Raw genomic sequence first — 57671 nt, forward strand, 5'->3', positions numbered from 1 at the left:
GTAATGTCCCCGCCATTGCCAGTACCCCCTGCTTCTGAGTTCATACCGCCTGTGGTAATATTCCCATTGGCAGTGAAAGCGATCGCGCCACCATTAGTTGTAATTTCTTTAGTACTCACATCTCCGGATGCTGTCGTTAAGCTAACTATTCCCCCTGCATCATTAAACGGCTGTAAAGTAACATTTCCACCCAAAGTAATTCCCTCCGGCACAGTTCCACTAGCAAAAGCAGGTACTGAGCCATAATTAATACCGCCATAAGCTAGAGTATTCTGCCCAGAACGCATAATTAACGCTGTACTCTTGTTTAAAGTTACAGTATCTTGTCCAGCAGGTAAAGTGCTAGTATCCGGTCTAGTAATATTTATATCACCCTGAAAGCGAATATTTCCCTTGCTTTCAACTAACAACGATGCCCCTGTATAGTTAGCTGCAACATCCACATCGCCATTACTGCTGATTATTGGGTCATAAAGGCTTACGAAGTTTGCCAGTCCCCCCGATACACTCCTGAGTGAAAAATTCCCACCACTGGCAAAATGAGCATCGCCAGAAATAATTCCATCACTGATTAAGCTGAAATCGCCCCCACTCACAAACGATGTCCGCGTTGGATGATTGAGGGCTAAAATGTCAATTCCTTGATTTCCCTCAATTGTGAGATTACCACCTGCTTGAGCTAAAAACGGAGTCGTCAAACTGTCTCGCACTTTCACAGTATCACTAGCTCGCAGTGTTAAATTTCTTCCTGCTTTTAGCTGTCCCTGCAAATCAAGTTTGTCAGCTACTAGTGTCAAGTCTTGCGGGGGTGTTAAATTTCCGGTGTTGGTAATAGTCGCACCTGGCTGACTTGCTGCATACTGCAAACCAGGTGTAATATTTATCGTCAATAATGGCGGTGCTTGGGGATTAGTAGCACTAAATTTACTGCCATTAGGAAACTTGAAACTGCTTGCCGTAGTTGCAGAAAATGAGCCGCCAATGTCTAACCGGGCATTTTTTCCAAAAACAATACCATTGGGATTAAGTAGGAATAAGTTTGCTTTCCCATTAGCACGAATTAAGCCATCAATATTAGAAATTGACTTACCTGTTACTCGTGTCAGGATGTTCTGAATATCCAGTGCATTATTGAAGAAAGCAGTACTGCCATTGGGAACAGAGAACTCCTGAAAGCTGTGGAACAAATTACCCCCTCTTGTGGTTCCACCCTCAATAATCCTGGTATTGCCCTCTAATTTCACATTGGAATTATTTGGCAGAGTGCTGTCTGGGGTGATTTGGGCAACTGAGATATTTGCATATAAAGCGATCGCACTGACAATTGCAATTCCTAGACCTTGCAACCAGTCCAAACGCGCAGTTTTAAAAGACATTGCACTCTCCTAATAGAAAAGGAAATTTAGCTTGTCAGCGTCAATTAAGAGTAGAAGTCAGGACTTACGCATTGACAAAATAGACAAAAAGTGCAGTTAATAAACAAGGAAAAAACAGGCGATACCTACAGTATTTACAGCGTTTTTCAGGTAAATGAAGTACACAGGTAGGGGCACAGCACTGCTGTGCCCTTAAGATAATCTGTACCTCACGCCTTTTATCCTCGAACATCTAAAACAGAAAGTGGGCTTGAATGCACGTAGTCAGTTTCTTGTCAATGCGTAAGTCTTGTAAGTGTCAGGATAATCAACTTATGCACAAGAGAGGATATTACCAAATTGGCGTTACTGAATCAAGTGAATAAAATCATATCACTGCTACCAATTAAAAATTAGAAGGGAAAGCCAGCCAAAAATGCCTGATTTCTAACAGTGAATAAACCAATATCACTGCTACCAATTAAGAATCAGGAAGGTTAACAAGCCTGAAACCACTCTGATTCCCAACAGTGAATAAACAAATCTCACTGCTACCTATTAAGAATCAGAAGGAAGAAAACAAGCTTACCTTCAGTTCAAATTGCAATATGCCTGAGCGCTACTTGTAGGGTTAAGAAGTTTTCCCTCGCTCCTATTTCCAAAATTGGAAATGTAGTTTCCGCTCATGACGATGCTTTCTTAGCTGACTTGGATTTATTCTTGTAGCTGTGAGGCAAACAGGAAATATCGCAGTCACAGAAGTATGTAATAAAGAAGGTTACACCTTATTTACATAATTGTCTTTCTGTTAATGCGTAAGTCCTAACACAATCTAAACTCAGGAGAAAAACAATGTCTAACATCAATAACCACGGAGTAGATATGAACAACAACACATTAGCCCAATTGAACTTGAGCGCAGTCAAGGAAATTAACGATGAGGTAGCTGCTAGCTGTAGTGGTGGTGAAGGATTTCTCAGCGGTCCTGGTTCTGATGCAGATGTAATTTTGTATAAAGATCCAGACGGCCAGGGACAGTCACTAGGCGTGAATGCAGTAACTGGTGATGGTGTTTCCAACATCGGGCTTCTAGGCGGGCAGGATACCACGTTCAACGATCAAACCTCATCTATTTTGGTTCGTAGAGGTACATGGAGTTTCTTTCAAGACCAAGGCTATGGTGGCGACAATACTGGTCTGCTGGCCCCAGGATTATACAATCTTGGGCATAACAACGACGCAATCACTTCCGCTTTCCGTAATGTCTAGATTTGACTTCCCTGGAACCGTACTAGGGATTGTTGTCTAGAGGGCAAAGCTGCCTCAGAGTAGAATGGCACGCTTGATAACGTGAAACTCTTACTATGACGGGGTGTAGGGGAGGAGTTGAGTTATTAACTGGTTTTATCTAGTTCTTAATTCTTCCCCTTACCCCCTCTCATCCTGCCAGATTAGGGATTTGTTTAAACCCTAATCTAAAACTCAGAAGAACAACAATGTCTAACATCAACAACCACGGAGTAGATATGAACAAGAAAACATTAGCAGAATTGAGTTTCAGCGCAGTGAAGCAACTTGACGATAAGGTTGCTGCTACCTGTAGTGGTGGTGAGGGCTATACTGGGGGCAATGACCCAGATGTAATTTTGTATAGAGATGCAGGATTCGGCGGCGGTAATCCTCTGGCGGTGAATGCATCAATATCTGATGGTATTAGCTACGTTGGTAATGATTTAAACGATCAAACCTCATCTATTGCCATTATCCGGGGTACATGGGACTTCTATAGAGAGGCCCAATATGGGAATTATCAGACCACTCTCGGACCAGGACTATACTCTTTCGTCCCACAACAGGGTATTGAAAACGACAGTCTAAGTTCCCTCTATCGTGTAGCATAGATTTAATTATCCTGCCGCCGTTATAGGGATTTTTGCCCAATGGAAAGCTGCCTTAGAGTATACATTTCTGATGCAGTATTAACAGTGTTCAGCTATCAGTTACTTAATATCAATAACTTCAGTTAGCAGTTATTCACTTTTGACTGATAACTGTTCATTGTTTACTTACTTTAATCATTAAACCAGGACTTACGCACTGTACAAAATGGCTATTATGTGGATAACGATTGGTTCAGAACACAAATCCGTTGGTTCAGAACACAAATCCGTTGGTTCAGAACACAAATCCGTTGGTTCAGAACACAAGTCTGTTGGTTCAGAACACAAGTCTGTTGGTTCAGAACACAAGTCTGTTGGTTCAGAACACAAGTCTGTTGGTTCAGAACACAAGTCTGTTGGTTCAGAACACAAGTCCGTTGGTTCAGAACACAAGTCCGTTGGTTCAGAACACAAGTCTGTTGGTTCAGAATACAAGTCCGTAGCGATGTCCACGACGGGCTATTCGGCGTCGCATTTGTAAAGCCACCATCACCCGGTTAAAATCGACAATACTCTGAGACAACCAAATATCCTTATTCACATATTCACATAATAGACAATTTGTATACTGCGTAAGTTCTATAAACAATGAAATACAACAGCGTATTGCAACACAGTGAGGAAGACTGTGGTGCTGCAAGCCTTGCCACAGTTTGCAAACACTACGGACGCACCTTTGCCCTCAACCGCGTGCGAGAAGCAGTCGGCACAGGTTCGCGGGGAACCACCTTGTTAGGTTTGAGACGGGGAGCAGAAACTCTAGGATTCCATGCTCGTCAAGTCCAAGCCACTCCAGAAGTACTAGAGAAATTAAATGAACTTCCCTTGCCTGCGATCATTCACTGGAAAGGCTACCACTGGGTAGTATTTTACGGGCTAAAGGGGAAAAAATGTATTATCTCTGATCCCGCAGTTGGTATCTGTTATCTCACCTTAAAAGAGTTAATGGCGGGTTGGAGTGATGGTGTGATGCTGCTACTGATGCCAGATGACAGCCGCTTCTATGAGCAATCAGAAGATAAAATTGGCGGTTTTGGGCGCTTCATTGCCCGGATATTACCCTATCGTAACCTGCTGATTCAGGCGATCGCAATTAACTTTGCGATCGGGCTGTTGTCCCTCGCCTCCCCTTTAATGATGCAACTCCTCACCGATGACGTGCTAGTGCGGGGAGATACCCAACTGCTAACAACGGTGGCAATTGGCGTCATTGCCATGAACCTAATTCAAAATGCCATTGGTTTGGTACAATCTCACCTGATTGGTCATTTTGGTCAACGGTTGCAATACGGGCTAATTCTAGAATACGGGCGAAAACTGTTACGCTTACCCTTATCATATTTTGAAGCGCGTCGCAGTGGGGAAGTCGTTAGCCGGATTGCTGATGTTCATACCATCAATAATCTAGTTTCCCAAATTGTCCTTGGTTTACCCAGTCAATTTTTTGTGGCTCTGGTTTCCTTGGGTTTCATGCTTTTCTATAGTTGGGAACTGACTCTAGCTTCCTTTGCAGCTTTCGTCATCGTCACAGGAGTCAACCTGCTTTTTCTTCCCGCCTTGCGCCGTAAAACCCGCAGTCTCATCGTTAAAAGTACGGAAAATCAAGGCTTTTTAGTCGAAACCTTTCACGGTGTTCAAGTCCTCAAAACCACCCAAGCGACAGATCAAGCTTGGCAAGAATATCAGACAAATTTTGGTCGCATTGCTAACTTAGGCTGGACTACGATGAAGTTGGGGCTTTACAGCAGCACAGTCACTAGTATTCTTTCCAAATTGACGAGTATTGGCATCCTCTGGTTAGGTTCTAGCTTGGTGATTAATCAGACATTATCTATCGGTCAACTGCTGGCGTACAGTGGTATGAGTGGCAGCTTTCTTGGCTTTTTATCGTCAGTAGTCGGGCTAATTGATCAATTTATCACTGCTCAAATTGTCGTTCAACGCTTGACAGAAGTTATAGATGCTACCCCAGAAGATGAAAATGACTTTAAAAAACCTTGGGCAGAAATTCCTGGCAATGCAGATATTAGTTGTTCTCAAGTTAACTTTCACCATGCTGGTAGAACTGACCTGTTAGAAAATTTTTCTTTAACTATCCCTGGTGGTCGAGTAATAGCCTTAATCGGTCAATCTGGCTGTGGTAAAAGTTCCCTTGGCAAATTAATTACCGGTTTATATCAAGTCCAATCTGGTAACATTCGTTATGGCTTATACAACCAGCAAGACTTATCTTTAGAATGTTTGCGACAACAAGTAGTATTAGTTCCCCAAGAACCTCATTTTTGGAGCCGTTCAATTGTTGAAAACTTTCGCTTCAGTTATCCCAATATTAGTTTTGAAGAGATAGTCAAAGCTTGTCATATTGCTGGTGCAGATGAATTCATTAGCAAATTACCCGATAAATATCAAACTGTTTTAGGCGAATTTGGTGCAAATCTTTCTGGCGGACAAAGGCAGAGATTAGCTATAGCCAGAGCAATTGTTACTGACCCACCTGTATTAATTTTAGATGAATCCACAGGCGCTCTTGACCCAGTAAGTGAAACGAAAGTTTTAGATAGATTACTTAATCACCGTCAAGGCAAAACCACAATTATGATTAGCCACCGTCCTCAAGTTATCAAACGGGCTGATTGGATTGTGTTGCTTGAAGATGGACACCTAAAAACTCAAGGCACTCCAGAAGAATTACGTCATATTCCTGGAGAGCATTTAAGCTTTATTAATGAGATTTATCCTTCTGGGAATGGGTTTAAATCTTCTTTAGTTATTCGGAATTAGTTATTGGGCATTTCACATATACTCAGCATTTATGATTAGTAACTCTCAAACCAATTTTTTACCCCCAGTTCAAGACAACGAGTTTCTCCCACCAATTAGCCGTTGGACTACATTTGGCGGACTATTTATCGTGTTTGTGTTGTCGTTAGCTATTCCTGTGGCTGCGGTTGTTAAATATAAAGTTACGGTCAAAGGACAAGCTGTTGTCCGTCCTGCGGGTGAATTGCCAATTGTGCAGGCTGCAATAGAAGGACAGGTAATGCAGATTTACGTCAAAGAAAATCAAACGCTGCAAAAAGGAGATATAATTGCCACTATTGATGACTCTCGACTGCAAACCAAAAAAACCGAGCTGCAAACGAATATTCAACAAGCTAGGTTACAACTAATTCAAACCGTTCCTCAAATTAATGCAATAGATAGTCAAATTCGGGCTGAAAGCGATCGCGCTAATCGGACTATTGCCTCTGCGAAAGCTGAATTTAAGGGACGCGATCGCGATCATCAAGACAAAAAAATTACCAGTATCACTGAAGTCCAAGAAGCAGAAGCCAACATCAAAATAGCCCAAGAAGAATTATATGCAGGGCAAGCACAGTTACAATCAGCACTAGCTAATCTTTACGCTACTGAAGCTGCTTTAGGAGCAGCGACATCAAAGCAGAACCGATATGAAAGTGCTGCTAAACAAGGGGCATTATCCCGCGATCAATTAGAAGAAGTACAGCTGGCTGTGAAACAGCAACAACAAGCTGTACAGGCGCAAAAAGCAACTTATAAGGCTCAAGAAAAAACAAATGAACGGCTAAAACAAGCTGTTTTAGGGGCTATTGCTAGACGCAATCGCGCTCAAGTAGCTCTCAACCCAAGCAATGCAGATGTAGCAATGGCAACTGAACACATTGCTCAAGAAAAAGCCTCTGGGGAAGTGAACAAAGCAACCTTAGAAAGAGAACGTCAAATACTCCTCAAGGAGAAAATTGAAACTGAAAAACAATTAGAGCGCCAAGAGAACGAACTCAAGCAAGCTGAAATCGACCTGAAGCAAACTACTATTACCGCTACAGCAGACGGGATTATTTCCAAGCTAAATTTGAGAAACCCCGGTCAAACTCTACGTGTCGGGGAGGAAGTTGTCCAAATTGTTCCCAGTCATGCGCCTTTAGTTATCAAAGCAGCTGTAGGTTCTGAGGCTAAAAGTAAGGTAAAAATTGGTCAAGAAGTGCAAATGCGAGTCACAGCTTGTCCTTATCCCGATTATGGCACTCTCAAAGGCAAAGTGAAAGCGATCGCCCCAGATGCTGTTAGTTCGCAAAAAGATGATGCAAATGCTGATACAAATTCTACCCCCAAAGCAACTGCTGTAGGCGCTTTTTACGAAGTCACAATTGAGCCAGAAAAACTTGCATTAGGTCGCACTACAAAGAAATGTCAAATTCAATTGGGTATGGATGGCAGAGTTGATATTATTAGCCGCGAAGAAACTGTACTGCAATTCTTACTCCGCAAGGCAAGGTTGATCGCGGATTTGTGACGTTGACCACTTGCTTCCAATCGCCAGAGCCGCCCAACACTGAAGCTTAATTACCTAATAATATTATGTCCGCATAGTTAGTTGTGATTCCCACAGTCATTGCACCCCACACGCCAGATGCTCCACTTGGGGAGACCCCTCTGAGCGCTGGCTCCCCTTAATCCCCTCCCCGCTCTTCGGGCTACCGTGTATACACAAGTCTAGTTGGCAATCAAATGGACAGAAAAGAACGGAAAATTATTTTTAAAATCCTTGATTTTCCGTTATGCCTCTATCAATAATCTGACACTATTGATAATCAACTTGATCAAATCAAAACCTTGCCCATTAAGGCTTGTATCTTACCAGGCAAGGATTTTAGGACTTGTGTATACACCGTAGGCTCTTCGGGAGGGGAGACAAAGCATAGCTTTGGCGGGGTGGGGTTCTTAGGGTTTAATAAGTAATCAAGCGGACATGATATAACTGTCATATAAATCAAATGACGGTTATTTTTCATTTGTAAAGATAAATTTTATTCAACTAAGGGTTGTGGAGTAATAGAAAATTCCCGACGGCGTTGAATAAATAACACAACAACACCACTTACAACTACGCCAAAGGCAGAAGGAATAAATGGTATCCATAGCCCTTGTTTTAAAAGAGCGATCGCACAAACTCCATATAAAATGACAACTATCGCAACTATGGCGCATCCCTTATCTGACACCGAACGAACGCGCCAAATAATCAGACTCCCAACTACAGACCAGCCGCATATCCAGAGAATATCCCCCCAGTAAGGCAAAACCCAAAGAATTGGACGTTGGTCTAAAACTGTACTCAAAATTTGGCTAACCATTTGCGCTTGGATAAATACCCCTGATATTTCTTGGTAATCTTGCTGTGTAGTACTGTAGGGAGTTGACCAAGTATCGCTGACAGTGTTAGCTGTCACTCCAACGATCGCTATCTTATCTTTAAGTAGATCGGGATTAACTTTATCGCTCAATATATCTTCAAGGGAAACTCTTAGATAATCAGTATTACGGTAATTGATCAGTATTTGACTTCCGCCTAAATTAACTCCCTGTTGATAGCCACCACTGCGGCCAGGTTTTAAGCGGTTAAATACTTTCGAGCCAAACTGTAAATAATCTTCCTTAAATTTAGGTTGAATCTTTTCGGAAGATAAGTAACGAGCAGCTAATTGCAACGAAAGCGAATAAGGTGTTGTACAAGTCGAAGAAGGCTCTTGTGCCATCATCAAAATTTGGCGACGGATGATACCATCTGGGTCTTTAATTGCATCAGTAAAACCCTGACGTTCTACAGGTACTTCTTTCGGAGGTTTAACACCTTGGGGGTCATATTTATTATCACGGCTTTTGCAGGCAACAACAACATTCTCTTTGCTAATTTCTGGGGAAAGTTTTATTGGTTGTAACTTATTCGGTGGATCGGCAAAGTCTCTGTAAATATCTAATCCAATAATTCGCGGTTGATGCTTTTGTAATTGTTTAAGTAATGTCGCTAAGGTACTATCCGAAATTGATTTTAGCCCTAGCGTTGTCTGTTGTCGAGATTGAATATCTTTTTCGGTGATTTCAACAATTATCAACCTTCGATCTGGGTCTTCATTAGGTCGCAGTCGCAGTATTTGGTCAAAAGTTTGCAGTTCGATTTTCTCAAAGACTCCCAAGTATCTCAAACCTATTGTTGAAACAGCCACAACAAAAGTACTAAGTAGTACAGTCAAAAGTTTAGATTTTGGTGTTGCAATTTTACCTTTTGTCGAAACTTCACCCACAAATTTAGGATCACCAAAATTGCCAGATAGTTCTTGCCACGTAGTAGGAACAGTTGTAGGATTTTGACAGATAACTGGCAACCAACTGGCGCAAGGAAATTCATTTTCTAATCCTTGAAGTCTTTCTCGTGCTTCTCGTACAGCCAAGTAAAATGGTTTGCTACCCGCAAAGGCAATAAGAAAGTTTTTTAAGAACTCCTGTGCTATTAAATCTGGCACTATTTCCCGCATTACAATCATTTGGGGAATGTTCAAATCAGCTAGATTTCGTGCTAAACCAATTCCGTTACAAGAATTGAAAATTGCCAGTTTTAAGCCGCGACTAATTGCTGTATTGAGTGCATTTTTAAGCTGGGGAATTGTTAAAATTTCTGTCTGATTGATGTAAAATTCTCCTATCTCTCCATCAGCAATACTAGTGCTATGTCCGGCAAAAAATAGAATATCCCAATCTAGATTCCATAGATGCTCATCAAGTTCTTTACGTGTTGGTTCGATAAGAAACGTAGTTTGGGCATCTGTTAAACCTTCTAACAAAGTGCCGTCTTGATCAATATCAATACCAACACTGTTGCCTAAAATTGCCAAAATTTTGACTTTAGCTGTAGGAGATTTTGGCAATACTTGAGGAGATGCATATTCATGATTGCTCAAAGCTAATTCAGCTTTAGGATAATCTTCAAAAAAATTCCACAGATGCCAAGGCAACCGATGCAGTAAAACTATATTCGTTTCAATTATGACTCTAATTTCATCATCCCGATTAAGTAGAGTCCGCAACTGCCGCTCAATATTCTGAAATGACTCAAATTTCAACCAAGCATTGATATTTGCTTGTAGCTGTTGACACACTTCATTGAAGTCATTGACAGAAATATTGCTTATGTCTTGCGAATGCACTTTTATCCGTTGATTGCTACCCAGGCTTTGATGGATGGCTTCGTAGAGTAGCTGCCATCTCCGGTAGAGTTCGCTTAATTCTGGTACTGCTGGCAAACTGCCTGTTAATTTTAGGAGTAAAAATTGATTATGATGCCAAAGTTGAGCCGTGACAACAGGAAATCCTTTATTTAAATCTCCTCCTAATAAGCTGAAGACAACTAGCTTACTCATAAGTCAAGTGAACTCTATCATTCGTGATTAACTAATGACTAATCAATACCACTTTGAGGCTGCTGGCTCCTAATGACTAAATCATAAAATTTTCTGTTATTTGATAATTATTCAGAGCAACCTGGATAGAAAAACATTCTCCCACTTCCCCATTAAAGAGTTTCAATTGCATATAGATATCTTGAACTCTTGCTTGTACTTGTTGAATTATTCCCTCTTGATCTGAAAGTAAAACTAGCTTGATATTAGCGGGTAGGTAAGGTTGATTGCAAGCTGGATGTAGCTGCACGCGAATACTAACTTGTTGGGTAGCCTTAGTGATTAAGGCAACTAATAAAATAACTTTTTGAGCCTCTATTTCCATTCCCAAGTCAATCAGCTTGGCGCGTTTAATCGGGGTAGCATTTAACCCAGAAGAACTGCGGAAATTAAAAGCTAGGTTACTGGAGTTTTGCTCAAAAAAAGTCTCTATGGCTTGCCAAGAAGCATCGTAAATCTGCTCCAGCCAACGACTAAGATTCACTTGTACTTGGGAAAATTGCGTAGGCGCAGCCCGTCGTAGATATCGCAGCCTTTGTTGATACAACCATTGCCGCCACTGTTCATTCTCTAATAGCATTCCCCAGGTTGTAAATGGTAGTGCTAATCTCAGAAATGTCACTGAAGAATTGCTTAACATCTGCTGCACATATTCTACTTCAGCAGTCGATAATTCTGGTAGTGGTGCGATCGCAGTTTTCATCTCCTCTGTTCCACAAAATTGGTAGGTCATCCAAAAAGCATTAAGGTCTTTAATTAAGTGCTGTGCATCTACACAATAAGTCCTATCTACTTGGTCATAGTCTGCCAGTGATTTAAGTTGAGTATGGGTTATGTAGCCCCAAATTCTTACCCTCTCGCCATCTGGTGTAACTTGTATTGCTAAATAATAGTCTGCCGCCCAAGTGGGAATGTCTACCCATTCTTGAGGAACTTCTAACTCACTATCATCAATTGCCTCGCTGGGAATTAAAACGACTCGCTTTTCCTTTAACAAAATTGCTGTACCATTGACAAATTCCCAAAAAGCAGGAATACCAGGAGAACTGTACCAGATACTTGCTTCTGGAACATATTCAGCTTTTACCCAATTCAAAAACTCATGAAGGCAAATTTGATTCATGTAAGCACGCCAGCGACTGCTAGGTGTGGCGTAAACTTGGCTTTCTTGCCAAGAACTTGTCTGTAATGATGGTGATATTTCTAACAATAGTTCCTGCGGTTCTGTAAAAGCAGAAGTCATTTTTACTACCTCATCTTTCATAACGTCAGCTAAATTCGCCATACTTAACTTTCAACCATTCTTCCAAAGCGGTACTCATATCATTAACTAGGTTGGAAGTCACAGAAATATTAAGCGTATCTTGACTCCATTCGATCAATGCTTTCAACATTGATTCTCTAGCTTTGAGTAGCCGACGAGAAACAGTAGGCTGACTCATTTGTAGGCGTTGTACAATCTGTGGCTGAGTCAGTCCCTGTTGGTAGTAAAGTTTAAGTATTTCCTGGGTTTTCGCCTCAAGATTTTGTAAAGCTTTTAACAATATATCTTGAATCTGAGATTGTTGATTTTGTTTGTTTTGGGCATCCTCTTGGGCTATCATCTCAGCGATTAATGAGTCAGAAGATGGATCTGGCAAATCAAGAGTTGTTCTGCCGTCATCTTCTGATCTGACTAAATTTAGAGAACTAACAGGCGGAAACAGATAAGTACGCACGTAGATAGCTGCCTGGGTTAACCACTGTTCAATTTTTTCTCTCGTGCATTGTGGAGTAGGTTGAGTTAATTGACTTTGGCATTCGCGGTTATAGAGGTTGACAATCGCTTCCCAAAGCTGGTGGTCTGGCTCCGGTAGTGCCTTTGTGCCTCCTGGTTGGTTTTGCACATAAAGTTCTTTGAAACAAGTCCAGGCTAAACGATATTGGGCAATTACAGAAGGTGATAATCCAGTTTTATCAAGAGCTTCTAAAAACTGCTTTTTGCTCACTTTGCGTAATAATGCCCAATTTGTGCAGATATCAGCTTCCTTACGTTGGCGTAAAATGTCTTTTAACCGACTAGGAATTGCTATAGTGGCATAGGCTTTTAAACTAGAGCATTTTTCTGGGTTAAAGTTTTTGAGAATTGTTTCGATTTCAGCATTCGCCATTTGAAAATAATCTGCTAGGCTGTATTGACTATTTGTAAATTTGGCAATTGTTTTTTTGGCAGCCCAATAATTTGGTTCTTGTAAATAAGCAGACAGATGCATTCTAGCAAGGCGATTAGATTGCGATCGCCAGCGCTTATGCCAATGTAACGCCCAAAAGTTTTCTGAGTTAGGGACAAATGGTGAAGACTCCAAGCAATTTTGAATGCTTCGACGTAGTTTGATATCAATCAACCATTTGCTAAATCTGTCTTTTTCCAACTCAACGAAGGTTGAGAACATCTCGGTAATTTCTTGACGAGGACGCATAAGCAGTTAAAAATTTAAATTGATCCGAAGTTAAGCAACTATCAAAGAAAGCCGCAGACACATCTGTGGACATGGCAAGATACTAGTTTAATAATTTGCAAATATAATAGCCCAGTTAGAGGATGTTTTAAAAGTTCCAGAAGGGATAATTTGCCGTTCTGACTTGGGTTAACTCCTACGAAAAATTAAGGTTTTAGCCATGTACCGAGATACTTAGCTGTGCTAATTATGAAAGCAAAAGAGCCTTTTAAAACATCCTCTTAAAACCCTTGTGTTTATTCAGGATGGGTTTTTGCATAGTGTGCCAATGGCAGCACTTTACAATAGTAAGTTCGCACTACTCTTTCTGATCGGCTGTTCTCACAGCCGATAGTATTACTTATTAATTAATTTAATTTATCAATTGGAAAAACAAAGATATTTGCTCCTATTAGTAAAAGTTCTTAAAATGCTGGTGTGAAATCAGCCAGCAAAAATTTGAGTTCCTCTTTCTAGTCTCAACCTAAGAAATTTGTAGCGGAGGAAATAGCTTGAACATCCTAGAATTTTCTCTATTGGTCTGGCTTGGTTCTTTGATTGCCGGATTTTTAGGGGCACTGACTGGGTTAGGTGGTGGAGTAGTAATTGTTCCCTTCCTCGCTGTAGTTTGTGGAGTAGATATTCATTACGCCATTGGTGCTTCTCTAGTCTCTGTAATTGCTACGTCTAGTGGAGCGGCTTCTGCCTACGTCAAGGAAGGCTACACAAATCTGCGGTTGGGAATGTTCCTAGAAGTAGCTACAACTTTTGGCGCAATATTCGGAGCAACTATAGCAGCAAAGATTTCTACTGGAATGCTCACTATTGTCTTTGGGTTTGTTTTGCTCTACTCGGCATATTTGTCGCGTCAAACCAGAAATGAAGACCTCAACAGTTTACCATGTAACCCTTTAACCATTCGATTGAAGCTCAGTAGTACATATCCGACATCAACGGGAGAACAGCCTTACAACGTAGTTAATATTACCTCTGGATTTGGATTAATGTTGGTGGCTGGTGTAATTTCTGGATTGCTGGGCATTGGTTCTGGAGCTTTCAAGGTCTTGGCAATGGATCAAATTATGCGTATCCCGTTCAAGGTTTCTACAACCACCAGCAATTTCATGATTGGGGTGACGGCGGCGGCTAGCGCTGGAATCTACTTGAACCGAGGTTACATCGACCCCGGATTAACAATGCCCGTAATGTTAGGGGTACTGTTGGGTGCTGTTTTAGGGGCGCGGGTATTGATCAGAGCCGAGGTAAAACTTTTACGAAATATTTTCAGCGTTGTCATTTTGGTACTAGCGTTAGAAATGATTTATAAAGGTCTAACTGGGAGGCTTTAAAATGGCTCAAAAAAGGCGTACTAAGTTTGAGCAGCGCTTTGAACAATTTATTGTCAATCTGTTAAGAGTCGGAGTCATCCTTGCCACCACTTTGGTTTTAGTGGGTGGAATTTTATACTTAATCCGCCACGGGACTGAGGTTCCTAATTACCAGTTTTTTCGGGGAGAACCAGCAGAGTTTCGCACTCCAGCCGGGGTCAAAACATCAATATTATCAGGTCGTAACCGAGGCATTATTCAACTAGGACTACTGCTGCTGATTGCTACTCCAGTTGTACGAGTTGTTTTTTCGCTGTTAGCCTTTATGCGACTAAAAGATTATACCTATGTAATTGTGACTTTAATTGTACTGGTTGGCCTGATATACAGTCTGATTGGAGGAAATTTTTAGATATATCTTAGGGTTAGCGCATCTCAAAACCTATTGACAAGGGGACTCGTCTGATCAGTAATAAAATTTGAAACAAAGTGGCGCTATCAGAGCTAGGTAGGACTTACGCAAAACTAGACGCCCTCCGGGGCAATTCATAAATTGCCCCTACGTAAAAATAAGGGTTTCAGCTATTGTTTGCGTAAGTCCTGCTAGGGTAAGATTTAATCCATCTAGCCCCAAGATCCGATAATGCCAGCAGGATTGCTATATGCTAATTCTCCTCACTTTTTCTCAAAATAACCTGGAATTATTCACCAGTTGGGATGTCGATACGGTACTGAAAAAGATTGATAGTTATCAGAATATTTGGTTGCGGTGTATTCACTTCCGCGATCGCACTGGAACTGCCAAAATTATCAAGCACTTTGGACTCAATCCATCTCGTGTTAACATGATTTTCAACCATTCCCCTCTAGGAATTGATGAAGACGTAGAAGATTGTTTATTTGACAGCTATGAAATTCTAACTCCTCAAATAAAAAATCACGAGTTTGAGGTTGCGCGTGGCAATATTGTGGTTGGAAATAATTTTATCATCACCTTTGAAATCACTGAACTAAAAGTTTTAAGTATTCTAGCTAATAATCTGCAAAAGCGAACTCTAGATATTCCAAAGTTGGGAATTGACTATCTTTTTTATCTCATTTTTAAAGATGTTTTGAATAATTACGAAACTGTATTTGACTATATTTCTAGAAAACTTGATGATTTAGAAGATGAAGTATTAGAGAATTCTGGTGATGAATCAACGTACCAAAAAATTGCCACGATGAGACAATCTACTCGTTCGGGACGCCGTAATTTTCAAAGCATCAAGTCACTTATGGCTATTATGGATCGCGAAGATTTCCAATGGATCACCCAGCCAGTGAAGGAACTATTCAATCAAGAATTGGTTCATCAGGTTGATAAACTCTGGCAAGAATATCAAGCTCTGAGAGCCTGGATGTCAGAATTAATGGAAATTCAACGCGATAATATTGCTAGCAAAACCGGTGAACGAATTAATCGCTTGACTATCCTCTCGACCATATTCTTACCAATCACTTTCATGTCTGGTTTCTATGGTATGAACTTCAAATATATGCCGGAATTAGAGCAACCTTGGGCTTATCCTGCTGTGATCTGCGTGATGGCATTAATTGTGATTGGTAGCATTACTTATGCTAAAAAACAACGTTGGTTGTAGCATCTATTAAGTTACGAACAAAAATAGATTTACACCAGATGTGTCAACCATATCTGGGACCGACCACAATACTTCCATCTGGCATAATAGTCAACCCCAGCAAAATTATTCTCCCCAGCAGCATACCTTCTCAATAACTCCTGAGCATCCATACCCTAACTTTGGTACGTAATTGTAAATTATTAATTATTTTGACATTTGATGTGTCGTTGTAGTCAAATAAATTATTGCTCAGTAATTAGACTCAATCAACCCTAAATCGGTAAAAAACGTGAATCTCCCATTGATTATTCGTGCTGAAGCACACAACGAGAAAACGGCGATTGCTACAACGGAAGGAGCATTTACCTATCGGGATTTGCTCCACACTTCTAGTCAAATAGCAACAGGTCTTCTTGAGAATACAGAAGATTTACACGAGCAGCGAGTTGCTTTTCTCATCCCGCCAGGGTTTGAGTATGTAGCCACTCAATGGGGGATTTGGCGGGCTGGTGGCATAGCTGTACCTCTGTGTATTTCCCACCCGCGACCAGAATTGGAGTATGTCATTACCAATTGTGGAGCATCGATTATTGTTGCTCATCCCAATTTTGAGGGTATACTGCGATCGCTCGCTACTGAAGGAAATTTGCGATTTATCCTCACCTCAGAAACGCTCCCATCTAATGTTGGTCGTCTCCCAGAGGTAGATATCACTAGACGCGCCTTAATTCTCTACACGAGCGGTACAACAGGTAAACCGAAGGGTGTGGTTACAACTCATCAAAATATTCAAGCGCAAGTAACTAGCTTAATCACCGCTTGGGAATGGACATCTAGCGAACGCATTTTGCATATCCTGCCACTACATCATATTCATGGGATTATTAACATACTGACTTGTGCTTTATGGGCTGGGGCGGAGTGCCAGATGTTGAGCAAGTTTGATCCCAAAACTGTTTGGAACCGAATTTGTGACGGTGACTTAACCCTATTTATGGCAGTACCAACAATTTATGTGAAACTGATTGCTGCTTGGGAAACTAGCTCTAAGGAAAGCCAAAAAAGTATGTCAGTAGGCTGTGCTAAAATGCGCCTGATGGTTTCTGGCTCGGCGGCGTTACCAGTTCAAGTTTTAGAAAAGTGGCAGACCATCAGCGGCCATTTTCTGCTTGAGCGATATGGGATGACGGAAATTGGCATGGCGCTATCTAACTCTTTACACGGTGAACGGCGATCGGGATATGTCGGAAAGCCTCTACCTGATGTTGAAGTAAGGTTAGTAGATGAGAGCGGGGAGTTAGTCTCAGCAGGAACACCAGGAGAAATCCAAGTTAAAGGCCCCGGAGTGTTTCTAGAATATTGGCAAAACCCCCAAGCAACCGCCAAAGCCTTCCAAGATGGCTGGTTCTGTACTGGAGATACCGCTGTAGTTGAGAACGGCAACTACCGTATTCTGGGACGGATGAGTGTGGATATCATCAAAACGGGAGGGTATAAAGTTTCAGCTTTAGAAATTGAAGAAGTGCTGCGATCGCATCCAGATATTCAGGAATGTGCAGTGGTTGGGGTTGCAGATATAGAGTGGGGTGAACGGGTCTGTGCTGCGTTAGTATTGCAACAGTCACAACCTTTAACATTAGAATCTTTCAGGAGTTGGGCAAAAGAGCGATTGGCTGTCTATAAGGTACCAACCCAAATTCTGACGGTTGAAGAATTACCTCGCAACGCTATGGGGAAAGTGACTAAGCCGACAGTAGTTGAGCTATTTCGCTCATAGCGATCATCACGTCGCTTTGCTCCGAATTCAAAATTCAAAATTCAAAATTCAAAATTAATAATCCCTATAGAACCCATTTGATATCTTTTTTAGGTAGCAACCCTTGCCAATGACTTTGGCTTTTAACTCGCTTTTGTTAATTGCAAAGAGCAGAAATTCCCTGGACAAGCCAGTTAGCGCTTGTGCCTCTGCAATGGTCAGTAGCAGCTTATCGGCGATCGGCACTATTGGCTGATTGTCGCCCCTACCCAGCAGGGATTCAATGATTGAGGATAACTTGTCAATGACTCCAATCTCGCCGAACTAATGCTGAAAGCCACAATCGCGCAACAACTTTGATGACTAGAGGTTTAAGCATACATTATGGGCAAACTTAACCTAGTGGTCAAATTGTTTATCACTATGAAGGAATAGAAAACTATGAAATTGAATCTCAATTATAAGGAGATGCCAATTTTATCGTACATTCAACGTAAGGAACTACCAGCGAAACCTGGCATTTATTATGTGGGTAATAGTATCTCTCCTGTGATGTATGTTGGACTTTCGCGGAATTTGAAAAGCCGTCACATAAACCATCATCGCCAAGGACAGTTTGAAGGTATTGAAAATGCTGTGATCCGCTATCGGCTCGTAACAGAGGATTTATTAGCTGCAATCTCAGACTTAACAGAGACTCTCAGGAAGTTGGAGAAGCAAGCTATTAATTACTACAAGCCACTTCTCAACGACACACCTGTACCAAATCAACCAAAATTTACAACTGTATATGGCCCGACTTATATTCAAATTCACAAAGCTAAAGAAGCGGGCTACTGTTCACATTTTGACGCAGAAGATGGGGATGAGTTGACAATAAACACTAGTAGACTATCTCTAGTAAATAGAGCTATCGAAGAAAATCGCCCCATTTTCTTGATAGCATCTGGGTCTTACAAAGATTATGAGATAGCAGGTTATGATAACCTATCTGAACTGGTTGTCTACAGAAATGAAAGAATTTATGTTCTTATAAGTCGCTTCATCCCGTATGGATATGAAGAGTCTAATTGCTTTGGTTACGATTATGTTGTCTATGGGGAAACTTCCAAAATATTTCTCAACCCTTATATCATCCTCAACAACAGACCAGGATTTAAGGAATTTAGAGGCAGTTATTTAAAATTGGGATTTACAAATTGTGAACGTTCCCCTTTTACTAAGGAACTATTAGGTCTAGGCGATTTTAATTTACTTTCCCGCCCCTGAGCAAATTAACACTAAAACCCAATCACAGAAACCGCCTTTCGTTTCTGATCTGGCGTGACCTCTAGATAACGCTGCAACGTACCCAAGTCGCTATGATCAGAAATTTCCTGAATAGTTCTCAAAGGTATCCCAGCGCTGGACATCTGCGTGAGGGCAGTTCGCCTAAACGAGTGGGTGCTGACTCCCTCAACTCCAATCCGCTTGCAGGCATCCCGCAGAATCTTGTCTGCCATGAATCGAGTTAAACGCTCAGTCACACCGCACATACCAGGGAACATTGCCCCTTTTTGGGCTGGTATTCGCCAAGTCTTGCTGCAAGTCCTGGTGGGATGTCCACAATCCGGGTTTTGTGCTTGCCTTTGGTGGTAAACTTGCGAAAAGTGATAGCACCAGATTTGATATCAGTCGTCTGGAGTGCTAGTGCTTCTGATACGCGACAACCAATGAAAAGGCAAATCCCAAACAAATAGAGCGCGTAGGCGTAGCTTGCCACAGGCATCGCGGGTGGTTAGTAATCCCACGCTGAATAATCGCTTCAGTTCGTCTTGGGTTAGTATCTTGCCTTGTCCGTTGCCGTCTACTTTCATTTTTCAACCTTTTCAGGGGTTACACGTTTGGTCTAAAAGGAGCTATTTATGGTATCACTTTTCGCACGATGTCTTGCAGAATTCCTTGGCACATTTGTGCTAGTTTTTGGCGGATGTGGAAGTGCTGTTTTTGCAGCAGCATTTCCAGATGCGAAAGCCAATGAATTAGGAATTGGCTTTGTAGGTGTTGCTCTGGCTTTTGGTTTTACAGTGCTAATTATGGCCTACGCAGTTGGTCATATCTCCGGCGCTCATTTTAACCCAGCTGTATCATTTGGTCTTTGGTCAGGAAAGCGTTTTCCTGGCTCTGAATTGCTTCCATACATTATTGCTCAGGTATTGGGAGCAATATTAGCCGCAGGTCTAGTTTATTTAATTGCCACTGGGAAACCAGGATTTACGCTTTCTGGTTCCAATCCATTAGCGACAAATGGTTTTGGAGTACATTCTCCTGGAGGCTATTCACTGGCTGCTGGTTTCATTACAGAGGTTGTACTTACCTTCATTTTTTTAATTGTGATCTTAGGTGCAACAGATGGTCGTGCGCCAAAGGGCTTTGCACCAATTGCTATTGGTTTGGCATTAACACTTATTCATTTGGTCAGCATACCCATAACGAATACATCGGTTAATCCGGCTCGTAGTACTGGTCCGGCACTTTTTGCTGGTGTAGAACTGTTTAAGCAAGTATGGCTGTTTTGGGTAGCTCCAATTTTAGGTGCGATATTGGCAGGTCTATTCTATTCAAAGGCTTTAGGTGAATCAGGCGCACCAGTTGTAGGTGAGGCAGAACGTGAATTTTCGCCCGATGTGGATGATTATTCCCGACGATAGTAAGGAAAAAGCAGCCCAAGAAATAATCTCTTCTATTGCTTTTATGTAATTGCGTCTCGCAGGAATTTCCTGGACAACCCAGTTAGAGCTTGCGCCTCTGCAATAGTCAGTAGCAGCTGATCGGCGATTGGCACTACTGGTTGATTGTCGCCCTTACCCAGCAGGGGTTCAATGATTGAGGATAACTTGTCAATTACCCCAATCTCGCCAGACTGATGCACTAGTTTACCTGTCTGTTGCTGTTGCTGTGTCGTTATTTGACGAGATTCAAAGGCAGGTTTTACGGTCGGTTGGTTCAGTTCTTCCTTAAATGCTTCCAGTTCGGTTTGATCAAAGTTAGCAGTCGGTCTAGTTTTACCTTTCTCGTAGGTAACACTGATTTTACCCTGCTGTACATAACGCTCTAATGCTCGGACACTCACACCAAGAAAGTCTGCTGCTGACTGCTTGTTCATGGGATTACCGCCAAATTTCGCAAAATGCTACCATATAAGTTAGGCGATGTCTGGCGGTATTGGTCAATTTGGTGAGAGCGAGCACTAATCATGTGCTGCTTTCTCCGTAACCCTCAATGTCGCCAAACGACAAAAACCCGACAAAGGGACGAGGCGATCGCCCGTAACAAGTTTGCAAACAAGGGGTTATTCACCAGAGAAGCAGGAGAAGGCGATGGTGACGGTGCTGCAACAGGCGGAGTTGCTATGTAGGAATTCAGCTGCAACACCTGTACCTAAGTGTAAATACATAATTTAAGAGTGCATTCCTACAGTGTATTAATTGCTTTATAAAAACATATCTCTTGTTTATCTAGTTTATCCTGTAATTTTGTTATTACGTTAGTTGTAAATCTTAAATCAGTTCCCATAATATCTAAAGTTTTATATGGTTTGCTACTTCGGATCTTGATGAGTCTATCAATAGTAGACTGTCTAATACCAGTACCTTTAAAAGCAGCCGTCAATTCATGTTTAGTTGCAGTGTTAATATTGGTAGAATTTTTTGGATCAGTTACATTTCCATTAGAATTATGAAAAGTCCAGTTGGGTATTTTAGTGTTATTTGCAACTTGTTCTGTTAGAATATTTAAGCCGATTACAGTGTCATCCTTAGCGGTAACAACTGTCGTTATAATTTTATCTGATTCGAGAAAATAAATATTTCTAAGTCCTAACTTTCTTTGTAAAAGAGGTGGACAGGAAGGAGCAATCATAAAAGCTAAATCAGATGGTATTCCATCAGAATTAGATGGTTCAAATTTGACATCATTTAACCATTCACTAAATGTATTAAAGTGGCTGCTCAACATCTCATAGTTTTTAGCTTCGCCAAAGGCTCTAGCAACAGTTTGGCCATTATGTAGTAACTCTGCATAGCAGTCAAAGGCATGACCTGCTATTACAGTAGTAGTGGAAACATTTGACAAAGTGTATGCTGTTCTACTTAAAAAACTAGCCCACCGTTTTTTGCATTCTGCTTCAACTAAATTACGAGCATCTCCTTCAAAAACCTGTTCAGGTGCTTCTTGAAAGTATTTTTCATGAATTTCTAGTATGGCATTACCATAGTTTCGACAGAATTCCCTTAATGTATTAGTAGAACTTATCGAGATATTTTTTATTTCTTTCCATGCTTGGTTAAAGTTTCTATAACCGCTATAAGCTCCTTCAATCCGATTTTCAATCTTTTCTCTAATTATTTCAAATTCATTGCTGTACCCCTTGTTTAAATTGATGACTGAATCACCAATAAGACTTTGAATAACAGAATCTTCTGCTATAAAACTTCCTACATTATCAGAAGTACCTACTAAATACATCAATAGACGAATTCTTGAACTAAATTCTTGAAAAGCCCTTCTAACTAATTGCTTTAATACTAATCTAGTTTCTTGAATTTCTTGTGGAAATGCTGCTAAAGCATCTAACTCATCTGCAAGGTATACAAAACTGAATCTGGGGTCTACTTCGGAAATTTCGGAGATGAGATAAAAAAAGAATTGTTCATATACATCTAAACTTTCAGTAATATACTTTTTAAATTTGTTGCGAAATGGCATTAATGCCTTTATAGTTTTTAATTGAGAAACTTGATGATTTTCTAAATACTCACTTAAAATATTTTCAGCTACAACCCTAACTGAATTAGATAAATTTTGATTGTGTAACAACTCCCAAAAGGTATCAGCCAGAATATGACAGTAAAACTTAACACGAAAATCAGAGCCAAGCGGTATATCAGAAAGCTGAAATTGAACAACTATTGAATGATTTAAAAAAGTCTGTTTAGTTTTAGTTAATTCATTTAGATAAGTTAAAAGTGAAGTCTTACCACTACCTACTAAGGCAGCAACAAATCTAAAAGTAAAATTTTTGTAGTTCTTTAGAGAGGTAAGACTTCACAACACTTTTAGTTACTGTACCCTCATTTGAATAAGAATGAGCGTAAAGCAAATAAAGTAGTTGTACTGTTGAAAGCTGACTCATAAATACTTTAACCTTCTCAATTTAATTATGAGAAAAAAGAATTAATTCTGTTTTTAAAATTATTTGTTAAAACAGAGCTATTTCACCCCACCGTATATTGTATATAATCTTTTTAACGTAAGCTTCAGTAATATTACTAACACTGTACCCTTAATCATTAAAAATATGAAGCTCCCCAAAAATTACTGCATCATGTGGAGATGTACCTTAATCGGTGGAATTGGGACAGTAATAGCCCCAGAATTTGGTACATTAATCGGAATAGGAGTCAATGTAGAAGTGGGTTCCCTCAGTTGTGGAAAGGGGCCATTGTGGTTATCGATAACCTGAAAGTTCATCACGCCGAACGTGTAAGGCTTGCAATTGAGTCCGTCGGTGCAAAAGATCAAGTTTTTGCCTCCCTACTCTCCAGATTTATCTCCTATAGAACCCATTTGATATCTTTTTTAGGTAGCAGCTAGTCTTTTGAGCATCAATCTGATAAAACAAAGCTTGAGCTTGGCATTGGCAGGAGCCAGTGTTCGGTCAAAATTTTTGACTAAACTTTGACATCGCTCCACTCAAGCGTTTGACCTTTCAATAACCCATCTAGCGGCAACAGGCACAAAGCCAGATTTTCCAGCAGCTTCTTTTTCAGCTTTTGATGGTTTGGCTGAGAGTTCAAATTGGATTTTAGTCATAATCTGGGGATAAATCTGCTCTAACGCTTGGGTCAGTTTTTCCGGGTGATAGCCATTTACTACCAAGATTGTAATCTTGGCCGATCGACAGGTTTAGATATGAAATAATCAATGTTTTGCTGGAACATTTCAATCAAGCCGCAATCATCAGACAAGCTGGCTTTAAATAAATTTAGTTGCTCTGTCATCAGGACGCAGTATTTCGAGACGCGCGGCGCGAGAAATACATTTTTTTCTTCCCCATAAATAAATTTAGTTGCTCTGTATCATGAGTCTGTTTCGATCAACGCTGAATTATTTGTCGGAAATCGAAGGGTTTAAGACCCCAACCATTACACGTAGCTCGGAGTTTCGGTGTCTCCGACTCCGCTCAATTTCAGTCAGGGTTTAAATAAGAGTCTGAAATTGTCTAAAATGTTTGAATGCGTGAATGTGTGAATTTTGAATTGTTAATCTTTGTGATGATTAAACCGAATTCCTAGAAAGATGTCATAAACAAACTCAAAAAAATCTTTTTTCTGTAACAATCCTGAAGTTTGATAACATCCTTTTTCATCTAATAGCGGCTTCATGAGATAATAGCTGGGCTGATAATTGTACCAAGGAATAGAAGGCCACAAATGATGAATTAAGTGGTAATTCTGTCCCATAATCAGGATATTGAGAACTGGGTTAGGATAAACACGAGCATTTTTCCAGCGATCGCGCTCGGCAAAAGGACGATGAGGCAAATAATCAAAAAATAATCCTAGTGCTATCCCCACCACAAAAGCCGGTATAAACCAAAAATTGAGAATGTAACCCAAAAAGTTGTACTGAACTGATATATAAACAATTACACCGACAATTAAACGGCTGATGAACCATTCTAATAGCTCATATTTACGCCACAGTCGCCGTTGAAAGAAAAATACCTCGTGGTATAAAAACCGCACTGCAATCAACCATAGCGGGCCACCAGTAGAGACATAATGATCTGGATCGTTTTCGGGATGATTAACATGGGCATGATGCTGTAAATGCACCCGCGTAAACACTGGAAAAGCAAAAGCAAGCATCAATGCACTGCCATGCCCTAACATCGCATTAATCATCCGGTTCCGATGGGCAGATTGGTGACACGCGTCATGAATTACCGTTCCAGCACAATGCAAGGCAATTGTGTTAACGCTAAAGCACAGCCAGTGCGGCCATTCCCAAAGCCAGTAACCAAAGCTAGATAACACCAGCATTGCCACAGCTACAAAAAAGAGCAGCAGCGTGGGATTGAAATCACCAGGAGGCGCTAAAAATTCCTTGGGTGGGATTGTCAGTGGCTTTTGTGCCTCCGATGTGATCATTTCTAAAATTGACTCCTTCTTGATCAAACATTACGAATATACAATAAATATTAATGAATAATAAATTTTTGTAAATTTTTGTATAGCAATATTTATCTAGCGCTTTGCATATCAGCAGATGAATAACGCTATGATTCCAGACGAGGACTAATATTTACTGATAAGTGGGGTATGACAATTGGCAAGAAGTTGATGGGATAAAGTACTTCTTCGGGATGATAAATACAAGATTGATGTACTATATCTAGTCTATCCCATAGCCTCACTCTCCCATAAACCCTCTCTAACTGTTTATATCTATTGATATAGCAGTAACTGAAAAGGAGATACCACTTAAGTTACGATGACTTCCCAGATAGCTCCCTAATTTCAGCCCCTATGCAATTAAGAGATTCTCTGCGCCGGACAAAAATTGTCGCTACTATTGGCCCCGCCACTAGCAGTCCTGAAATGCTCAAGGCGATTATTGAAGCGGGAGCCACGACGCTGCGGCTAAACTTCTCCCACGGAACTCATGCCGACCATCAGCGTAGTATTCGCTTAATTCGGCAAACTGCCTTTGAATTAAATCAGCCAGTGGCTATTCTCCAAGACTTGCAGGGTCCAAAAATTCGCTTGGGGAAGTTTGACAACGGGTCTATAGTTTTGGCAAAAGGCGATCGCTTCACCTTGACAAATCGTCCGGTTGTAGGTATGCAGGAAATTAGCTGTGTCACCTACGATTATTTAGCCGAAGAAGTCCCAGTTGGCGCAAAAATCCTCCTCGATGATGGACGAGTCGAAATGCTAGTGGAGGAAATTAACCGCGACAAAGGTGATTTGCATTGTCGCATCACGGTGCCTGGTAAACTTTCTAACAACAAAGGCGTAAACTTTCCCGGCGTTTACCTGTCAGTTAAGGCAATGACCGACAAAGACCGAGAGGATCTGATGTTTGGTCTAGATCAGGGTGTAGATTGGGTGGCACTTTCCTTTGTCCGCAATCCCCAGGACATGATCGAAATCAAAGAGCTAATTTCCAGTACAGGCAAGCAAGTGCCAGTGATTGCCAAAATTGAAAAGCACGAAGCCATAGAACAAATGGAGGCGATTCTGGCTTTGTGTGATGGCGTGATGGTTGCCAGAGGCGACTTAGGGGTGGAATTGCCAGCAGAAGATGTTCCCGTACTCCAAAAGCGGCTAATTGCCACAGCAAATCGCTTGGGGATTCCCATCATCACTGCCACCCAGATGTTAGACAGCATGGTGAGCAATCCCCGTCCCACTCGCGCTGAAGTGTCGGATGTGGCAAATGCGATTTTAGATGGCACGGATGCGGTGATGCTCTCCAATGAAACCGCAGTGGGTAGCTTCCCTGTAGAAGCAGTGGCGACGATGGCACGGATTGCCGAGCGGATGGAGCAGGAAGAAGCCCAACACTTAAACTTACGTTCTTCGAGAGATGCCCGACGCTCGATTCCCAATGCGATTAGTCAAGCTGTAGGTCAAATTGCCGAACAACTAGGCGCAGCAGCAATCATGACCCTAACGCAAACTGGGGCAACAGCTCGCAATGTCTCTAAGTTCCGTCCCCAGACACCGATTTTGGCAGTGACACCCCATGTGAATGTGGCGCGACAGCTACAAATGGTGTGGGGAGTAAAACCTCTGTTAGTACTAGGATTACCTTCCACTGGTCAGACATTTCAAGCTGCGATCAACGTAGCTCAGGAACTGAAGTTACTGTCTGAGGGAGATTTAGTAGTGATGACTGCTGGCACACTCCAGGGAATTTCCGGCTCCACAGATTTGATTAAGGTAGAGGTGGTGACGGCAATACTAGGTCACGGAATTGGACTGGGACAAGGTTCAGTGAGTGGTCGCGCAAGGGTGGCTAATACTGGCATGGATGTTAGTAACTTTAATCATGGAGACATATTGGTTGCACCCCGCACTAGTGCAGATTTTGTTGAGGCAATTCGGAAATCTGCCGGGATTATTACGGAAGAGGAAAGTCTCACAAGTCACGCAGCAGTGATTGGCTTACGTCTCGGTGTGCCAGTAATTGTCGGCGTGAAGCAGGCAACGAAGGCGATTCGGGATGGGGCGATCATAACCCTGGATCTGCAACGGGGTTTAATTTATTCTGGGGCGGTGAGAACGCCTTAGCGCTAGGGAGTTAGGAGTGGGAGAGACGCGATTAATCGCGTCTGTTATATCATGTCCGCTTGATTACTTATTAAACCCGAAGAACCCCACCCCTTAATCCCCTCCCCGCCGGCGGGCAACTCGGGGCCCCCTCTGGGGATTAGGGGCAGGGAGACAAAGCATAGCTTTGGCGGGGTGGGGTGCAATGACTATGTGAATTATAACTAATTATGCGGACATGATATTAGGAGTGGGGAATCTCACTTCTTTACTCAAAACTCGGAACTCGGAACTGTTTTGCCCAATGCCCAATGCCCAATGCCCAATGCCCAATGCCCCATGCCCTTTATCAAACAGTTGCGATCGCAACCCCAAGCCATCCAGCAAAGTTTTGCTGCTGCGTGGAATCAGGATGCTCAACTGGTTTTACTTGATATCGAGTGGGACGTGGTGACGCGAGGCTGATGGAAGAAGTAAGCAGTTCGTCTTGGTGGAAAACTGTGACTTCGATTGTATCGTTTGGTTGGTAATCTTTCAGGCGATCGCTTAAACTATTCCCCATTACCTTAATCCCATCAATTGCTAACAACTCATCACCTGCATCAATTCCTCCTATTTGTGCAGGTGAACCAGTCTCTACAAACTTAATCATCTCCCGCCCATTCTCTGTATTTATTCTTACACCCAGGTAAGGTTCTTCCTGCTGATCAGCTACCAACTGCAAGCCAAAGGGTTCTAAGTACTGATTCAAGGGCAAATCGTCAAGGCCATCAATATAGCGTTTAAAGAAATCAGTCAAATCGATTCCGGCGACAGATTCTATAACTTCCTGCAACTGTTCTGGAGTATAGCCAATTTCAGCTTGTCCAAATTGCTGCCACATTTTCTGCATGACGTTATCGAGGGAGCGCTGATTGTTATGAGTAGAGCGAATCAGTAAATCTAGCAATAACGATACCATTTCTCCTTTTAAATAGTAGGAAATTTGGGAATTACCGCTATTAGCATCTGGGCGATAGAGTTTTATCCAGGCATCAAAACTCGACTCGGAAACGGGTTGTACCTTGCGCCCTGGTGTCATTTCATATCTAGTAATTTCTTTGCCCAAGTTATTCAAATACGATTTAACATCATAAATTCCCGCGCGCAAAGGAATTAACAAGTCATAGTAACTAGTAGTGCCTTCACAAAACCACAATGATGGTGTATAGTTTTCCTGATCGTAATCAAAAACCTCTAATGCTTTTGGGCGAATTCGCTTGACATTCCACAAGTGAAAGAACTCGTGTGCTACCAATTGGATAAAGCGATCGTACTTATCCTGAGCGCGAAACCCAAAACGCTGGTAAATTAAGGAACAACAATTTTTATGCTCCAAACCGCCAAAAGCTTGACTAAATAAATGTAGCAGAAATACGTATCGTTCATAAGGCAAACCGCCGAACATCTGCGCTTCTACCTGAACAATTTTTTGGATATCAGCAATCAATCGCTGGGTTTGAAAATTACCCTGTCCCCAGATTGCCAGTTCATGGGGTTTTCCCAAAACCTCAAATTTATACAATTGGTGGCTACCAATCTCAAAGGGAGTATCAACAAGAGTATCAAAATCGCCAGCCAAGAAAGTATTCGTTTCCTTAGCAATGGGTGGCAAGGCAGTAGTTACTTGCCATTCGGGGCGTGGTGGTACGATGATAACGCGAATGGGTTGGTTCTCCCAGGCCGATATTCTTAAAAATAGTGCCGCACCGTTAAAATAACCGTGGGTGGTATCTAAGTGATTTGTTCGTACCGATAGCTCATTCGCAAAAACGCGGTAACGTACAGTTAATTCCGAAACACCTGTTTTCTCTATCTGCCAGTGATTTTTACTGATCTTCCGCCAAGGTAAAGGCTTATCCTCTGCAAAAGCCACAAAATCCTGTAAATTCTTGGCGTATTCCCGGACTAAGTAGGAACCCGGTGTCCACACCGGCAATTTTAAATCGAGAATCGGCGAGGGGTAATCGACAAGGCGTAAAGTCACCTCAAACAGATGGGTTTCTGGTTGGGACATTGCCACCAGGTAATGAATCGTTGGCTTGGTTTCTTGGACGTAGATGTTGGGACGAGTTACTGTTGCTTCAGTCATCTTGTGTGCTGAGTTAATAGTCGATAGGTAATTTCTCCCATCATGACAAATTCACCTTTTAACTTTCAGGGTAACTGAATTATTTGGCACAATTCCTAGAACAACAACTTTACTAAGTTACTCATCAACTTTCCCTGATGTGCTTACCTTTTAGCAACTTCTCACCTTGCTTATTGACATTAGCCTTGAGTGAGTGATTATGCCCACTGAATTTTTAATACGATAAAACCAATTAATACCGCAAGACCTAACGCTCTGCGAAAATAATTAACCCCTTGAAATAATTCCAGCCACGCCCAAGTGAACAAGGAGCCATTTGCTAGTACGTCTAATACTATATTGATTTTGCCACTTGTAAAAATTAGAGCAAGTATACTGGTTACTATCCAAACAATAAGTGGTAGGTTTGGCATCTGAGCTAAAACAATTTTGCCATCGCTATCACGGAAGGTTTTGTCAATTAATGTATTTTCCATATTTGAAATTACCACTTAGCTAAAAATTATTAACTTACAAAAATTACTGATGGTCTATTGAGAATAGACTCACATTTAATTGCAAATTATTTAATAATATTAAAACATTCAAGCAAATCTCTTTTCAACCATCTAATTGCATATATCAGAGTCGTAACGCATATTCATATATGACTATATTAATAGTAAGAGGCGAATGGCACTAAGTTAAAATATAACCCCTGCCCTGACTGGTTCCTAGCCTGAAGGCTCTTAACCCATCCTGGGAGGCTCCGCCTCCTCTTTCTTGACCCTACCGTGTACACACAAGTCTCTGTTGACGCAATTTACGGTTTATCGAATAGCCCAAAGAAACCTCACCCTGGTTTTGCTTGTGCAAAACCTGTCCCTCTCCTTAGTAAGGAGAGGGATTAAAGTCAGGACAGGGTGAGGTTTTTCTTTTATTTTGGGTAATTCGATGACTTGTGTGTACATCATAGCTTTCTTGGCCAGAGGCAGCAGCCCTCTCAGAATACATTAAGAGCCTGAAGGCTCTTAACGAGGCAACACAAGGCTTTGGGCTTATATTAGTGCCATTCGAGTCAGAGGAATACTCACACCAAGCCCAGCCAAGTCTTTCTGGGTACTGCGTTAGCCCGTTTCCTGATTAATGCGAATCAAAAACGGCAGCCCTGACTCCCACCCTCTATAATAATTATCATTACCAAGTGCTGAGTACTTTACTCTTTGGAAGCCTCTTATACGGGAACTTTATCTTGATCTTGCTGTATCCAGAAACCATGTGGGGGGGTGTTTCTAGAGCGTGGGTTTCAAGCAGCCTGACCTGGCTTCAAGACGATCTTAATGCAATTGTCTTTCTTGTGTTTGAAGATTTCGTAGCCGTGCGGAGCTTGCTCTAGCGGCAGACTGTGGGTGATTACAAACGAGGGGTCAATATCGCCATTTTGAACGCGATCAAGTAGCGTTTGCAAATACCGATGTACGTGCGTCTGTCCTGTTTTCATAGTTAAGCCTTTGTTCATAAAAGCACCCATCGGCATCTTGTCTACAAAGCCTGTGTAAACACCGGGAACCGACACCGTGCCACCTTTGCGACAGGCAACGATCGCTTGACGCAATACATTGGGTCGATCGGTTTCCAGTCGCACCGCTTGCATCGCCTTGTCATAGAAGCCTTCCAAACCCATGCCGTGAGCTTCCATTCCCACCGCATCCATCACCGAATCGGGACCTATACCCCCAGTCATTTCTTTGAGGGCTTCACCCACCTCGATTTCTTCATAGTTCAAAATTTCTGCTCCACCGTCTTTTGCCATCTGGAGCCGTTCGGGAACGCGATCAATCGCAATGACGCGCCCAGCCCCCAGCATGAAGGCACTTCTAATCGCAAATTGCCCAACTGGGCCGCAACCCCAAATCGCAACCGTATCGCCTGGTTCGATGTTACAATTTTCGGCTGCCATATAACCAGTAGGGAAAATATCAGTGAAAAACAGGACTTGTTCATCTGCTAGTCCATCGGGAATCTTGAATAACCCGACATCGGCAAAAGGAACGCGGGCATATTCGGCTTGACCTCCTGCGTAGCCCCCCGTCAAATGGGAGTAGCCGAAAAGACCCGATGGGGAATAACCCATGCTTTTTTCCGCCATCCAAGCGTTGGGGTTGGAGTTATCGCACAGCGACGATAAATCCCGATTGCAGAAGAAACACGAGCCGCAGGAAATCGTAAAGGGGACAACGACGCGATCGCCGATGGCAAGGGCTTTGCCTTTGTTATGGATATTTCCATTTTTAAAAGCACTGCCTAGTTCAACGATCTCTCCCATGAATTCATGCCCCAAGATGTCGCCCGGTTTCATCGCGGGGTTGTAGCCGTTATACAAATGTAAATCAGAACCGCAGATCGCTGTTGAGGTGATTTTCACGATCGCATCACGCGGATTAATAATTTTGGGATCGGGTACGGTTTCAACCTCTACCTTGTTCGTACCTTGCCAACAAACTGCTTTCATTGCTTGAGTTTCCTAAAGTTAAGTTGTTCGTCAAATCTGAAATCTATTTACGGAGTTGGTTTGAATATTTATCCTTTCCCCTTTGGTTGACCTTCTGTTGTCGCAATCTCGCCCGTTTCCATCAGCATTTTGAAGCGGTGTAAATCGTCTCCTAGCTGCTGTTCGGGTGATTCGCCAAAGAGTTTGGCGATCGCATCTTTGATCACTCCACGCGGTGGGGTAGATTCGGTGATGACTTTAACTTGGGTGCCGCGATCGATGAGTGCTGCCTGGAAGTGGACAGAACTGGAGTTCGCAATATCTGCGCCTTCATGTTCATCTTAGGAAGACACTTGATTAATCACCTCTAGCGTGAGAGTATTTCTAGCGATCGCCTTTCTCTGTTGAAGGGCTGATTGCGTATTAGGTCTAGTTGTGTACTTAGGGAAAATAAGTTTTCACGAAGCCATTAACAGCTTGCTCAAGAAATAAAATATTAAGCTGTTTTGGTTCGATCTTGTGATTGTGATTCTTTCGTTTCCGGCATTTTCAGCCAAAACCAAAGAAGTCCGATGGCAGCGATTACCCCTAGTGTGATAAAACCAATCTTATAACCAGCTGCTTTGACCAAAAAACCGCTTCCTAAGTTGCTGATAGCAGCACCGATGCCAATCATAGTATTGATTGCTCCCTGTACCAGATTAAATCGCCCGGTTCCTTGGGTTAAATCTGCAACAATAATTACAACTAGTACTGTAAAAATACCAGATGCAATGCCGTCTAAAACTTGTACTGAAACTAAAAACCAAGGGTTGTGGCTTGTGGTATAAAGTGCAGTCCGAAGTAAAACAGCAGCGAAAGCAATTAGTAGTAATGGTTTTCTGCCCCAACGGTTGGCGGCCGTTCCTGCCCAAGCCGCGACGGGAATCATAGTAAACTGTGTTACCACAATGGCAGCAGAAATGTAGAGTGAGGAAGTGTTTTGCTGTCCTGCGGTTAACTCTTGACTAACTAAAGGTAGTAGCGCTCCATTCGCCAGATAGAACAGAACTACAGACAAAGCAAAGATGATCAGCGTGCGATTACCCAACAAATCCTTAACGGTAGCACGTTCTCCAGTGTCATTTTCTTGCTGATCACCGCGCGCCTTTGTATTGTCAATATCTTGGTTGGGAATCTGAAAGACTGAAAAAATGGTGACAACACACAAAACTACTAAAAAGTAAAAAATCCAAATTCGTCCAGCAAATTGTCCTAACAAACCAGCAACAATTGCTGCACTCACATTGCCTGTATGGTTAAATACTTCGTTGCGCCCTACACGCTTGTTTAAACGGTCTTTTCCTACCACTCCTAGTGAGATAGCTGAAACTGTTGGGCCAACGATTACTGCTGATATACCAATGACAGCTTGAGCCGCAACCACAGCAGGCAAAGCCGAAAAGTTGACAATCACTATATAGCTAATTGCAACGGCTAGGGTAGCGATCGCAATCAGTAACCGTTTGTAACGCGAGGCATCAACTAGCGCACCCGTTGGCGTTTGTGCCAGAATTCCAGCAATGCTAGTGGCCGATAGAGCAATACCCACTTGGGCTGGATTCCAATGACGATCTGCGGCTAAGAAAATTGCCAAGTAAGGTTCAAAAACATCTCGCACATCGCCCAAGGTAAGGTTGAGCCGATCCAAACTACGAACAGATGTGCTTTTAGAATTACCCAAGGAATGTTTATAACGACCAAAAAGCAGGTTATTAATCTTGCGTTTAAGTTTTTGCATAAATCTGCTTTGGTCTGATTTGTTACTATTAAAATACAAATATTAATAATATGTAATATTATTAGTCTCATTCTTCAGACTGATTATTAGTAAAAAATTTAACTAAAATAAATGATTTCGTAGTCTGAAATTTAAGGTTAGCAAAAAGATATGAAGACTATATAAAGACTATGCCTTAATTAGTAAAGCTTTTAGTAAGAGCAGACAGACGGTAATCTTTGATAGCTTCTGTTGGCAGAGTTTTAATCACCACTAATCATACTGTAGGTAGATTCCAAATAAATGAGAAAATATCGAAAATAGAGTTACAAATATTAATAATTTCCGACTGTAGATGAATATACTGTGTCGCTGTTCCTGGAGATGGAAAAATGGTTTTTATGGAAAGTAAGCGCTTGTTTTTCGTTGCTGACTTTCTATCTGTACAACTCGATAAAGACTTTTCTCAACCTTTAGTCAAAATCCCGCCGTTACAGCATTGTGAAGTTTGTGTAATTGTTCCAGTTCGCAATGAAGCTCAGACGTTGGCAGCAACCCTTACTGCCTTAATACATCAAGTTGATCTAGAAGGACAGCTTTTAGATCCCAGACGCTACGAAATAATTTTGTTAGCAAATAATTGTAGTGATGATTCAGCAGATATAGCCCGGACTTTCGCTCAACAACATCCAGATATAGCACTGCATGTAGTTGAAAAAACTCTGCCTCCTGCGGAAGCCTATATTGGTCGAGTGCGTCAGATTTTGATGGATGAAGCATACCGCCGTTTGTGTAGCTTAGGACGCACAAGGGGGGTAATTGCTTCAACTGATGGAGACTCGCAGGTAAGCCCAACTTGGATTGCTGCCAACCTATACGAAATTAACTGTGGTGCTGATGCTGTAGGTGGGCGAATTCTTGTTGAGCGCGTTGGTCGTGCTAATCTAGACCCTTACGCCAGAGCTTGCTATCTGCGTGAAGTAGGCTACCGCTATTTAATTACCGAATTAGAAACTTATCTTGATCCCGACCCCCATGACAGCTTTCCCCGCCATTATCAACATTATGGAGCAAGTTTGGCAGTAACAGCAGAAATGTATGCACTGGCAGGAGGCTTACCGCCAGTGCGGACTCCCGAAGATGTCGCTTTTTACCGTGCCTTGGTACGGGTAAATGCCCGTTTTCGTCACAGTTCCCTAGTGCGGGTAGTAACTTCAGCAAGACAAATCGGACGTACCAATGTTGGTTTAGCAAATCAACTGAGTAAATGGATAGAAATGGGAAGGCAACAGCAATCATTTGTAGTCGAGCCAGCAGGGGCTATCGAAACTCGTTTTGTTACACGTCGCCAATTACGAGTGATGTGGGGGTGCGCTCTCAATGGCTATCAGCCAAGTCATCACAGCCTTGTATCTTTGGCAGAGATGCTGGGAGTTTCAACCCAATGGCTTGTGCAGAAATTGAGCCAACCTTATACCTTTGGTCAGTTGTTTGAACAAGTTGAAGAACGCCAGCAGTCAGAAGAAACTTGGGCTTCGCGCTGGAAATACGTGGAAATTGAACAAGCAATTGGAGATTTGCGCTTGCGTCTTGAGAGTTTGCGGCTTAGTTGGAGCAAACTCCAAGGGAATTCGACCCCGGATGATTTGGAACCACTTAAAGAGCCGTGCCCTGCGGGAAGCTTACGCAACAGTGGGGTGTTAAACCCTTGCCCTAACTAAACGCGTCACCGATAGGGAAGCGTTAGCGAATCTTGTCTGCGACACATTACTCGCGTTCGAGGGTAATAAGCTGTCGCAGACATCGTTTAACTGTACGATGATGCCTTCCTGAATAAATATAAGCAATTAATTCTGTTAATTTCGGGTCACTATGAGGCTTGTCAATTACTGTATCGTCTGCACTTAATGTGCCACCTACTAAATTGATATACAGCTTAACTTCATCAAATAAATCCTTTGGTTCGTACCGCTCACGTAGCAAAAATCTGTTGACACTATCATGTGACAAATCTTCCATAATGTCTGCTAAACGTGTGCAGCCTGGATACTTTGATTCTGCCAATAAAAACAGAGTGTAAGTGTTAATATCACACTTTGCCGTGGATGGCTTGGTAGTTACTCTGATTGTCCGTGCGCTCAATAGAGACAGTGTAAATTATCCATCTTTCCACTCCCCTACAGACTAGCGATCGCATATTTTTTCTTCTTTTTTATAGTGCATTTGTTGTCTAATTTGTCAATGCGTAAGTTCTGAGTTAATTAGGTATGATGGATTTATGGCTCTTGTAACGCTGTCATACTTAAGTATTTTTCCTACTGACAGGATACCGTTGAGTGGGCTTTCTTAGTTTTCAGACATCTTGTTAGATTAAAACATCAACAGGTTTCAAACATCATTTAAGCAAGGAGAATAAGATGGCTAACACAAATAATCTCACAGTAGTGAGTGGGCAGGCTCCTGCGCTCGTCGATCCCCTGACTGGTAGTACTAATCCAAACACTGCTCAGATATTGAAAGTTACTGGTCAAGGAGAAGTCACCGTTCCCACTACTTTAACTGAGGTGCAATTGGGGATTCAAGTAGACGGAAAAACCACAACCGAAGTTCAAGAAAAAACTGCTCAACGTTCAACAGCAGTAGTTGATGTGCTGCAAAAGCTTGGGGCGCAAGAACTTCAAACTACATCTATTCAACTAAATCCCGTCTATAATGATAGCCAAATCCTAACTGGCTTTACAGAACTCAACACACTTCAGTTTAAGTTACCAACAGCTCGAGCTGGGGCAGCAATTGACACAGCTATCCAAGCAGGGGCGAATTTAATACAGAATATAAGCTTCACTGCCTCAGACCAAGCATTGCAGCAGGCACGTTTGCAGGTTCTAAGCGAAGCGGTTAAAGATGCCCAAGCTCAGGCTCAGGCTGTTTTTAGTACCTTGAAGTTAACCCCCGGAAAGATTATTGACATTAATATTAACTCGGCTGACAATCCTAGCCCATCTCCTTTGCTGTTTAATGCAACAAATAACGCTTTTGCAACAGGTACTATAACTCCTTTAATTGGTGGCACTCAGACGATAGAAGGTAGTGTTTCTTTAGATATAGCTTATTCTCCAAATTCAGCAGGTACTCTCGATCTAGCTCTTAATGGATTGCAGCGATCTGCTTAATCAGGACTTACGCAACTGTCACAAGCCTGACTTTTCACGGTATCTGGAAAACCTCACTTCTATTTCTCTCTCCTAACCCTCTTCTGTCACTCTCCGAAAACTTTTGCAATTTCCGAATTCTAGAGCTTTTGTATAGCAGGCGATCGCGCGATTCTTTTCTAATAACAAATACAAGACAAATTTTTTTCTAATAGTATAGCTTGTATTGGTTGCCTCATGAGGCTTCTAGCGATCGCCCTCGCGGAAAGTGACAGAAGAGGGCTAAGACGAGAGAGACTTTGAATTTTACCCCTTAGAGCGTCGGTAAGGGGGTTAGGTGTTTCGTGGTTTTTCCACATAACGTGAAAAGTCAGGTTCCATCAGTTAGTTTTACACTGAAAATGTTGACAATCATTCTCATAATGAGAATTGCTGATTTTCAGGTAAATAGACCAGGCAGTAAGGGCACAGCAATGCTGTGCCCCTACGATAGATGTTGTTCAAATACTTGAATTCTGCTGTAAGGCAGTAATGTCTTAAAGAATCTCCGCACTTTAGGGCGGAGAGTGTCAATTCTCAGACTCGCTCGAATAAATCAAGCCGATATTCTTCCTCGCGTTGACCTTTTAAATGCCGCAGTTTATTTGGGGTCAACTCAAAAAACGAGTTATGAACTTCATCCCCACTCAAGGGATAATCACGGGCATAGAGTGTCCAGTGAACTAAAAGTAGATGTCCTCCAGCTTCCAGGTGTTCTAAAATGCACTGTTGGGATTTTTTCAGGTCTTCCCAGCTCCAGTAATAGCCAACTTCCGAGACTAGAGTTAAATCAAACATCTCATCAGGATATTCCTCTGGGACACGGATAATCTGGAACTTGACATTGGAGAGATGCTGACAGCGCTCTTTTGCTCTATTCTGCGCCAGTTTTGACACATCAACCGAGAATAATCTGTCACAACGTTCTTGTAGCTTTTCAGTTAAAACGCCAATGGAACCACCGATTTCAAAGGCAGACCGATAGCGCTCTTTGGGTAAAGCTGCGATTGTGGCGGCATATTTGTTAGCTTCGTATTCACTTGTCTCAAACTTCCACGGGTCGGGAGCTTCGCTGTAGAGTTGATCGAAGTAGCTGGGTGGTAAGGAATTGGATTGTAACGGGTTCATTGGATTTCCTCTATATAAACTTCCCAAGGATGAGTGAAGTTCGCTAACATTTCGGCACTCAGGCGAAAGCCTTCTGGATCATCGTCAATTAAGTCTGTAATTTGGGAACGATAAGCACCGATCGCTTGCTGTTTTAACTCCACCACCGTGCTAATATTTAACCGCCAAGTTGTCACCTTAAGAGATGCGGGCAGACTCCCCCGTTGCTCTGAGTCCCAATCCCAAATCGGATACTCAATCAATCGGGGGGATAAGCGCAAATCATCCAGCACTGCATGAATTAACTTCCACGTCGCTCGGTGATCTGCGTGAGGGTCATATCGCCACGGTAAAAAGATAATTTCTGGGGCGATTTCTGTGATGTAAGCACGACAACTCGCTACTGCACCTTGATATTGTGTTGGAATTGACCCATCCTGCATTCTCAAGAAGGTGACATCATTAATCTCTACACCCAATAATTTCAATGCTGATAGCGTTTCCGCTTCCCGTAAATCCCGGAGTTTATCTGCGGGATATTTCTGAGAACGAGGGTGTGAAAGAGTACCATCACTGATGACTAAAACTTGCACATGACAATTTAAAGACCCTAACAGAGCGATCGCACCCCCACAACCTAACGTCTCATCATCAGGATGGGGTGCGACGATTAGCGCCCGACTACAAGCTATCTCGTTAACTGAACGCCAGGGCAAAACACTAGGATTGTTTAGTGGTAATCCAATCAAGCCGAACTTATTCATCATTCCAAAGCATTGAAGCAGGATTACTTTGCTTCAAGACATACTGACCGACATTTGCCAAGGCCGCATCAAAAGCCGGTTGACGCAGATATAGAGTCAAATCTCGGATAATGCGTTCCATCGGATTTGGTGGTAATAAGCCGCGAGTCCCAACAGAACGTTGACACAAATGCATCACATCAATGCAAATTTGCTCAATTGCTGTCCTCACCATGTTTGCATAAGCTACGAGTTGATCTGCTTGCGGGTGGGGATCTGTAGGATAGCCACCAAATACTGGCGCATAGGCTGCTACCTGATCCGCAGCCCCCCGCAACCAGAGATTACCACTTTCAATGGCGATCGCCATTTTGCCAAGCCGTTCCTGTTGATATGGATCATTTGTATATTCCAACTTTTGGAGATACTGGCGAGTCAGGTTAAACAATGCTTCTGCGCCACCTAATTGCACAGCAGCAAACCGAATCACCCCAACAGACAACCAAGGTTGGCGAAAGTAATCTCCTGGCTGGCCAATTAAAGCGCTCTGTTCCAACTCGACACCGCTAAAATCCACTTTGTAACTAGCAGTAGCTCGCATCCCAGAAGGTTGCCACCAAGATGGATCACTAACTGTTGTCACTTCGTCCATTGGCACAATGCACATTTGCCAACCGCCTTCTGGCAATACTCCATTCACGAAAGGACGTTCAACATAGCCTGCACCAGTACAAAAGGTTTTAGAACCTTCTAGGCGATAACGTCCATTCTCAAAAGGAATTACCTTGACACCATCAGAAGCTTCAGCATTCCAAACACCAAATATTTTATGGCGATCGCGGACATCACGGGCGCAGCTTGTGATTTGTTCTGTAGAACCAAAGGTCTGAATCAGTTCCAGGGCGTTGATATGTCCTTCATAAATTCGGCCAACTGCCAGATTGCCATGCCCTATCTGCTTTAATAGCATTAAAAGCTCGTAGGTAACATTAGCATCTATTCCTGCACCCCATCCGCCTAATTCTTTCGCCAATGGTGCAGCCAACAACCCAGCCTTAGCAATCAGTTCAAACTCCTGCTTGGGAAAAGCACTATTGCAATCTATAGCACTGGCATTGTTTGCACAATAATCAGCAATTTCCCTGGCACGTTTTAGATCAAGGGCAATGTTGGAATCATGCCATTTTGGGATGACGATATTATTTGATAATTGGATGCTAATGGCCGACTCCTTTCTGTAATATTTCTTTATATGTTGTTAATAATAATGAAATTAAGTCGGTTAATACCTCTATCTTTTGTGTGATTCTATACTCAATAAAAAGGGAGAAAATTAAAATACCTCTAAGAGGATATTTTAAAAGCGTCTTTTGCTCTTATAGTTAGCACAATCAAGGATCTCAGTACATCCCTCTAGGCGGCTCTGACTGGAGCCAGAGCCTCTAATCAGCCATTCCTAGCTTTGCATGGGAACGAGATAAAGAAGCAGCAACATGAGTTTAGTTGCTGCCTAATCGCCGATTTCAGTAGCTAATGGTTAAGACTGCGGATTCTGCCGAAGCCCCAACAAGTTTCCGTCAATATCCTTAAAGACAGATAATTGCACTCCATGACCGACATCTGTAATTGGCCCAACTTCAACTCCTTTTTCAATCAGGTTTTGACGAGCAGTAACTATATCGTTTACAACAAAGGTACTAACAGTACTACCTGGTTCAACTGAGTTACTTAAGTTTAGTCCAATTGCAACGCGCCCAATATCAGGGAGACTGAACTGTTTCCAGCTAGGAGTGTCATATTTGGGTTCAGGAACTAATCCGAGCTTGGACTTGTACCACTCGACACTAGCTTCCAGATTCGTAACGTCTACTTTAGTGACAAAACTATATTCACCAAAGGTGTTTTTCAATGTCATAATCTACTGTGCTAATCCAAAACTTTTGCAACTTATAGATATTATCAACTTTTTTGATCATTAAAACCACTTGAACCCAATCGCTAAACAGTAGTTTAATATTTACCCTAATCAAGCGGGATTCATGGCTGAACTTTGGCCTAGTATCATTTGCTAGGTTATGTTTGATACTCAATCTTTCTCAGCCCCACGCTTGCCAATTTCTATGTCAATATGAATCAAGAAGGCAGTTATTTCGTTTTTATGGAGAATTTTCTCTAATTGTTTTGCTCTTTTGTGGTATGTGTCTTTTTTATCAATAAGAGCTAACCAAAATCCTATATCAACGATGATTATATTTAGTTATAAATGTATTAGATAAAACTTATTTATAAGTTGTTGATAAATTTTTGCCATGTTTAGCTTCGACATGGAGATATCCCGTAATGGCATCTTTAATATTTTCAATTGCCTCATCTAGTGTTTTGCCTTGACTCACGCAGCCTGGAAGCTCAGGAACCTCAGCAACATAGCCTTCATATTCTGAATCAAAAGTAAAAATTACTTGAAATTTCATAAGAAATTAATCTTGTATAGTCGAGGTCTAGAATAAATATAACCTTATAATCTTAAGTTTGTTATTTCATATCCACTGAAACCCAGGGAAGAATGATTCAAGAACTTGATAGAGTTATTCTGACTAGCGATTTGTCAGAATATAGTTTAGAAGAGGGTGATATAGGTACAGTTGTTTTAGTACATCAGGGTGGCAAAGGATATGAGGTTGAATTTGTCACATTGGATGGCGAGACTGTGGCAATTGTTTCACTTCCGAGCATACAAGTACGTCCCATTAGAAGAAGATAGATTGCGCGATCGCGCGTGATAAATTAATGTAATGCAATAATTGCAATCTATTCACTCTCAGACAATAGGGCATAGGCGTAGACAGCCGTAGGCATCCCTTTTCGCAACACCTCAGCATGATTTCCATTAATATCTTGTGTCACATTGTTTATGGATATGAGGGTAATGCAAAGGTAAATCAAACAAATGGATTGAGGATTCTTACTTTGTTATCTATTAACTGATTATGTTGCATATCTTCCGAGTAAATTATAGAACATTTACCTAGTAAAGCTGTAGCTATAATTAGACTATCCCAATAAGAGTAGTTATATTGTGCATTAATTTCCAATGCTTGTATAACTTGTGTTGTGCTAATAGCTTGAACAGGAAACGTGTTGACTATATCTGATATAATTGCGATCGCATCTGTTTTTGATGTAAATTTTTTTCGAGTTAAAACATGAAATAACTCACCCAAAACTTGAGTGCTAATTAAAAGCAATGATGAATTCTTTTTGATAATTTCTGCAACTTGCTGGTATTTTGCAGGTGGGTTTTTGGCGTAGAGATAAATCCAGAGATTGGTATCGAGAAAAATATTATTGCTCATATATTTCTTCTCGATTAAATTTATAATCTGGAGGAAGTAGGAAAGAGTAGTTATTGACTTGGGCTAAAAAATGCTCAATTTTTAGACTTTTTTCTCGACCATGATTTTCTGATTCTGGTTGAGCATAACGCTTTTTGAGTAACTGAATAAAATCAAGTAGTAGGATTTGAGCTTCTTCTGGTAAAGTATCAATATCTCTATATATTTCTTCAAATTTTATCAGCATGATTAACTTCTAAATTGAGGAAAGTTTTCGGTATGACCCTATTATAGACTACTTTTAAACCTGAGTGAGGTAACGCGATCGCGTGTGATAAATTAATGTGAACAGTGCCATGTATATGATGGGCTATGTCTACACACTTACTAAATTTATCCTCTTGAGTACCTAACAATTGAAGTCAGGGCAAAAGGTATACAGCCAAATAATACTTTAAAGTTTAAAATATATTTAGTCTACGCGAGACGCTAGAGAAAATGAACATTGAAGAAATTATTATAGACAAGGTAAGAATATTACCTCCTGATAAGCAACAAAAGGTGTTAGATTTTGTAGAATTTTTACTTGCGAAAATCCAAAAACAAGAGTTATCTTCTCAAGAAATCAAGTCAGGGGTTTCAGCTTTGACTCTGGCTCAAGAATACGTTGGTTGTGTGGAAGCAGCGAGTGATTTGTCTACTAATAAAGATTATATGAATGGTTCTGATTCGTGATGAGATAATGTCTATTGCTTAACCTATAGCTGTGGTAAATATGTATTATTTTATTGCAAATGTTTAGAGGATGTTTGAAAAGTGATATGTTGTAATCTTAATCGAATTATTACCCCCCTTAATCCCCCCTTATAAAGGGGGGAAATAAGAAAATCCGGTTCCCTCCCCTTTATAAGGGGAGGGTTAGGGTGGGGTAAAAAAATATTTGATACATCAATCATGACTTTTCAAACATCGTCTTATACAAAAATTTTTAGTGGATGATTGATGTGTGTTGTTTGATTTAACAAATGCTCATGCTTTAGCTTCTGCATCTCTTCTTTAAGAGTTTTTTGAACTATTTTGACGATTAAAGCTTCCAAATCTGCTATTGTGAGATTACTTAGAAGCTGATCTGATGTAGGTTGGAAGTTTTGTATAGAAAATATTTCTGCATCCTGATGTATTAGTGGGACTGATGTTTCTTTCTCTACTTCAGAGTAATTTAATGATTCCCTTGTAATCATATCTTTAGTTATTCTGGGATTTTTTTTATTCCAATTTGATACAATTTCAAAGTAACCTGCGGCATCTTCTAAACAATACTCAAACATATAGGACTCATATCTGATTTTTGAACAAGATTTCGGATAAAACCCTGATCAAACGGGATTTTCAGTCTCAGTATGTTTTCAGAAATCAAATCGGATTCCTATATTTAATAAAATATCTATCCAACCGCTTTTTCGTAACAATACTTTTCTAGGATTACGACGAAAATAACTACCGCCAATCTTTTTATTTACTTCAATTTCAAGGTGTTCAAATAAACCATTTAAACCTTGATAGCCATATAATTGTGAATATTTTCTAAAATCAAATAATTTTATTTCATTAACGTTTGAATGTATGGCTAGAGCTTTTGATCTATTTATCAACGTTATCAGATCACTATCTTTTATATTGAAGCCAATAAATATTTTGTTTTTCAATCTTTCAATATCTTTTATAATTTCCTCAACAAGTTGATTTTCCTCAAATTCAAATTCTAAAAACTTAATTCTTATATATTGTTGCTTACTTGTTTTGAGAAGCCGAGTAATGGTGTATCCATATATTCTTTGTACTGTTTTTCCCTGTACCTGTAAATAATCCGGCCAAAATTCTAAGTCAAGAAAAACCAAATCATAGATAGAACCATTATAAAAATTATTTACAAATTGCCCATCAATCTTGACTTCTATCTTATACATAAAATACTTTGAAGATTATTTATATTAAAAATATACAAAAAAATAATTATAATAATAACCGCATATACACGCATTAAAATGCCAATCTATCGGCATCTATCTGCGTACATCTGCGGTTAAAAATTGAGATTTTCCTAATTATTAAATACTAATCTTAATGCACTAAAACGATCGCACCTTTCGTCAAACCTCCACCAACTCTCTAGCACTGGCTGTAGTTTACCCACGTTTGCAAGCAAAAGTATTGCGCTTCGTTTCAACTCGTAAATCAAGTTTTGAATTTCTAAACTAAGTTTTGAACTTCTAAATCAAGTTTTGAACTTCTAAATCAAGTTTTGAACTTCTAAATCGAGTTTTGAACTTCTAAATCGAGTTTTGAACTCCCAAATCAAGTTTTAAACTTCTAAACTAAGTTTTGAAATCAAAAACTAGCTTCAAAACTCATAAGTCAGGTTTGTAAGCCAAAAATATAGCTTCAAAGCCATAGAACTCTTACTATCAATAAATTACAGCTAATATCGCTGTATCTCTCTTGTTTGCTAATCCAATGCGCTAAAAGTTCTCTTAAATAAAAAACCGCAAATATACGCATTACAACGCAATCTTTCAGCGTTTGTATACGTATAAATGCGATAAAAGTAAAAACAATTCTAGCCTTAATGCACTAATGCGATCGCACGTTTTGTCAATGCTTCAGCAGTCAATCCATTAAAGGCCATCAACTCGCCAGCACTAGCTGTAGTCTCCCCACGCTTCCACGCGAAAGTATCGCGCTTCGCTGTACTTCGCAACAAAACTGGTTCTAGCATCGCCGCAGCGCCACCAGTCACAGCAATTAGCGCATCACCATCAAATAATTTGGCAAATTTCGCATCATCTAAGAAACCGCCTTCGGCTTGGGAACAAGTTTCCCACGCAGTATCATGGCTACGGTACAATTGCCGAGGATTGATCACAGAAACTATCTTCGCACCAATACCTTCAGTTTCCAAGAAAGCCGCAGCTTCAAATACTGGCATTAATGTCATATCGCCAATCACAGCAAATACAACTTGCTTATCACCAGCGACTTCATGTAACAGCACTGCACCATCGCGCAACCCTTGACGAGTTTGTTCAAAAGTGGTGCGAATTTGCAATGGCGACTTACTTGCAGTAATTACAATTCCCTTATTTTTACTTTTCAATGCCCAGTCATAACAGACTTGAATACTATTAGCATCGGGGGGAAATAAGGGGAAAACATTGCCATTTCGCATCAACGAAGCAAAGTAAGCTTCAATTTCTGGACGTTGGTGAGTCCAACCGTTGCGCCCTTGCTCTAATGCGCCTGCTGTGAATAAAGTAATAGTTGAGGGAGTTTGACGACGCAATTCTGCCATTGATTGGGTTACAGTTTGCCAAATTGGTAATCCGTTGATGGCAAAAGATTCGTAAGAACACCACAAAGTTCTCGCACCCATTAACGCCAAAGCCGCAGCTAAACCGGCACAAGCATCTTCACTCAATGGTTCATAAACTTGTCCATTTGGTGCTTGGTAATATAAGTCGTCGGTTGTGGGGTGGATAATCTTTAATGCTTGGTTGATGTTGGCAATTCCTGATGCTTCGTTACCGTCGGCGTTGGTGACAAGGAAATTCTGATCTTTCTTTCCAACTATTCCTACTAATCGTCCCATCGCTGTTGTGGAAACTTTAGGTTCAGCTCCAACTGCATATTCTTCTAAAGGTAATTCGCCTAATTCTGGTAATGGGAATTCAAATTCTGTCACCACAGTTTTCGCCGCAGGGCCACCGCCTGCGCGTTCTGCATTTGTTCTGACTAATTGCCAAGCCTCCGCAGACAAAGCACGGGTTTGCAATGCACTGATAATATGCGGTGCATTTAGCGTATCTTTGGGATAAAGGTTGTGAGATTTTGCACCCCGCGCGTGGACTCCTGCACCTTTAAGTTGTTTAATAATGAAGACGGTAAGTTTTCCGCCCAGTGCCGATCGCGCTGCTTTATCCACACCCGAAAGTACTGCTTGAGTAAATGCTAGCCGCTTCTCGAAGGAAAAAGCAGTACTATCAACGTAATCCCCTGGCTGGTTTTGATCGTCGAAGTCTTTGGCATTAACTAATATAACTTCATCAAAACCGTTACCTTGCCAATATGCCTGCATCTGTTCATTGGTTTTCAGGGAAACCATACTGTGATGTTCTTGGCTGTAACCGTTCCACACCAGTATTGGTAAGAAGTTGGTGACAGCAGGATAAGCTGTATGGAAGTGTGCGATCGCACTTACAATATATGGTTCACCCAATCCACCATCACCAACTGTAAAGGGGAATAACTTATCTTTGTGTAACAGTGCAGCCGCCATTGCAAAGTGTTGCCCTTGTCCCAAAGGCCCCGCAGGTGCGAGAATACCGGGGATGAAACCAGAAAGGTGTCCTAAAAGTCCGTGCTTTTCTCGGAAGCGATCGCGCAATTGTTGGACTGTAAAAATTCCCATATCCTCTAGCGATCGATCCAAGAACATGGCACTATAAAATCCAGGGGCGTGGTGTCCGACTTCAGTGATAATGTTCTTGTATCCCAGCATGACAAGAGATGCGTAAGCTTCTGCTTGGCTGGCGAATCCGCCGGGATGCCCAGAAGCCTTACTAGCGGTGACTTGTAAAATCAGGTAGCGGAGGGCATCGGCAGCTAGTAAAGTTTGATATACAGCATTCGGTTCTGTGGGAGATGCGATCGCTATTTTGCCCGACTCAATAGCAGGTGTTGCACCATGAGTTTCAAAATCTGGTAACGCTTCACCAAAATATTGAATACCTTCAAAAAAATCGGGAAGCGCTGAAGATGCCTTTGGGGTGATTGCAGTCATGCTGAGTACCTTTTGACGATGAAATGAAACTGTAGATGCTCGTTGAAGTTAACAAAAATTTTACATCTTTGAGGTTGTAACAGTTTATTGGTTTTTTGCAACGTTAGAATAAGTACTTTAAATGGTTACGCAACCATTTAAGTAGCAAAAAAATATTAAGCTAGCAAAAAAAGTTATGAAATTACCAAATGGGCCGCAAAGTCCAGCAGTTTTACAGATGCTGCGCTGGATTGTTAATCCGATGTCATTTATGGAGGCTTGTGCCAAAAGCTATGGCGAGATTTTTACTCTCAGATTAGACAAAAATCTTCCTCCTTTGGTAATGGTCAGCAACCCCCAAGCGTTAGAGCAAATTTTGACAAATGATACCAAGGAATTAGAAGCCCCTGGCGATTTGAATCAGGTGTTTGAACCTTTGCTGGGCAAGCATTCTGTGATTAGCATTAGTGGCGCAGAACACCAGCGTCGACGCCAATTGTTAATGCCTCCCTTTCACGGCGAAAGAATGCGGAATTACAGTCAGGTAATTACCGATGTCACCAAGCAAGTTATTAGCCAATACCAGATAGGTAAACCCTTTAATATTCGGTCTGCTACTAAAGCTATTACCCTGCGGGTGATTATGCAAGCTGTGTTTGGGCTACATGAAGGGCCTCGCGCCGAAAAACTACAGAACTTTTTGGGCGATCTTTTAGAAAAAGCTAGTTCTCGGTTAAGTGTGGCTTTGCTTTATTTTCCAGCTTTGCAAAGGGATTTTGGCCCGATTAACTTCTGGGGAAAACAGATGCGCGTTCAGCAGGAAGCTGACAAACTCATCTATGAGGAAATTCGGGAACGTCGAGAACAAGGAGATTCATCACGCACGGATATTCTTAGCTTACTCATGGCTGCTAGGGATGAAGCCGGTCAACCCATGACTGATGAAGAGTTGCGCGATGAATTGATGACTCTGTTAGTTGCTGGTCACGAAACCACAGCGACAGCCTTAGCATGGGCATTGTACTGGATTCACAAAATACCATCAGTGCACCAAAAGCTACTGCAAGAATTAGATAGCTTGGGCGATAACCCAGACCCCGGCACGGTTTTCAAATTACCTTATCTTAATGCTGTTTGTTCCGAGACATTGCGGATTTACCCAGTAGCTATGTTAACTTTTCCAAGGGTAGTAAGAACACCGTTATCGCTAGGCGGTTATGAATTAGAGCCGGGTACAGTCCTACTTGGTTCTATTTATTTGACCCACCAACGGGAAGATATTTATCCAGAACCTAAGCAGTTTAAGCCAGAACGCTTTTTACAACGGCAATTTTCCCCTTATGAATATTTGCCCTTTGGGGGTGGTGCTAGGCGTTGTATTGGTCTAGCATTTGCCCAGTTGGAAATGAAGCTAGCACTCGCTAAAATCCTTTCTAGCCTAGAATTAAAACTAGTTGACAATGGTGAAGTGCGACCTAAACGCCGTGGTTTGGTGACAGGCCCAGATCGTCCTATCCAGATGGTTGTCACAGGTCAACGTCAGGTGAAGTCTCCCATCCTACAGACAACCACTGTTTAATACTGCGGAGATTGATGGTTGCATTCAGCAAATTTTCAACTCCCATCTATAGCGTTTCTCAGTTGAGTCCAATAGAGACATAACCCCCAACCCCCTTCCCTTGTAGCGTTGGGCAGGGTGGTTTCATCCAAGCAGAGAAAAACTAAAACTGGGTTTCAAAGCCTCTCTCCGTTTCGGGGAGAGGAATGGAAGTGGGGTAAAAAGCCATGCTACAAAACGAGAAATCAAGACTTCTGTATTTTTCTTTCTTCGTATGAAACCACCCTGCTTCCCTTGTAGCGTTGGGGACTAAGATTCAAAGCCTCTCTCCTAAAAGGAAAGAGGTAAAAGTTTATTGTATACAAACGAGAAATGCTATATATATTTAGACATATTTTCAAACTAATTCCTAATTAATTAAAAGCGTTTGTAATCTGTGCTTAACGATGGTAGTCCCGTTTACAAATTCCGAATTACGAATAACTGTAATCCTCCAAACTAACATATACCCCAATATAGATTCACTCTTCAGAAGTAGCCTTTACAGTAAATAGGAAGAGGACATTTAGGAAATTAATAATTCATGCCTGACGATAATCGGTTGGAAGAAAAATTTCTATCCCAGGAAGCTGAAAAAAGAATATCCGAAAAGCTAGATGAAGCAGAAAAAATAGACATAGATATACAAACCGATCTGTTGAAAATAGTTCAGGGACAGGCAGATGGAGTTTCTGTTTCAGGTCAAGGATTAGTGATTAAAGAAGACATTCGCATACAGGAAATAAAACTGCAAACAGATAGTATTGCCATCAATCCCTTCAGCGCTCTTTTTGGTCAAATAGAACTCAATGAGGCTGTAAATGCCATTGCTCGGATTGTACTCACAGAAGTGGATATGAACCGCGCTTTGGCATCAGAATTTGTCAGCAGCCAGATGCAAAACTTTGATTTTGATGTAGATGGCGAGATTGTGAGTTTTGAGCCGCAAAAAATTCAAGTATTTTTACCTGGTGAAGGCAAAATTGAATGTAGAGGAAGATTGCTGTTAAAGGAAAAGGGAAATACTCGTCCTTTAGCTTATACTGCCCTGCTTCGCCCACGGACTAATTCACAACCCGCGATGCTGGAGAGTTTTAACTGCATTGAGGGAGGCGGGATTTCAATAGAAGTAGTTACAGCTTTAATGCAGAAAGCCAAAGAACTGATGAATATACCATCTTTTAAATGGGAAGGTATGGCGTTCAAGATTAAAGATATAAAAGTAGAAAAGGGTAGTTTAATACTTCTGGTAGAAACTCAAGTGAAGCAAATACCATCATCAATAACTGAACTATCTCTTTAGTAGTATTGACACTATTTAAGGATAATTTTTGTAACTAGGGAATGATGTAAATTTTTGAAAAGTTTAATAAGCTTTTAAAAGCTACTTAATTTAAAAGTGACAACTATGCAAGAGTATGATGTTGTGCTGATCGGTGCTGGGCACAATGGGCTAGTTTGTGCAGGTTATTTGCTGAAAGCTGGTTATAGTGTCCTGTTACTAGAAAAGCGTTCTGTTATCGGTGGTGCAGCAACAACTGAAGAATGTTTACCCCAAGAAGCTCCTGGGTTTAAATTTAATTTGTGTGCTATTGACCATGAATTTATTCACTTGGGGCCAGTTGTTGAAGAATTAGAACTAGAAAAATACGGCTTGCATTATCTGGAATGCGATCCGGTTGTTTTCTGTCCTCATCCTGATGGCAAATATTTCTTAGCACATAAGTCAGTGGAAAAAACTTGTGCAGAAATTGCTCGTTACAGTGAACGTGATGCCAAAAAATACGCCGAATTTGTAGACTTTTGGCAGCGATCGCTAGGTGCAATGATTCCCATGTTTAATGCACCGCCAAAGTCAATTATAGACATCCTTGGTAACTACGACATCACAAAACTGAAAGATTTATTTTCGGTTATCGGTTCTCCAAACAAAACGCTGGACTTTATTCGCACCATGTTAACCAGCGCCGAGGATTTACTTAACGAGTGGTTTGATGAAGAATTTCTGAAAGCGCCACTAGCCAGACTTGCAGCAGAACTTGGTGCGCCACCATCGCAAAAAACCCTTGCTATTGGTGCAATTATGATGGCAATGCGTCACAATCCTGGAATGGCCAGACCTCGCGGCGGAACTGGCGCACTTGTGAAAGCTTTAGTGAATTTAGTCACAAGTAAAGGTGGGGTTATTCTGACAGATCAGCAAGTTGAAAAAGTTTTAATTGATGATGGAAAAGCGGTGGGTGTGCGAGTTGCTGGTGGTAAAGAATATCGCGCTAAACATGGGGTTATTTCTAATATTGATGCCAAGCGGTTATTCTTACAAATGACTGATAAAAGCGATGTTAATGCAGCCGATCCAGATTTATGGGAAAGGTTAGAACGCCGCATCGTTAACAATAACGAAACCATCCTCAAGATAGATTTGGCTTTAGACGAACCACTGCACTTTCCATACCACGCCCACAAAGATGAATATCTCGTTGGTTCTATCTTAATTGCCGATTCTGTAGCTCATGTAGAACAGGCTCATAGTAAATGTACCTTGGGAGAGATTCCTGATGCTGACCCATCAATGTATTTGGTGATGCCTAGCTATTTAGACCCCACATTAGCACCCCCAGGTAAGCACACCGTATGGATTGAGTTTTTTGCCCCTTATCAAATTGCTGGTGCAGAAGGCACTGGTTTAAAAGGTACTGGTTGGACAGATGAATTGAAAAACAAAGTTGCAGATAGGGTGGTTGATAAGTTGGCAGACTATGCACCGAATGTTAAGAATGCAACTATCGCCCGTCGTGTAGAAAGTCCAGCAGAACTAGGAGAAAGATTAGGTGCGTACAAAGGGAATTATTACCATGTTGACATGACTTTAGATCAGATGATATTTTTCCGTCCCTTGCCAGAAATAGCGAACTACAAAACGCCAATTGATAATCTATTTTTGACTGGTGCAGGAACTCATCCAGGCGGTTCGATTTCAGGAATGCCGGGACGCAATTGTGCGCGCGCATTTTTGCAGGCAAAACATCCTATTAGTCAAAGTTTAAAAGATGCACGCGATTCGATTAAGTCAACTGTTGAGTCAGTGTTTGGCATTAGTTAAGCGTTGCAAAGATAGAGTATTATGATCGCCAAGGCATACAATAGACTTCTTGCAAAAGTCAAAAACAGATGTATGCCTTCACGCGATATTTACCACAATCATGTTAAAAATGCCCTACTCAAGGACGGATGGACAATTACCCACGACCCTCTGAAACTTGAGATAGCCAAAAAAGATTTGTATATCATGTCCGCTTGATTACTTATTAAACCCGAAGAATCCCAAAGAGCCAAAGCTATACTTCGTCTCCCTCTGCCCCTAATCCCCAGAGGGGGGTAGTTTCATACAAGCAGAGAAAAAACAAAACTGAGTTTCAAAGCCTCTCGACCCTTGCCTAACGGCAGGCTGACGCCAACGGGGAGAGGAATGGAAGTGGGGCAAAAGGCTATGTCACAAAACGAGAATCAAGACTTATGTATTTTTCTTTCTTCGTATGAAACCACCCTGCCGCTAATCCCCAGAGGGAACCCAAGTTCCCCACAAGCGGGGAAAGGAGGCAAACTGACGCCGTACTATACTAGTGCGATCGCACCCTTGTTAATTAAAAGGGAAATTACCAAACGCGTGCGATGTCTACCTATACAGCAACACAAATATTTTTTTTTGACTTAGATAATCTCTAAGCAATTGCTTTATGTGTATTTAATATGATAATCTAATACACGCATGATTTGAAGAAGGTTTTACACATCATCAACAAAGTTATTTCACAAAATATAAGCAAATTAATGGGTAAAAACTAGTGTATTTTGATAATACTCAAAAAACGAACAATTTTAACATTATCTGATAATTTTTGTAGGTACAGCATGGTTTTTCAACGCTGCTTCGTTGCATCTGGCTTGATAGCTTTCTTCGCATTTGGATGTAGTGGTGGGGCAAAGTCATGGACAGAAAATACTACGCAAGTTGTGCAAGAAAGTAATGTAACCCAACTTTTGATAGAAGCGAAGGCAACACAAAAAGCAGAAGATTTCTTTCATCAAGGCAATCATTTATTAGATGGACAACGTTACGAAGATGCCATAAAAGCTTATGACAAAACGATCGCCATCAAAGTTGAGAATTCGGAAGCTTGGATTAACCGTGGCATTGCCTTAACATCGTTGCAACGTTACAAAGATGCGATCGCATCTTACGACAAAGCGATCGCCATCAAACCCGACAAATATGAAGCTTGGTATAATCGTGGCATCGCCTTAACATCGTTGCAACGCTATAAAGACGCTATTGCATCTTACGACAAAGCGATCGCGATCAAACCCGACAAGTATGAAGCCTTAATTAACCGAGGTATTGCTCTGACAAAGCTGCACCGCTACCAAGATGCGATCGCATCTTATGATCGAGCGATCGCCATCAAGCAAGATTTGCACCAAGTATATTATAATAAAGCTTGCTCTTATGCATTACAAAGCAATCTGGAATTAGCAATTGAGAACTTAGACAAAGCAATCCAGCTTGTTCCTGATAAATACAAGAAGTTAGCAAAAACTGACCCAGACTTTAGCAAAGTGCGTAGTGAAAAGCGCTTTCAGGAATTACTGCAATAGTATTTTGTCACCACCATTCAGTATAGAATATAAAATTGCTATGAAAAGGAGTCAGAAGTCAGAATTCAGGAGCGGAGCCGGAGCAGGGCGAAAGCTCCGGTCAGAATACCCCAGCAGTTAAGTCAGGCGTTTCAACAAAGGAATACTTTTCTTTTCCTGGACGACTGAAGTCGGGGGCAAAAGATGCACGATTCATCCACTTTTTCGTTCAGAATTAAATTCTGAATTCTGGCGACTGGCGCTTTTATTCTTCTTCGGTAATTTTTTTATTGAGCGGTTTACAATTAGACATGAAAAAATTGTTAATCACCGGAGGAAGTGGTTTTTTAGGATGGCATCTTTGCCAGCTTGCAAAACAAGAATGGGAAGTTTATGGCACTTATTTTTCCCATCCTCTAGAAATTCCTGGCATCAAAATGCTAAAAGTGAACTTAACAGATTTTCAGGAATTGCAGCGCATATTTAGTAATGTTAAACCAACAGCAGTTATTCATACAGCTGCACATTCGCAACCAAATTTTTGTCAAACCCACCCTGAAGAATCGCACGCAATTAACGTCATAGCATCCTGCAATATTGCCGGACTTTGTGCAGATAATTCTATTCCTTGTGCCTTTACCTCAACTGACTTAGTTTTTGATGGCTTAAATGCCCCCTATCGAGAAACAGATGCTGTGTGTCCTGTCAATCTTTATGGTGAGCAAAAAGTGATCGCAGAAGCAGATATGCTAGAAAGGTATCCCATGACCGCAGTGTGTCGAATGCCGTTGATGTTTGGTGCAGCAACACCCACAGCTAAAAGCTTTATCCAGCCATTTATTCAAACTTTACAAGCAGAAAAAGAACTAAGTTTATTTATAGATGAATTTCGCACACCAGTAAGTGGAAGAACTGCCGCTAAAGGACTTTTATTAGCATTAGAAAAAGTTAACGGCATCATTCATTTAGGTGGCAAAGAGCGGATTTCGCGTTACGATTTTGGACAGATATTAGTTGAGGTATTTCAACTTCCCACTATAGGGCTTAAATCCTGCCGACAACAAGATGTGAAAATGGCAGCACCTAGACCAGTAGATGTTTCTTTGGATAGTTCTAAAGCTTTTGCATTAGGGTATGAGCCGTTATCTTTAAAAGAAGAATTGCAGGAACTAATCAATACTTAATCATCAGGTTGTATTTGTTGTGTACCTAACCAATGACGGAAGCTGGAATGATAGAGACTATAATGGGTTTCTCCGTCAATTTGTTCTTGGTGTAAAAATTCAAGCCAATTTTCTAGAACTTCCTCAACTTCATATTCATCAGTATCAATGATTTGTACAATTGCTTCTACTGAGATTGCTTTTTGCTGCTGAATTAAGACATTTAACACATCTGTGCTATGTTCCGTCCCTTGTTCGGGTGAAATCATTTGGTGTAAATGCTGCCGATAATATGCTTCTAAACTAGGCGGGAGTTCATTGTACTAGAAAGGTTCCGGGTAGGAATTTTCTGCGTTAGCGCTCGCGGAGGGTATCGTAGAGAAGCTTACCGTTGGCGTAGCCTCTCCTAGAGAAGGTATCGCACTTATTATCTGACTGACATACATAAAATTATTTTCGCTCAAAGTCGTGAGGCGATGCCTAACGGCAAGCTGCTCCGCATCTACGCAGAATTCCTGCTCATTAACATTATGTTCACTTAGCCAAGACATAAGTCTTGACCTTTCCCCCAACCCCTCCCCTACAAGGGGAGGAGAGTAATCTTGTTCCCCCCTTCCCTCATAGGGAAGGGGGGTTAGGGGGGTTAGGTAACTTTGAATATATGCTTGAATATCTTGCCGATTTTGTTCGGGATAATCTGCTAAATCCAGACTTTGAGATGGCGTTTCAATTAATAAACCTGACTTCTCCCGCAAAAAAGGTCTACGAGTGAGGAGAAAATAAAGCCCATCGGGGAGATAGCGGGGGAGATAAAACAGATTTGTCCCAGGTGGTTGGCTGTTGCGGTTAATGCAATTCAACCCATCAATGGCAATTAACAGTTTTTGATGAGGTTCTAACTTATCGCTGATTTGCTGGAGAAGATTAGAGAAAAACCAACTTCCCTCTGTGGCGTTATCAGGGAGAGAGGCGTAATTAAGCGAGTATTGATTAATTAGTTGCGTACAGATATTTACGAGAAATTCGTCAGCACGATTTTTATCCTCAAATTCGGCATTGTAATAGACAACGTGAGGATTATCTGCCACATATTTGGCAAGGATGGCACTTTTACCGCTACCAGGTGCGCCAATGATAGTGAAGTAACCCTGGTTATGGCGGTGGAGAAAGTTGTTAATAGCCGTGAAGACAAATTCACGACCGACAAAGTTGTGGCTTTTTTCTTGAATGATTTGCTCAAATTCCCTTGGATGTCCTCTGAGATAATTAGTAGCGGGTGGTCTGGGTGGCGAGTTCATAATTGTGAGGAATAATTAAAAGATAAGGCAAGACTGGGGGTAGTCATGACTGTGCAGTTATTAAGACGGAAGTTCACAGTTGAGCAATATCATAAAATGATTGAGTCGGGGATTCTTACAGAAGATGAGCGGGTGGAATTGATTCGGGGAGAGATTATAGAGATGTCACCTATAGGGACAAAACACGCTGCTTGTGTCAATCGACTGATTAACCCTCTTTTATCACTCTAGGCAGAGGAAAAATATAAATCAAGGTTACTGAAGTTTTGAAAAATGGAATAAGTAAGAGCATTGATAATTGTTTGAAGCTGACCAAACCCCTCAGCTAACTGAGGGATTTTGAAGATTGTTAACCAAGGTTTAATTAAATTAAATAGTACAAACGGTTGAAGTATTAAACGGAGGTTATTAAGAATATTATTCCAACCATTCCCTCTATCCCACCAGGGATGCGATGAGAAATTAGATTTAAATTGTGGTGGAAACTTAAGCGGTTGTTCAGAATGAAGACTGACCATCAAATAAGCGCTACAGACCATTTCCCACCATCTCTCTATTTGTGGATAATGAGTGACACGAAAATCTGCCCAGCCTAATTCATTTTTACTTTGCTTTAAACCATATTCTACCCAAGTTCTTAAACCATAAAAATTTCCAACATCTCTCGGCGTAATTTCTGGATATTTACTCATTACATACCAAGTAGTGTTTTTTGGGACTGCTTCTTTATCGGTTGTTATTTGCCAATATCTAATTTTTTGGTTTTTCCCACAAATTATTTCTCTAATAAATCTATTTTCTGAACTTAAGTTGGAGAAGACTCGCTTGAATCTTTGCCACTCTGAATATTTAACTTCGGTTGCTGCTATGCCTCATGCTCTATGGTTTGAGCGAATTGCAACTAGAAAATTGAGATTTAATTCATCTAGTACTTGGACAAAATTTTTCCCACTCTCACCATATAAACTATCTGCAAGAACAAGATTAAACCTAAATCCCATTGATTTTAATTTTCTCATCATTATCGCTGCTATTTCTGGTTTAGTTAAGTACTTATCTCCTGGTTGTAATCTTTCTCTTGGCTTGTAGATTTCAAACATTAATGGAAAAGTCATTCCCGATAGTACTGCGTAGGCTGTAACTGCAACAATACCATTATCCGTTTTCCCTAAATTTCCAATGTATTGTCGTTTCACATAATCTGTTGTATTTCCTTTTTTTTGATCGCCTGTTTCATCGATAATTAGTATAATTGGGCGACCTTGAAGTATATGTAATATTAATTCTAATCGCTGTTTCCGTAATTTCTGAACATCCCAAGGGGATTCTGTTAAGAAATGGTGTAATGGTTGATGGTTTTCTAATCCTACTACTTTGGCGATCGCAGGCAGTGTTTTCCGTTTTATATCAGATACCATTCCCACATGAAGATATTTGAAAGCTTCAAAGCTTCTCACTTCTGGAAACAGCTTTTGATACAACTGACAGTACTCATCCACAAATTTTACTGTAGGCGCAGGTGGGCGAGGTTCAACCATACTCTCTGCTTCGGTTTTCACGATCGCCCTTAATTATACTCCTGCGAGAGTGACAAAAGAGGGTTAATTTGTTGATGCAGTTGTTGGGAAAGCGCGTCATACTTGCTGCTCAAAATCCAATTGCATTGAACAATAACTCAGAACCTCAGCCAGATGTAGCATTACTCAAACCCCGTGATGACTTTTATGAAACCGCACACCCCCAACCCCAGGATATTTTTTTACTAATTGAAGTAGCTGATTCGACTATCATGTATGACCGGGAAGAGAAAATACCTTTATATGCAGAAGCAAACATAATTGAAGTTTGGTTAGTAGATATTAACGAGCAAATTGTCGAAGTTTATCAACAGCCAACAGCCGCAGGATATCAGCCGATGCAAAAGTTCACTAGCGGTCAAACTTTATCAATTCAAGCTTTACCCGATGTTAATATTACTGTCAATGAAATCTTTGGCAGATAAAATTATTTCTCCCCTCATCCCTCTATCATGTTCTCAAGACGCAAAAAATGCACTCTACCTGAAGCATCTCCTGCCACAATTGTCGTGCTATCTGGTGCTACTGCACAGCAATTGATGGGATATTCGCCTGTAAAAGTAGCAATGAGTTCTCCTGTTGCAAAATTCCAGACTTTGAGAGTGTTGTCAGAGGAAACAGAAATCAACTGTTTGTCATCTGCTGTAACTACTACATCATTGACATCATCATTATGTCCTGTAAGGGTAAAAATTTTATTTTTTGTTTCTAGGCTCCAAACTTTAATAGTTTTGTCACTAGAAACCCAAATTGCGGGTTATCGACTGATATGAACTTGTGATACTCAATTAATGC

54 protein-coding genes and 4 pseudogenes are annotated in these 57671 nt (G+C 41.2%); 26 read left to right on the forward strand and 32 right to left on the reverse strand.

The window, feature by feature from the left end; translation table 11 throughout:
- Positions 1-1376, reverse strand: a 1376-nt coding sequence (locus V7K36_RS08245) for a filamentous hemagglutinin N-terminal domain-containing protein (RefSeq protein ID WP_335114753.1), incomplete at its 3' end; no start/stop codon positions are given.
- 831 nt (positions 1377-2207) lie between these two features.
- On the opposite strand from V7K36_RS08245, the gene V7K36_RS08250 reads away from it, so the two are divergent.
- The 5 genes from V7K36_RS08250 (at position 2208) to V7K36_RS08270 (ending at position 7610) form a co-directional block, all read left to right on the forward strand.
- Positions 2208-2624 (forward strand): hypothetical protein, encoded by a 417-nt coding sequence (locus V7K36_RS08250; protein ID WP_335114755.1) that lies wholly within the window; start codon positions 2208-2210, stop codon positions 2622-2624.
- A gap of 227 nt (positions 2625-2851) precedes the next feature.
- Positions 2852-3256, forward strand: coding sequence for a beta/gamma crystallin-related protein (locus tag V7K36_RS08255; protein WP_335114757.1), 405 nt, complete (start codon positions 2852-2854; stop codon positions 3254-3256).
- A 205-nt stretch (positions 3257-3461) separates the two neighbouring features.
- Positions 3462-3776 carry a hypothetical protein gene (locus V7K36_RS08260; protein ID WP_335114759.1) on the forward strand — a complete coding sequence of 105 codons (315 nt, stop codon included), beginning with the start codon at positions 3462-3464 and terminating at the stop codon, positions 3774-3776.
- Positions 3777-3883: 107 nt separating this feature from the next.
- Complete coding sequence (locus V7K36_RS08265) at positions 3884-6076, forward strand: peptidase domain-containing ABC transporter (protein WP_335114761.1); 2193 nt, start codon at positions 3884-3886, stop codon at positions 6074-6076.
- A gap of 31 nt (positions 6077-6107) precedes the next feature.
- Entirely contained in the window at positions 6108-7610 is a 1503-nt protein-coding gene (locus V7K36_RS08270; protein WP_335114762.1) for an HlyD family efflux transporter periplasmic adaptor subunit, read from the forward strand.
- 514 nt (positions 7611-8124) lie between these two features.
- Here the strand turns inward: V7K36_RS08270 and V7K36_RS08275 are convergent.
- The 3 genes from V7K36_RS08275 to V7K36_RS08285 all read right to left on the reverse strand — a co-directional run bounded on the left by V7K36_RS08275 (position 8125) and on the right by V7K36_RS08285 (position 13010).
- Entirely contained in the window at positions 8125-10512 is a 2388-nt protein-coding gene (locus V7K36_RS08275) for a CHASE2 domain-containing protein (protein WP_335114764.1), read from the reverse strand.
- Between the two features lie 76 nt (positions 10513-10588).
- Positions 10589-11794 carry a DUF1822 family protein gene (locus V7K36_RS08280; protein WP_335114766.1) on the reverse strand — a complete coding sequence of 402 codons (1206 nt, stop codon included), beginning with the start codon at positions 11792-11794 and terminating at the stop codon, positions 10589-10591.
- Between the two features lie 25 nt (positions 11795-11819).
- Positions 11820-13010 (reverse strand): sigma-70 family RNA polymerase sigma factor, encoded by a 1191-nt coding sequence (locus tag V7K36_RS08285; protein WP_335114768.1) that lies wholly within the window; start codon positions 13008-13010, stop codon positions 11820-11822.
- A 530-nt stretch (positions 13011-13540) separates the two neighbouring features.
- Between V7K36_RS08285 and V7K36_RS08290 the strand changes: the two genes are divergently transcribed.
- From V7K36_RS08290 to V7K36_RS08315, 6 genes are all read left to right on the forward strand, one after another.
- Complete coding sequence (locus V7K36_RS08290; RefSeq protein WP_335114770.1) at positions 13541-14377, forward strand: sulfite exporter TauE/SafE family protein; 837 nt, start codon at positions 13541-13543, stop codon at positions 14375-14377.
- A 1-nt stretch (position 14378) separates the two neighbouring features.
- A complete protein-coding gene (locus tag V7K36_RS08295) occupies positions 14379-14768 on the forward strand; it encodes a DUF1634 domain-containing protein (RefSeq protein WP_335114772.1) in 390 nt (129 codons plus the stop codon).
- A gap of 250 nt (positions 14769-15018) precedes the next feature.
- Positions 15019-15999, forward strand: a complete 981-nt coding sequence (locus V7K36_RS08300; RefSeq protein WP_335114774.1) for a magnesium transporter CorA family protein — start codon at positions 15019-15021, stop codon at positions 15997-15999.
- Positions 16000-16270: 271 nt separating this feature from the next.
- Positions 16271-17758: an acyl-CoA synthetase gene (locus V7K36_RS08305; RefSeq protein WP_335114776.1), complete on the forward strand. Its 1488-nt coding sequence runs from the start codon at positions 16271-16273 to the stop codon at positions 17756-17758.
- Between the two features lie 140 nt (positions 17759-17898).
- A complete protein-coding gene (locus tag V7K36_RS08310) occupies positions 17899-18024 on the forward strand; it encodes a hypothetical protein (protein ID WP_335114779.1) in 126 nt (41 codons plus the stop codon).
- A 154-nt stretch (positions 18025-18178) separates the two neighbouring features.
- Entirely contained in the window at positions 18179-19006 is an 828-nt protein-coding gene (locus V7K36_RS08315; protein WP_335114781.1) for a GIY-YIG nuclease family protein, read from the forward strand.
- A gap of 11 nt (positions 19007-19017) precedes the next feature.
- Here V7K36_RS08315 and V7K36_RS08320 read toward each other — a convergent pair whose 3' ends face one another.
- Both V7K36_RS08320 and V7K36_RS08325 read right to left on the reverse strand, forming a co-directional pair.
- On the reverse strand, positions 19018-19401 hold the full coding sequence (locus V7K36_RS08320) for a tyrosine-type recombinase/integrase (RefSeq protein ID WP_442948447.1): 384 nt from the start codon (positions 19399-19401) through the stop codon (positions 19018-19020).
- Positions 19402-19407: 6 nt separating this feature from the next.
- On the reverse strand, positions 19408-19593 hold the full coding sequence (locus V7K36_RS08325) for a hypothetical protein (protein ID WP_335114784.1): 186 nt from the start codon (positions 19591-19593) through the stop codon (positions 19408-19410).
- A gap of 48 nt (positions 19594-19641) precedes the next feature.
- Between V7K36_RS08325 and aqpZ the strand changes: the two genes are divergently transcribed.
- Complete coding sequence (aqpZ, locus tag V7K36_RS08330) at positions 19642-20427, forward strand: aquaporin Z (RefSeq protein WP_335114786.1); 786 nt, start codon at positions 19642-19644, stop codon at positions 20425-20427.
- Between the two features lie 41 nt (positions 20428-20468).
- On the opposite strand, the gene V7K36_RS08335 is transcribed toward aqpZ, so the two are convergent.
- Positions 20469-20882: a helix-turn-helix domain-containing protein gene (locus V7K36_RS08335; protein ID WP_335114788.1), complete on the reverse strand. Its 414-nt coding sequence runs from the start codon at positions 20880-20882 to the stop codon at positions 20469-20471.
- Positions 20883-20972: 90 nt separating this feature from the next.
- On the opposite strand from V7K36_RS08335, the gene V7K36_RS08340 reads away from it, so the two are divergent.
- On the forward strand, positions 20973-21134 hold the full coding sequence (locus V7K36_RS08340; RefSeq protein WP_335114790.1) for a hypothetical protein: 162 nt from the start codon (positions 20973-20975) through the stop codon (positions 21132-21134).
- 56 nt (positions 21135-21190) lie between these two features.
- Here V7K36_RS08340 and V7K36_RS08345 read toward each other — a convergent pair whose 3' ends face one another.
- The 4 genes from V7K36_RS08345 to crtR all read right to left on the reverse strand — a co-directional run bounded on the left by V7K36_RS08345 (position 21191) and on the right by crtR (position 24930).
- Positions 21191-22594, reverse strand: coding sequence for a hypothetical protein (locus tag V7K36_RS08345; RefSeq protein WP_335114792.1), 1404 nt, complete (start codon positions 22592-22594; stop codon positions 21191-21193).
- 498 nt (positions 22595-23092) lie between these two features.
- Positions 23093-23299 carry a hypothetical protein gene (locus tag V7K36_RS08350; RefSeq protein ID WP_335114794.1) on the reverse strand — a complete coding sequence of 69 codons (207 nt, stop codon included), beginning with the start codon at positions 23297-23299 and terminating at the stop codon, positions 23093-23095.
- A gap of 171 nt (positions 23300-23470) precedes the next feature.
- A complete protein-coding gene (locus V7K36_RS08355) occupies positions 23471-23656 on the reverse strand; it encodes a hypothetical protein (RefSeq protein WP_335114796.1) in 186 nt (61 codons plus the stop codon).
- Between the two features lie 383 nt (positions 23657-24039).
- Positions 24040-24930 (reverse strand): beta-carotene hydroxylase, encoded by an 891-nt coding sequence (gene crtR / locus V7K36_RS08360; RefSeq protein ID WP_335114798.1) that lies wholly within the window; start codon positions 24928-24930, stop codon positions 24040-24042.
- Between the two features lie 378 nt (positions 24931-25308).
- On the opposite strand from crtR, the gene pyk reads away from it, so the two are divergent.
- Positions 25309-27078, forward strand: coding sequence for a pyruvate kinase (gene pyk, locus V7K36_RS08365; protein WP_335114800.1), 1770 nt, complete (start codon positions 25309-25311; stop codon positions 27076-27078).
- Between the two features lie 207 nt (positions 27079-27285).
- On the opposite strand, the gene V7K36_RS08370 is transcribed toward pyk, so the two are convergent.
- From V7K36_RS08370 to V7K36_RS08395, 6 genes are all read right to left on the reverse strand, one after another.
- On the reverse strand, positions 27286-27444 hold the full coding sequence (locus V7K36_RS08370; RefSeq protein WP_335114802.1) for a hypothetical protein: 159 nt from the start codon (positions 27442-27444) through the stop codon (positions 27286-27288).
- Complete coding sequence (locus tag V7K36_RS08375; protein WP_335114804.1) at positions 27407-29188, reverse strand: M61 family metallopeptidase; 1782 nt, start codon at positions 29186-29188, stop codon at positions 27407-27409. The genes V7K36_RS08370 and V7K36_RS08375 overlap by 38 nt, the downstream gene beginning before the upstream one ends.
- A gap of 197 nt (positions 29189-29385) precedes the next feature.
- Positions 29386-29664 carry a hypothetical protein gene (locus V7K36_RS08380; RefSeq protein WP_335114806.1) on the reverse strand — a complete coding sequence of 93 codons (279 nt, stop codon included), beginning with the start codon at positions 29662-29664 and terminating at the stop codon, positions 29386-29388.
- 809 nt (positions 29665-30473) lie between these two features.
- Positions 30474-31679, reverse strand: a complete 1206-nt coding sequence (locus V7K36_RS08385) for a zinc-dependent alcohol dehydrogenase (RefSeq protein WP_335114808.1) — start codon at positions 31677-31679, stop codon at positions 30474-30476.
- A 68-nt stretch (positions 31680-31747) separates the two neighbouring features.
- Positions 31748-31885 (reverse strand): hypothetical protein, encoded by a 138-nt coding sequence (locus V7K36_RS08390; RefSeq protein ID WP_335114810.1) that lies wholly within the window; start codon positions 31883-31885, stop codon positions 31748-31750.
- 269 nt (positions 31886-32154) lie between these two features.
- Positions 32155-33438, reverse strand: a complete 1284-nt coding sequence (locus V7K36_RS08395) for an MFS transporter (protein WP_335114812.1) — start codon at positions 33436-33438, stop codon at positions 32155-32157.
- A 380-nt stretch (positions 33439-33818) separates the two neighbouring features.
- On the opposite strand from V7K36_RS08395, the gene V7K36_RS08400 reads away from it, so the two are divergent.
- The gene (locus V7K36_RS08400; RefSeq protein ID WP_335114815.1) at positions 33819-35138 is read left to right on the forward strand and encodes a glycosyltransferase family A protein; all 1320 of its coding nucleotides are present in this window, start codon (positions 33819-33821) and stop codon (positions 35136-35138) included.
- Positions 35139-35196: 58 nt separating this feature from the next.
- On the opposite strand, the pseudogene V7K36_RS08405 reads toward V7K36_RS08400, so the two are convergent.
- A pseudogene (locus V7K36_RS08405) lies at positions 35197-35544 on the reverse strand (IS701 family transposase); the annotation flags it as partial.
- Positions 35545-35834: 290 nt separating this feature from the next.
- Between V7K36_RS08405 and V7K36_RS08410 the strand changes: the two are divergent.
- Positions 35835-36590 carry an SIMPL domain-containing protein gene (locus V7K36_RS08410; RefSeq protein ID WP_335114817.1) on the forward strand — a complete coding sequence of 252 codons (756 nt, stop codon included), beginning with the start codon at positions 35835-35837 and terminating at the stop codon, positions 36588-36590.
- Positions 36591-37145: 555 nt separating this feature from the next.
- Here the strand turns inward: V7K36_RS08410 and V7K36_RS08415 are convergent.
- The 5 genes from V7K36_RS08415 to V7K36_RS08435 form a co-directional block, all read right to left on the reverse strand.
- Complete coding sequence (locus V7K36_RS08415) at positions 37146-37736, reverse strand: class I SAM-dependent DNA methyltransferase (RefSeq protein ID WP_335114819.1); 591 nt, start codon at positions 37734-37736, stop codon at positions 37146-37148.
- Positions 37733-38482 (reverse strand): PIG-L deacetylase family protein, encoded by a 750-nt coding sequence (locus V7K36_RS08420; protein ID WP_335114821.1) that lies wholly within the window; start codon positions 38480-38482, stop codon positions 37733-37735. Before V7K36_RS08420 ends, V7K36_RS08415 begins: the two co-directional genes overlap by 4 nt.
- Positions 38472-39710, reverse strand: a complete 1239-nt coding sequence (locus V7K36_RS08425; RefSeq protein ID WP_335114852.1) for an acyl-CoA dehydrogenase family protein — start codon at positions 39708-39710, stop codon at positions 38472-38474. Before V7K36_RS08425 ends, V7K36_RS08420 begins: the two co-directional genes overlap by 11 nt.
- A gap of 285 nt (positions 39711-39995) precedes the next feature.
- A complete protein-coding gene (locus V7K36_RS08430; protein ID WP_334942786.1) occupies positions 39996-40373 on the reverse strand; it encodes a VOC family protein in 378 nt (125 codons plus the stop codon).
- 364 nt (positions 40374-40737) lie between these two features.
- Positions 40738-40929 (reverse strand): type II toxin-antitoxin system HicB family antitoxin, encoded by a 192-nt coding sequence (locus V7K36_RS08435; RefSeq protein WP_335114823.1) that lies wholly within the window; start codon positions 40927-40929, stop codon positions 40738-40740.
- Between the two features lie 92 nt (positions 40930-41021).
- Here V7K36_RS08435 and V7K36_RS08440 point away from each other — a divergent pair, with 92 nt between their 5' ends.
- Positions 41022-41219, forward strand: coding sequence for a DUF4926 domain-containing protein (locus V7K36_RS08440; RefSeq protein WP_335114825.1), 198 nt, complete (start codon positions 41022-41024; stop codon positions 41217-41219).
- A gap of 178 nt (positions 41220-41397) precedes the next feature.
- On the opposite strand, the gene V7K36_RS08445 is transcribed toward V7K36_RS08440, so the two are convergent.
- Both V7K36_RS08445 and V7K36_RS08450 read right to left on the reverse strand, forming a co-directional pair.
- A complete protein-coding gene (locus V7K36_RS08445) occupies positions 41398-41811 on the reverse strand; it encodes a PIN domain-containing protein (protein ID WP_335114827.1) in 414 nt (137 codons plus the stop codon).
- A complete protein-coding gene (locus V7K36_RS08450; protein ID WP_335114829.1) occupies positions 41801-42037 on the reverse strand; it encodes a hypothetical protein in 237 nt (78 codons plus the stop codon). Before V7K36_RS08450 ends, V7K36_RS08445 begins: the two co-directional genes overlap by 11 nt.
- Positions 42038-42288: 251 nt before the next feature.
- On the opposite strand from V7K36_RS08450, the gene V7K36_RS08455 reads away from it, so the two are divergent.
- Positions 42289-42525 (forward strand): DUF2281 domain-containing protein, encoded by a 237-nt coding sequence (locus V7K36_RS08455; RefSeq protein WP_335114831.1) that lies wholly within the window; start codon positions 42289-42291, stop codon positions 42523-42525.
- Positions 42526-42764: 239 nt separating this feature from the next.
- Here the strand turns inward: V7K36_RS08455 and V7K36_RS08460 are convergent, their stop codons facing one another.
- The 3 genes from V7K36_RS08460 to V7K36_RS08470 form a co-directional block, all read right to left on the reverse strand.
- Complete coding sequence (locus tag V7K36_RS08460; protein ID WP_335114833.1) at positions 42765-43118, reverse strand: hypothetical protein; 354 nt, start codon at positions 43116-43118, stop codon at positions 42765-42767.
- Positions 43119-43196: 78 nt separating this feature from the next.
- A complete protein-coding gene (locus tag V7K36_RS08465; protein WP_335114835.1) occupies positions 43197-43757 on the reverse strand; it encodes a hypothetical protein in 561 nt (186 codons plus the stop codon).
- Between the two features lie 656 nt (positions 43758-44413).
- Complete coding sequence (locus V7K36_RS08470; protein WP_335114837.1) at positions 44414-46627, reverse strand: phosphoketolase; 2214 nt, start codon at positions 46625-46627, stop codon at positions 44414-44416.
- A gap of 175 nt (positions 46628-46802) precedes the next feature.
- Here V7K36_RS08470 and V7K36_RS08475 point away from each other — a divergent pair, with 175 nt between their 5' ends.
- From V7K36_RS08475 to V7K36_RS08500, 6 genes are all read left to right on the forward strand, one after another.
- Positions 46803-48185 (forward strand): cytochrome P450, encoded by a 1383-nt coding sequence (locus V7K36_RS08475; RefSeq protein ID WP_335114839.1) that lies wholly within the window; start codon positions 46803-46805, stop codon positions 48183-48185.
- 562 nt (positions 48186-48747) lie between these two features.
- On the forward strand, positions 48748-49506 hold the full coding sequence (locus V7K36_RS08480) for an LmeA family phospholipid-binding protein (RefSeq protein WP_335114841.1): 759 nt from the start codon (positions 48748-48750) through the stop codon (positions 49504-49506).
- A gap of 105 nt (positions 49507-49611) precedes the next feature.
- On the forward strand, positions 49612-51306 hold the full coding sequence (gene crtO / locus V7K36_RS08485) for a beta-carotene ketolase CrtO (protein ID WP_335114854.1): 1695 nt from the start codon (positions 49612-49614) through the stop codon (positions 51304-51306).
- 72 nt (positions 51307-51378) lie between these two features.
- Entirely contained in the window at positions 51379-51504 is a 126-nt protein-coding gene (locus V7K36_RS08490) for an element excision factor XisH family protein (RefSeq protein ID WP_335114843.1), read from the forward strand.
- Positions 51505-52115: 611 nt separating this feature from the next.
- On the forward strand, positions 52116-52859 hold the full coding sequence (locus tag V7K36_RS08495; RefSeq protein ID WP_335114845.1) for a tetratricopeptide repeat protein: 744 nt from the start codon (positions 52116-52118) through the stop codon (positions 52857-52859).
- Positions 52860-53149: 290 nt separating this feature from the next.
- On the forward strand, positions 53150-54022 hold the full coding sequence (locus V7K36_RS08500; RefSeq protein ID WP_335114847.1) for an SDR family oxidoreductase: 873 nt from the start codon (positions 53150-53152) through the stop codon (positions 54020-54022).
- Here V7K36_RS08500 and V7K36_RS08505 read toward each other — a convergent pair.
- Together V7K36_RS08505 and V7K36_RS08510 are read right to left on the reverse strand one after the other, a co-directional pair.
- Positions 54019-54270 carry a hypothetical protein gene (locus V7K36_RS08505; RefSeq protein WP_335114849.1) on the reverse strand — a complete coding sequence of 84 codons (252 nt, stop codon included), beginning with the start codon at positions 54268-54270 and terminating at the stop codon, positions 54019-54021. The two genes, V7K36_RS08500 and V7K36_RS08505, sit on opposite strands and share 4 nt — an antisense overlap.
- Positions 54271-54324: 54 nt before the next feature.
- Positions 54325-55299: an ATP-binding protein gene (locus V7K36_RS08510; RefSeq protein WP_335114851.1), complete on the reverse strand. Its 975-nt coding sequence runs from the start codon at positions 55297-55299 to the stop codon at positions 54325-54327.
- A gap of 45 nt (positions 55300-55344) precedes the next feature.
- Between V7K36_RS08510 and V7K36_RS08515 the strand changes: the two are divergent.
- Positions 55345-55524 (forward strand): annotated as a pseudogene (locus tag V7K36_RS08515) (Uma2 family endonuclease); the annotation flags it as partial.
- Positions 55525-55526: 2 nt separating this feature from the next.
- Here V7K36_RS08515 and V7K36_RS08520 read toward each other — a convergent pair.
- Positions 55527-56837 (reverse strand): annotated as a pseudogene (locus tag V7K36_RS08520) (IS701 family transposase).
- A gap of 62 nt (positions 56838-56899) precedes the next feature.
- Here V7K36_RS08520 and V7K36_RS08525 point away from each other — a divergent pair.
- Positions 56900-57301, forward strand: a pseudogene (locus V7K36_RS08525) (Uma2 family endonuclease); the annotation flags it as partial.
- Positions 57302-57315: 14 nt separating this feature from the next.
- Here the strand turns inward: V7K36_RS08525 and V7K36_RS08530 are convergent.
- Positions 57316-57627 (reverse strand): WD40 repeat domain-containing protein, encoded by a 312-nt coding sequence (locus V7K36_RS08530; protein ID WP_335114856.1) that lies wholly within the window; start codon positions 57625-57627, stop codon positions 57316-57318.
- Between the last annotated feature and the right edge of the window lie 44 nt (positions 57628-57671).

Source organism: Nostoc sp. (genome assembly GCF_036919555.1).
Classification (GTDB): domain Bacteria; phylum Cyanobacteriota; class Cyanobacteriia; order Cyanobacteriales; family Nostocaceae; genus Nostoc.

Bases quoted from the DNA above. Each gene is read 5' to 3' on its own strand.
- V7K36_RS08250 (WP_335114755.1), top strand. From the start codon at position 2,208: ATGTCTAACATCAATAACCACGGAGTAGATATGAACAACAACACATTA.
- V7K36_RS08255 (WP_335114757.1), top strand. From the start codon at position 2,852: ATGTCTAACATCAACAACCACGGAGTAGATATGAACAAGAAAACATTA.
- V7K36_RS08260 (WP_335114759.1), top strand. From the start codon at position 3,462: ATGGCTATTATGTGGATAACGATTGGTTCAGAACACAAATCCGTTGGT.
- V7K36_RS08265 (WP_335114761.1), top strand. From the start codon at position 3,884: ATGAAATACAACAGCGTATTGCAACACAGTGAGGAAGACTGTGGTGCT.
- V7K36_RS08270 (WP_335114762.1), top strand. From the start codon at position 6,108: ATGATTAGTAACTCTCAAACCAATTTTTTACCCCCAGTTCAAGACAAC.
- V7K36_RS08275 (WP_335114764.1), bottom strand. From the start codon at position 10,512: ATGAGTAAGCTAGTTGTCTTCAGCTTATTAGGAGGAGATTTAAATAAA.
- V7K36_RS08280 (WP_335114766.1), bottom strand. From the start codon at position 11,794: ATGACTTCTGCTTTTACAGAACCGCAGGAACTATTGTTAGAAATATCA.
- V7K36_RS08285 (WP_335114768.1), bottom strand. From the start codon at position 13,010: ATGCGTCCTCGTCAAGAAATTACCGAGATGTTCTCAACCTTCGTTGAG.
- V7K36_RS08295 (WP_335114772.1), top strand. From the start codon at position 14,379: ATGGCTCAAAAAAGGCGTACTAAGTTTGAGCAGCGCTTTGAACAATTT.
- V7K36_RS08300 (WP_335114774.1), top strand. From the start codon at position 15,019: ATGCTAATTCTCCTCACTTTTTCTCAAAATAACCTGGAATTATTCACC.
- V7K36_RS08315 (WP_335114781.1), top strand. From the start codon at position 18,179: ATGAAATTGAATCTCAATTATAAGGAGATGCCAATTTTATCGTACATT.
- V7K36_RS08325 (WP_335114784.1), bottom strand. From the start codon at position 19,593: ATGAAAGTAGACGGCAACGGACAAGGCAAGATACTAACCCAAGACGAA.
- aqpZ (WP_335114786.1), top strand. From the start codon at position 19,642: ATGGTATCACTTTTCGCACGATGTCTTGCAGAATTCCTTGGCACATTT.
- V7K36_RS08335 (WP_335114788.1), bottom strand. From the start codon at position 20,882: ATGAACAAGCAGTCAGCAGCAGACTTTCTTGGTGTGAGTGTCCGAGCA.
- V7K36_RS08340 (WP_335114790.1), top strand. From the start codon at position 20,973: ATGTGCTGCTTTCTCCGTAACCCTCAATGTCGCCAAACGACAAAAACC.
- crtR (WP_335114798.1), bottom strand. From the start codon at position 24,930: ATGATCACATCGGAGGCACAAAAGCCACTGACAATCCCACCCAAGGAA.
- pyk (WP_335114800.1), top strand. From the start codon at position 25,309: ATGCAATTAAGAGATTCTCTGCGCCGGACAAAAATTGTCGCTACTATT.
- V7K36_RS08375 (WP_335114804.1), bottom strand. From the start codon at position 29,188: ATGACTGAAGCAACAGTAACTCGTCCCAACATCTACGTCCAAGAAACC.
- V7K36_RS08380 (WP_335114806.1), bottom strand. From the start codon at position 29,664: ATGGAAAATACATTAATTGACAAAACCTTCCGTGATAGCGATGGCAAA.
- V7K36_RS08385 (WP_335114808.1), bottom strand. From the start codon at position 31,679: ATGAAAGCAGTTTGTTGGCAAGGTACGAACAAGGTAGAGGTTGAAACC.
- V7K36_RS08395 (WP_335114812.1), bottom strand. From the start codon at position 33,438: ATGCAAAAACTTAAACGCAAGATTAATAACCTGCTTTTTGGTCGTTAT.
- V7K36_RS08400 (WP_335114815.1), top strand. From the start codon at position 33,819: ATGGAAAGTAAGCGCTTGTTTTTCGTTGCTGACTTTCTATCTGTACAA.
- V7K36_RS08410 (WP_335114817.1), top strand. From the start codon at position 35,835: ATGGCTAACACAAATAATCTCACAGTAGTGAGTGGGCAGGCTCCTGCG.
- V7K36_RS08415 (WP_335114819.1), bottom strand. From the start codon at position 37,736: ATGAACCCGTTACAATCCAATTCCTTACCACCCAGCTACTTCGATCAA.
- V7K36_RS08420 (WP_335114821.1), bottom strand. From the start codon at position 38,482: ATGATGAATAAGTTCGGCTTGATTGGATTACCACTAAACAATCCTAGT.
- V7K36_RS08430 (WP_334942786.1), bottom strand. From the start codon at position 40,373: ATGACATTGAAAAACACCTTTGGTGAATATAGTTTTGTCACTAAAGTA.
- V7K36_RS08435 (WP_335114823.1), bottom strand. From the start codon at position 40,929: ATGAAATTTCAAGTAATTTTTACTTTTGATTCAGAATATGAAGGCTAT.
- V7K36_RS08440 (WP_335114825.1), top strand. From the start codon at position 41,022: ATGATTCAAGAACTTGATAGAGTTATTCTGACTAGCGATTTGTCAGAA.
- V7K36_RS08445 (WP_335114827.1), bottom strand. From the start codon at position 41,811: ATGAGCAATAATATTTTTCTCGATACCAATCTCTGGATTTATCTCTAC.
- V7K36_RS08450 (WP_335114829.1), bottom strand. From the start codon at position 42,037: ATGCTGATAAAATTTGAAGAAATATATAGAGATATTGATACTTTACCA.
- V7K36_RS08455 (WP_335114831.1), top strand. From the start codon at position 42,289: ATGAACATTGAAGAAATTATTATAGACAAGGTAAGAATATTACCTCCT.
- V7K36_RS08460 (WP_335114833.1), bottom strand. From the start codon at position 43,118: ATGTTTGAGTATTGTTTAGAAGATGCCGCAGGTTACTTTGAAATTGTA.
- V7K36_RS08465 (WP_335114835.1), bottom strand. From the start codon at position 43,757: ATGTATAAGATAGAAGTCAAGATTGATGGGCAATTTGTAAATAATTTT.
- V7K36_RS08470 (WP_335114837.1), bottom strand. From the start codon at position 46,627: ATGACTGCAATCACCCCAAAGGCATCTTCAGCGCTTCCCGATTTTTTT.
- V7K36_RS08475 (WP_335114839.1), top strand. From the start codon at position 46,803: ATGAAATTACCAAATGGGCCGCAAAGTCCAGCAGTTTTACAGATGCTG.
- V7K36_RS08480 (WP_335114841.1), top strand. From the start codon at position 48,748: ATGCCTGACGATAATCGGTTGGAAGAAAAATTTCTATCCCAGGAAGCT.
- crtO (WP_335114854.1), top strand. From the start codon at position 49,612: ATGCAAGAGTATGATGTTGTGCTGATCGGTGCTGGGCACAATGGGCTA.
- V7K36_RS08490 (WP_335114843.1), top strand. From the start codon at position 51,379: ATGCCTTCACGCGATATTTACCACAATCATGTTAAAAATGCCCTACTC.
- V7K36_RS08495 (WP_335114845.1), top strand. From the start codon at position 52,116: ATGGTTTTTCAACGCTGCTTCGTTGCATCTGGCTTGATAGCTTTCTTC.
- V7K36_RS08500 (WP_335114847.1), top strand. From the start codon at position 53,150: ATGAAAAAATTGTTAATCACCGGAGGAAGTGGTTTTTTAGGATGGCAT.
- V7K36_RS08505 (WP_335114849.1), bottom strand. From the start codon at position 54,270: ATGATTTCACCCGAACAAGGGACGGAACATAGCACAGATGTGTTAAAT.
- V7K36_RS08510 (WP_335114851.1), bottom strand. From the start codon at position 55,299: ATGAACTCGCCACCCAGACCACCCGCTACTAATTATCTCAGAGGACAT.